The sequence below is a fragment of the Enterobacter sp. 50793107 genome (assembly GCF_001463365.1).
GTDB classification, from domain to species: domain Bacteria; phylum Pseudomonadota; class Gammaproteobacteria; order Enterobacterales; family Enterobacteriaceae; genus Enterobacter; species Enterobacter cloacae.
Window position 1 is genome coordinate 1 of the sequence record NZ_LNII01000016.1, and the last position, 55,409, is coordinate 55,409.

Sequence of the window (55,409 nt, forward strand, 5' to 3'; positions counted from 1 at the left end):
AGCGTCAAATGTGTATAAGAGCCAGGCTTAAGGCATTAAGAAGATTGGTCGACAAAATAATGCCGGTGTGAATTTGCTGCAGCGCTTCAATACGCGAATCCTTGGTCAGATTTTCAATCACAACTTCATCGTCAACCCGCAGACGACAGATAAGCTGATTAGTGGTGGCCAGCTTCATTAATTGTGGCAGCGAAAGTTCTTTCAGGTTATCAATTGTGCCTTCAGACAATCCAAGGCGAAAACCCGCCGCAAATTTATCCTGACGGATCAGCTGCTGCGCCAGCAGAAGATAGGACAGGTTAATATCGTGAATATTTTGCAGATACTCGTCAAAATTGGACACAGGCGAAAACTCCCAATGTTATTCAGCCAAAAGCTGGCATGTCAGTTAAGATAGATAACGTTTCCGAACTGATGCAGAGAGTCTTTTGGTATTGATATTCACTGAGGTAAGTCACTCTTCCTCAGTAAATGAGTCAATGCCAAAGGAGGCTGCATCTCAAAACTGGCAAAATCATAAACACTAAGTATTTTCCGAACAAGCGACAGAAATTTCCTCAAATCCACAAATTGATGTTAACTCGTTGATTTTATAAGTTAATAAAGCATTATTAAACGTTATTAAACCTTGATTTTAATGATTAACCCTGCAGAGAAACCAGTATTAACAATATAAATGTTAATATCCTGTAATTCACGTTAAGCTGATTCCATACGGCTTCTTAACCTTTTCACGGCCAGACTATGTAACTGACTCACGCGTGTTTCCGTAATCCCCAGCACCAGCCCAATTTCTTTCATATTCAAATCCTGCAGATAATAGAGCTGTAAAAGCACTTGTTCCCTTTCGGGTATATACTGAATATGCTCAGCGATCCGTTCTATCAAATTTTCTTTGATAGCGTCATTCAGTGGATTAAGCTGTTCATTCTCATCGCCGTTTGTCTCCCAGCTGTCGGCATAATTCTCCTGCAGCTCATCAACCGAGTACATCTGGCTGGCGTTATTTTCTGCCAGCATCTGCTGAAATTCCTGCAACGAGACGCCCATGCGTTCGGCGATTTCAGCTTCAGTAGCTTCGCCCCCTTTTTCCTGCTCGATTTGCTGAATAAGCGCGACAATTTCACGCGTATGGGTGCGTACCCGACGCGGAACCCAGTCACTTTCTCTCAGCTCATCTAATAATGCCCATTTCACCCGCTGGGCGATCCACGCCGTAAGCGTTACCCCTTTTTTCGGGTCAAAACTCTCGACTGCACTTAAAAAACCGATTGAGCCCGCCTGAATTAAATCATCCAGCTCGACGCTGGCAGGAAGTCGCTTATGTAAACGCAATGCTTCCTGCCGCACCAGATAGTGATATTTAGACCAGACTACCGATTTATTTTCCAGCCCTTCGGCCGTGTAAATACCATCCACGATTGCATTCCACCTGCTATTCTCTTTAAGAATTATCCGGTGAAATGGCGCATTCAAATAGTGCGATAAGCCTTTATAAAAATGCGCATTCTGATACTTCGTTTGTATTAACAGGCTATTTTATAAAATAGCATTATTAATGGCGGTATTTAATAAGATTAAAAGGTTTCCCACTGGGCCAGGTCAGGCTCTTTTTGACGCTGCGGTTTATTCACTTCCACAGGCACCTTCGCCATCGCGCTCTCATGGTTCAACCTGAATTGCGCTACCAGTTTCTCCAGCGCATCGGACTGCGCTTCCAGTTCGCCCGCCGCCATTGCCGCCTCTTCAACCATCGCCGCATTCTGCTGGGTCACCAGATCCATTTCGTTGACCGCCTGGGAAATCTGATTAATGCCCGCGCTCTGCTCGTCAGACGCCGAGGTGATTTCGCCCATGATCTGCGTTACCTGCGCAACAGAGATCACAATCTCCTGCATCACCGTGCTGGCCTGCCCCACCTGACGTGAACCGACATCGATATTGTTCACGCTGGTATTGATCAACTGGTTGATCTCTTTGGCCGCATCGGCGCTGCGTTTTGCCAGGTTACGCACTTCCTCTGCCACCACCGCAAAACCACGCCCCTGCTCACCTGCTCGTGCCGCTTCCACCGCTGCGTTCAGGGCCAGAATGTTGGTCTGGTTGGCAATGCTGTCGATCACGCCGTTAATGTCGGCAATCTGGCGCGAGCTGGTGGTGATCTGCGCCATGATCTGCTCCAGGCTCTGCATCACTTCCCCGCCGTTATGGGCATTGTGGCTGGCGCTTTCCGCCAGCTCACGCGCCGCGTGGGCGTTGTCGGCGTTCTGACGTACGGTGGTTTTGATCTGTTCCATGCTGGCCGCCGTCTCCTGCAGCGCCGCCGCCTGCTCTTCCGTACGGGAAGAGAGATCGTTATTGCCGTGGGCAATTTCCTGGGCGTTGGTGTGAATACGCTGCACGCTGTCACGGATGCCGAGGATCGTACTGGTCAGGGAAGTACGCATGGTCTCCAGCTCGGTCAACATGTGGCCAATTTCATTCTGGCTGCCAGCGTCAATGGGCTGACTCAGATCGCCCGCCGCCACGCGACGCAGCATTTCAACCGTGGTCTCCATACGACGCACCAGGGTATGACGCAACCAGTAACGCACGGCAAGCAGCAACCCGACGGCCAGAATGAGTACGACAATCCCCACGCCCAGCATAATCTGGTAGCCGCGCTCGGAAGCATGAATATAGCTTTCGCTCATGCGGGCGCTGGCATCGGTATACTGATCGACCTTATTACGCAGCGCGGTGCGCAGCTCCATATCATGTTCCAGCGACCCGGAATACCCTGCCGGGTTATGCAGGTAGCCCAGCTTAATTTCGGCAACCTTGTACACTTCGTTGAAAGCCGCATTGACCTCAGCCGCCAGACGACTCTCCTCCGGGGTGTTAAACGGCGAGGCCATAAACGCATCCATATTACGACGCGCAAGTTTCACCACATTCACCGTATGTTTGGCAACATTCTCAGAAACCGGGTTACCCAGCGCTGCCTGCAGCATCAGGCCGTTGGTATTGGCCATTACCGCGCTGATGTTATAGGCGGCATCGCGCATCTGATCGTTATTTTCAGAGGCCACGACAATACGTTTGAAATTGGTATTATTTGAGACTGTGTCATAGACAGAATAGGCGGTTACGCCGAACAGCATCACCGCAAACAGGCCAATAATAAGGCTGATTGCGCTATAAATTTTGAGTTTCGTTAACATAGATTTTCACCGGCCGCAGACGGCCGGTGCCTGTGGGAGTCAATTAAACGGTCAACTGGGGGACATATTAAAGAGGTTCATCGACTGCATTTTTTTGTAGACGAACATCGACGCATTAAAAGCCAGCTCCGACATCTGAGATTCAGAGACCAATGTCACCAGCTTGCTGGTATCGGAGCCGATAGCGTTTTGCACTTTTACAATGGTGTCGTTGATCAGCACGTCTCCGGAGAGATCCAACGCATCAAGCTGCTGCAGGTTGGTGCCCAGCTCGGCCTGGGCTTTACCCAGACGGTTGATGCCTTCATCAACCTCAACCATGGCTGCGCTGAGCGCGGCTTCCAGGTTAGCGTCATAATCAGCGTCTCCAGGATCCGCGGTTAATGCCGCCACGGCGTCTTCCAGCACCGTGAAAATATCACCAAAAATGTCCCTACCCAGATGGCTGACCTGCATCCCGGTACCGTCTGCCACCGTTAGCCTGCGAACATGGTCAGCATTCGTACTGCCCTGATAAACGCCATCTTCATCAAACGCAGGCGTATCGGTTTTAAAACCCGAAAAAATATAGTTCCCGCTGGCGTCGCGGTTATTGGCCAAATCCATCAGATTGGCGCGGATGCCTTTGATCTCCTCCCCCAGCGCCCGACGATCCTCCGGCGAGTAAGAACCCGTTTTCGCCGCAACAATTTTTTCCTTCAGGGTGGTGGTTAATAAATTCCCCACGCCGTTGAGAATATTGTCCTGGTACTCCAGCGCGCCGCGGGCGCGGGAACGCACGTTGCTATACATCTCCAGCTTCGCCAGCGCGTCCTGGTGCTTCACCGCATCGGTTGCCGCCGCCGGGTCATCCGACGCTTTCAGCAGCGTCTTGCCCGCCGACATCCGCAGATAGACGTCGTTGCTCTGGCTCATGCGCTTCGTCATGGTCTCCGCGCTATTTTTATACATATACAGCGTACTTAATCGCATCATCGGTTCCTTATCGGATTGACAGCAGGGCGTCGAACATATCGGTCGCGGTTTTCAGCAGCTGCGCGTTGGCGTTGTAATACTGCTTAAACATATCCAGGTTGATGTACTCTTCGTCCATATTGACGCCGGAGAGGGCCTGTTTGGTGTCGTACTTGGTCCTGAGGTCGGTTTCGGCGCTGACCAGCGCGGATTTCACGCCGCGCGCGCGGTCACCGATGGTGCCCACCAGGCTGGCGTAGGCTTCGGTCAGCGTGTTGTCACCGATGAGCTTCTGATCCTGGATTTTCAGCATCTCTTCCAGGTTAGTGTTGTCGCCAGGGCCGCCGTCTTTATCCCCCGCTGCTGCAAACTCCTGCGCGCTGCCTAAGCTGCGGACCATCCCTTCAGCGGCACCCGCTATGGGGTTAAGGGTAAAGCTGTCGCCATCGTCAAAGCCGCCCCCCGAAACATCGATCTCAATCCCGTCAAAGGTCAGGTTATCGCCAACGAGGGTGGCCGGTACGGTGCGTCCATCTTCACCCGTGACCGTCCATCCCCCTGCGCCATCACTGGTGACGGTGTAGTTTTCCGATTTCACATCTGTATAGTTGGTAACGTTAATCGCCCCCAGCTTGCCGGTCCCGGTGTTCTTCGCATTGGCGTAAGCTTTAATATCCGCCAGGGAGAACAGGTCACCGCCTTTATCGCCATCAGGCGTATAACCTTCCGCATGCTGCTCGTTCATACGGTTCGCCATCGTAAAGGCGATCTGATCCAGCTCCTGACGGGCAATGGTCAGGTCTTCATTACGGAACTTGAACAGCCCGCCCAGGCGGCCTTTGGTGATACTGCTTTCATCCAGCGGCGAGGCGTTCTCGTTCGCATCCACGTAGGAGACGATGGTTTTGTTCGGATCGGCATCCGACGGCGAGGTTTGCAGTTTATACGCGCGATCCCCGGAGACCAGTGGACGTCCGTCGGACAGAAGCACGTCAACCCGGCCCGTGGTTTTGTCTTCCGTAACGGTGATGCCAATATGCTCGCTCATCTTTTCCAGCAGCGCATCGCGCTGGTCGAGCAGATCCGCCGGCGGGGCGCCATTCCCCTGGGCGCGCTCCAGCTGTTTATTGACCTCTGCCAGCTGCTGGGTATAGCTGTTGATGTCTTTGGCGCTCTGCTCAATCTGCGTATTGGTGCTCTTCTCAAGCGCGGTCAGGCGTTTGGCGCTGGCGTTGAAACGGTTCGCCAGCGTACCGAGGGCGTTAAATACCGCCGCGCGCGCCGGGCCGTCCGCCGCATCGCCGCTCAGCGTCGCCATGGCCTTGAACATATCGTTCAGCGAGACCGAGACGTTATCGGATTCGTCGGCCAGCATGTTGTCGATATCGCTCAGCTGTTCCATCCGCCCATTGAGAGAGGCGTAATGCGACAGCGAGCCGCGCAGCTCATTGTTGGCAAAGGCGTCATAGGCGCGCTCTACGCCACCGGCGCGCGCGCCGTAGCCGAAAAAGCCCTGCCCGGTAGTCATACCGCCCAGTTCGCCAATGATCAGGCTGCGGCGGCTGTAGGTGCCGGACATGCCGTTGGTCAGGTTATCGCCCGTCACGCGCAGTGCCGCCTGCGCAACGCTCAGGCCGCCTCTCGCCAGGTTAAATAAGTTATTCATAAGATCCGGATATTCCCTGTTTGCAGGCCCGGCGTTCGCATCCGGGCCAGAAGTTCATGGCTCTTTTTATTTCATCGGTGATTCAAAAATTCTCTAAAAAATTTTGTCGATATCGTTTTTGTAAGCGTTCACGCCCTGCTGAATATCGCCTTTCACTTTCTGAATAATGGTGATGAGCTTTTTGGCGTAGGCCGGGTCGGTCGCATAGCCGCCCGCCTGTAGTGCCTTCGCCCCCTGCTCCGGTGAACCGGACTGCACCACGCCGCGATAGCGCGGATTGTTGGTCAGCAGCTTTGCGTAATCCGCGAGCGCGTGTTCGTACGAGTCGTAAACGCGGAACGCCGCTTTCACCTTCTGCTTTACGCCGTTGATGTATTCGGTGGTGGTGATTTCGGTGGTTTTGCCGCGCCAGTCGCCGGTGGCCTTGATGCCAAAGAGGTTGTGGCTCGGGCGGCCGTCTGCGGCCGGGATTTCGCGTTTCCCCCAGCCGGACTCCAGCGCCGCCTGGGCGAGGATCAGATGCGGATGCAGCCCGCTCTGCTGCGCGGCCGCCTGGGCCGGGCGCAGCAGCCGGGCAATAAACGGATGCGCCCCTTCCGCCGGTTTGGCGAACGACACGGGCGCAGGCAGGCGCAGTGGGCCGGTGGCGGGAGCCGAAGAAAGGCCCGGGCGCAGGAAATCACGTCCTGGTACGCTCATCACGGGTTCATCAGCCTCCCCGCCCAACTGGCGGACGATAAGATCGGCAAAGCCGAGCTGACCACTCCCGGCAATGTTTTGTGCGACCTGCTGATCGTGCATCGCGGTGTACATCTCTGAAGACTGGCTGCTCAGCAGATCGCTCTTAAAGGTGGCATCGCGCATGCTCTTCATCATCATCTGCACGAAAATCCCCTCCATTTGCTTTGCCGCCGCCTTCAGCGCGCCGGGCGACTGCCGCCCGGCCTCCCGTTTCAGCGTATCCAGCGAACGAATGTCAAACGCCGGCTGGTCGAATTTATCGAAGGCGTTCATCAGTTCACCTCCAGCTTCGCTCGCAGACAGCCAGCGTTTTTCATCGCCTGCAGGACCGACATCAGCTCGTTTGGCGTGGCGCCCAGGCTGTTGAGGGCGCGGATCACCGCGTTCAGATCGGTGCTGCTACGCACGTGCTGCAGCGAGCCGCCGCTGTCGCGCACCGAGATATCGGTCTGCGGCACCACTACCGTTTCGCCGCCGCCAAACGGCGTATCCGGCTGGCTGATGATGTTGTTCTGCATCACCTCCACCGTCAGCGAGCCGTGCGCCACCGCGCAGGCGTCGAGCGAGACGTGCCGGTTCATCACCACCGAGCCGGTGCGTGAGTTCACAATCACCTTCGCGTCCTGCACGTTCACCCGTAGCGGAATGTCCTGAATGTCGGCCAGAAAACGTACGCGGGACGGACCGTCCGGCGGTGCGAACAGGCGCACGGTGCGGGCATCTTCCGGCAATGCTGCCCCGCCGCTGTAGCGCTGGTTAATGGCGTCGCTGATCTGCTGCGCCAGCGAGAAATCGGTCTCGTTCAATTGCAGGCGCACAATGCTCTGGGTGGCAAAATCGTTCGGCACTTCCCGCTCCACGGTCGCCCCGCCGCTGATACGCCCGCCGTTAAGCTGGTTCACCTGCACGCGGCTGCCGCCCGCCTGCGCCCCCGCGCCGGAGATCAAAATGTTGCCCTGGGCGATGGCGTAGATCTGGTTATCGGCCCCTTTCAGCGGGGTCATCAGCAGCGTGCCACCGCGCAGGCTTTTAGCGTTGCCCACCGAGGAGACCACGATGTCCAGCTTGTCGCCGGGGCGGGCAAACGGCGGCAGCTCGGCGGTGACCATCACCGCCGCGATGTTTTTCAGCTGCATATTGGTGCCCGGCGGGACGGTGATCCCCAGCTGCGAGAGCATGTTGTTCAGGCTTTGGCCGGTGAACGGGGCCTGCATGGTCTGGTCGCCGGTCCCGTCAAGGCCGACAATCAGGCCGTAGCCCATCAGGGAGTTGGAACGCACACCCTGCACCGTCGCCAGATCGCGGATACGTTCCGCGTGGACCACTTTGGGTACCGCCAGCGTCATGCCGTAGAGCAGGATGCTGAGAAAAAACAGGATAGATTCTTTTTTCATGGTCATATCAGAAAGGAGAGAGGTTCAGGAACAGGCGTTGCAGCCAGCCCATGTTCTGCGCTTCGTTGATGTAGCCGTTGCCGACGTACTCGATGCGCGCGTCCGCCACCTGGGTGGACGGCACGGTGTTGCTGCCGCTGATGGTGCGCGGGTTCACCACGCCGGAGAAGCGGATAAATTCGGTGCCCTGGTTGATGGCGATCTGCTTCTCGCCCACCACGCCGAGGTTGCCGTTGGGCAGCAGCTCTTTCACGGTGACGGTGATGGTGCCGGTAAAGGTATTGCGCGCCGCCGCGCCGCCCTTACCGGCGAAATCGTTTTTACCTTCGGCTTCAAAATCCGCTTTGCCATCACCCAGCCAGCTGTTGAGTTTCGAGGGCACCGCGATCAGCCCCATACCGGCCGATCCATTACGGTTGGCACTGGCGGAGGAACTTTTGCTGGCGCTCACGTTCTCCTGCAGCAGGATCGTCAGCGTATCGCCCACGTTACGCGGGCGGCGGTCTTCGAACATCGGCTGATAGCCGTAGTTCATCCCCTGCCCTGCCTGAAACAGTGAACCGCCGGTCGCTGCCGGTGCCATCGGTAATGGTGTTGCCGTGGTAGGACCCTCGACGAGGGGCTTTTGCATAATGTGCGCGCAGCCACTGAGCAGCAGTGTGCTTGCCAGCAGCGCGGCCGCCGGAATGTGCATAGACAATATTTTCATTTCAGTGTCGATAAAATGTCTGGCCGCGTAAGCGGCCAGAGAGAGGATTACAGCTGGGAAAGACGCTGCAGCATCTGGTCAGATGCCGAAACCGCCTTGCTGTTGATTTCATAGGCGCGCTGAACCTGAATCATGGTCACCAGCTCTTCCGCCACGTTGACGTTGGAGCCTTCCACATACTTCTGTTTCAGCGTACCCGCACTTTCCATACCCGGATTCAGCTCATTCGGTGCACCAGAGGACTGTGTTTCTTTGTAGAGGTTGCCGCCGATGCTCTCCAGCCCGGAGTTGTTCACAAAGGTGGTGACCGTAAGCTGACCAATTTGCTGCTCTTCCGCCTGGCCTGGCACCTTGACGCTGACAATGCCATCGCTGCCAATGGTCAGGCTCGTGGCATCAGCAGGGATAACAATCCCCGGCTGAATGGGGTAACCTTCCGCGGTGACCAGCTGTCCATCAGCATTTTTGCCTAACTTACCGTCACGGGTATACGCCGTGCTGCCGTCCGGCATCTGCACCTGGAAAAAGCCTTCCCCTTCTATGGCTACGTCGTATTCATCACCGGTCATGTTCGGCACACCCTGAGTATGAATGCGCTGGGTAGAGACCGGACGGACGCCGGTACCCAGCTGCAGGCCGCTCGGCAGGGTGTTCTGCTCGGTCGCCTGCGCGCCAGGCTGGCGCATGTTCTGATAGAGCAGATCCTGAAACACGGCGCGCTGACGCTTAAAGCCGTTGGTGTTGACGTTCGCCAGGTTATTGGAGATGACGTCCATATTGAGCTGCTGTGCTTCCAGCCCGGTTTTTGCGATCCATAAAGAACGAATCATAGTGACTCCTTGCGCGGCCTTAGCTCACGCTTAATAGCTGGTTGGCCTTCTGGGCATTTTCGTCGGCGGTGCGGATCACCTTCATATTCATGTCGAAGCCGCGGGAGTTGGCGATCATCTGCGTCATGGCCTGCACCGGGCTGACGTTGCTGCCCTCGATGGCCTCCGGCGTCAGACGCAGGGTTTCGTCCTGCGCCAGCCTCTCGCCGTCCACGGTGCGGAACAGTCCGTCATCGCCGTGAACCATGCTGTTCATCTCCGCGTTGACCAGCTTGAGGCGACCAACCGGCACCAGCATCGTCGGGTCATCGCCCATGCCGAGCGCCGACACGGTGCCATCGCTGCCGATGGTGACGTGAGACTGCGGCGGTACTTCGAGCGGCCCGCCGTCGCCCATCAGCGGACGGCCGTTGACGCTGAGCGCCCCGTCCTGATCCACGTCAATTGCGCCGTTACGGGTGTAGCCTTCGCTGCCGTCGTCCAGCGCCACTGCCAGCCAGCCGTCCTGCGGCAATGCCACATCCAGGCTGCGCCCGGTATGGGTAATCGGCCCCATGGTGGTGTCGTGAAACGGGGTGGACTCCGCCACCAGCGCGCGGGTGCGCAGGGTTTCCCCTTCAATGGGTACCGAGCGGAAGGCCGCCAGTTGGGCGCGAAAGCCTGTGGTGGAGCTGTTCGCCAGATTGTTTGAGGTGACCGCCTGGCGATTAAGCGCCGCGTTGGCGGCACTCATGGCGGTATAAATAGCGCGATCCATCACTCAGCCTTAACGCAGGTTAACCAGCGTCTGCAGCACTTCAGACTGGGTTTTGATGGTTTGTGAGTTGGACTGGTAGTTGCGCTGGTAGACGATCATGTTGACCATCTCGTCGCCCAGGTTGACGTTGGAGCCTTCAAGCATGCCACCGGTAATATCGCCGAAACTGCCGGAGCCAGACGTCCCCAGGAACGGCTGACCGGACTGGGATGTTTCTGCCCACAGGTTATTGCCTTGCTGAGCAAGCCCACCCATGTTTGCAAAATCGGCAAGCACCACCTGCGCTACGGTCTGACGTTTGCTGTTACTGTAGATGGCGATCACTTCACCCGTATCGCTCACTTCATAGGCATTGAATTTACCCGGCGCCTGACCGTCAATTTCACCTGGCATGATTTGAGAGTCGCTTGAAAACTGCGTAAGCGCGCCTAAATCCAGCGTCAGAGACAGTGCAGCAGCCCCGTTATGGGCGTCCCCTTTAATAACGCCAGTGGCAGGATTTTTGAGCTTACCGAATTCATCAAATTCCAACGCAATTTCGGTAAATTTCGTCTCATCCCCCCCTTCCGGCGCAGTTGAGTCCTGGGCGAAAGCCTTCCATTTACCATCACCATCATTAACAAAGAACACCTTAATCGCATGCCGGTTACCGAGGCTGTCGAAGGTTTCCACTTCGCTAACGTAGTTGTACGTTTCTGGCTTGGTCGCGTCGAATTTTGTCGAATCCAGTTTTTCTGAGCCAGACTTCAGGTTGCCTGTTAACGACCCCGCCGTCGATGCTGCTGGCGGCATATCGTCCTTTGGAATGCGAATCGGCCCCACCTGTGCACCTGGGTTAATCACCCCATCTGTCGCCTGGTATCCGGTTAAAAACAGATTATTGGTTTTATTGACGATGTAGCCGTTTTCATCCGTGTCAAACTGACCGTTTCGCCCGTAGAAAACGCTTCCCGCCTGATCGACCATGCGGAAAAAGCCCTTACCATTGATCATCATATCCAGCGCAGAACTGCCTGCCGCTGGCCCACCCTGAGCAAAGTTCTGACTTACACCCGCAACCTGCACCCCCATCCCGGTTGAACCGGCAAAGATATCGGCAAAGGAAACGGAGCCTGCTTTAAACCCCACGGTCTGGGAGTTGGCGATGTTGTTACCCACCACGTCCAGCGCTTTTGCAGCGGCACTCAGGCCGCTAAGACCTTGTGAAAAACCCATAATTTATTTCCAGATTATTTTTGAATGACAAAGACTTTGTTCATGCCAATCGGATCGTTATTCAGAAGATGCAGAATCGGCCCGCTCGGATCCATCGTGACGCCCTGAACCTGATCCTGAACCAGCCCAATCACTTCCGGGTTTTCACCCTCTGGATTGCTGGCCTCAAAGGAGAGGGTGTATTCCCTGTCACGCGGCGGTCCCGGCTCCGGCTTGAAGTTTTCCAGGTCGTCGAGGTTGAAGGTATTCATCCCCTGCTTCACGTTCTTCAGCTCTGCGGTATACGCCTTGTCGCCGTCGTGCAGCGTGACGGTGACCGTTTCTGCATCGGCCGTCAGCGCGAAGTGGAAGTCGTCCGAATTGCCCGGGATCTCCACGCCCTCCTGCATGATGCCGATCCCCGGTTCGCCAAAGGAAACTTTGGCCTCCCCTTCTATCAGCACGCTACGCCCCACCCAGGCGGAGGCGCTCATACTGCCGAGCTGAACCATCATCGCCTGAACCCCCGCCACCGAGCTGTTGAGCTTCTCAACCCCCGCAGCCATGTTGAACTGCGCCAGCTGCGAGGTGAGCTGGTTGTTATCCATCGGATTGGTGGGATCCTGGTTTTTCATCTGCGCGACCAGCAGGGTCATAAACTGGTTCGACAGATCCGCCGCGCTGTTGCCGGTACCGGTGCCACCTGCGCCGCTGTTGTTGTTAATCGAAGAAACCGCCATATGCGTCCTTACTGACCAAGCGTTAATGTTTTCAGCATCAGGCTTTTGGCGGAGTTCATCACTTCCACGTTGGCCTGGTAGCTGCGGGAGGCTGAAATGGTATTCACCATCTCGTTCATGACGTTGACGTTGGGCATGCGCACATAGCCCTGTTCATCCGCCAGCGGATTGCCCGGCTCATAGACCAGGCGGTCCGGCGCGCTGCTCTCCACCACGTCGCTAACCTGCACGCCACCAATCTCCTGGCCGGCAGACGCGTCAATGGAAAACACCACCTGACGCGCGCGGTACGGCTGCCCGTCCGGGCCCGCCACGCTGTCGGCGTTGGCCATATTGCTGGCGCTGACGTTAAGGCGGCGAGACTGGGCGGCCATCGCCGAGCCCGAAATATCAAATACGCTAAAGAGCGACATCGTTGATTACCCCTGACTGAGCACAGTCATCATTTTTTTAATATCCGCGCCAAGGAACGTCAGTCCCGACTGATATTTCACGGCGTTATCCGCAAAATTGACGCGCTCACGGTCCATATCCACGGTATTGCCGTCGGCACTCGGTTGATCCGGTACGCGATAGAGCAACTGACTGTCGTCAAACGGCCTCGCTTTACCTTCAATATGCTTATTTGACGTTAATGACAGTGACACGGGTGATTTCGCCATGGCGTTATTTTCCATGGCGGCTTTTAGCTGCTGAGTAAAATCAATATCTCGCGCCTTGTAGCCCGGCGTATCAGCATTCGCAATATTTGAAGCCAATATATCCTGACGGCGCGACAGCAAACCTAACGCCTGCTGTTGAAAGCGAAAGGCGTCATCAAGTTTATTCATGACAACAGGACTCCTGTCTCGCATTATTTAAACTGCGATAGTGTAGTCAGCGCGGGTGAAATATCACACTGCAAAGACCCGACAGAAATAAGCCTATTTAGAGAAATAGAAATAATGGATGGCGCGTTAAAACGTTGAAGAAATTAAATGGCGGCAAAAGTGTCATTATTTAAGGGAATAAAACACAGGTTTCTGCGTATATAATTTCGCCACGTTTTATATATTAAGGCAATAAGATGACGCTCCGATTATTCAGCACGGCGATGGCCGTCTTGCTCTGTTCTGCCTCCGCTGCAGCCAGCGTGCCATCTGACCAGACGGCGAAGCAACGTCTGATGCTCAAACTGGACGCCCTGATCAAACAGCCCGAGAACGGCAGCGAGATCGTGCGCACCGCGACCCTTCTCGCCACCCCGGCACAGCTGGCCGCCGTGTGCGAGAACCCCACGCTGAGTCTGGTGGGGCGCGACAGCCGTCTTACCGGCAAACGTACCGTGCTCGCGCAGTGCGGCGCGCGCCGCCATTTCCTGCCGGTACGCATCAGCGCGCAGGGTACCTGGTGGGTGGCCAGCCAAAGCCTGCCCGGCGGGGCGATTGTGCAGCGCAGCGATATCGAACCGGTCACCGGCAACCTTGACCACCAGCCAGGCGGTTTAATCTTTAATGCCGACGAGATTATCGGCCAGCGCCTGACCCGCGCCGTCGATGCCGGTAAACCGTTGTTAGAAAACCAGCTGCGTCAGCAGTGGCGACTGCGGGCCGGGCAGACGGTGGACCTGGTCACCACTGGCGCAGGCTTTCGTATTCGCAGCCAGGGCAAAGCGTTGAATAACGCGGCGGTGGATGATGTGCTGAAGGTGAAAACCGTGGGCGGGCGCACCGTAAGCGGGAAAGTGGGGGCTGACGGTCAGGTGATGATTATTTCCCAACAATAAATTTTAGGTTTTCTGTGAATCACCGATGAAAGCAGTATTGAGTAGATAAATTGATTTGCGAGGACACCCATGAGCATTAACAGCAGCCAGACCACCGCGCCGATTGCGAAAATCGCCCCAACGCAGGAACTGCGCGCCCGTACGCAGTCTCAGGAACATGACGCTGCGGCAAAACACCCGGAAAAGCGCGACAAAACCAACGTCACCCTGAGTGAATTGACCAAAAAGATCCAGACCGACGACAGCCGCGACGTGGATTACGCGCGGGTCGCCGAACTGCGCGACGCGCTGGCAGCAGGTACCCTGCGCATTGAGCCTGAGAAAATTGCTCAGGCCATGGTGCAGGACATGTTTCAGTTTTAACCGTTTACAGGCCCCTTATGGACAAGCTTTACCCGATACTCGCGCAGATGAAAACGTCTCTGGATGAACTGGAGGCGATCATGATTGAAGAGGTGAATCAGCTCAACCGCACGCAGATCAACCCGGTGTCGCTGCAGGTGCTGGCGGATAACAAAAACCAGCTGCTGACGACGCTCCAGTATTACGACGACATGCGCCGCCAGCAGGAGCAGAGCTGTGGCACAGAAGCCCCCTACCCGGGACTCGGTAAGCTGTTTGCCAGCTGGCAGCAGGTGCATGAGAAGGTGCGCAGCACCAAGGCGCTGAATCAAAAAGTGGAATCACTGCTGCAAAGTCATATGAAGAAAAATCAGCATATCCGCAAGGCTATCGACCATGTGGGTCATGCAAACGCGCTCTATGGCCCGGCGGGAGAATCCAGCCAGCTGCCTTCTGGCCGCAAGTACAACATCAGTATCTGATCGTTCCTGTCTGCGTTGTCCTCTTTTGCCCGCCTCTGGTGGGCTTTTTTTTTTGCACGGGCCTGCGGGTTTCATCGTTGAGTAGGCCGGGTAAGCGCAGCGCCACCCGGCAATCAGGGAGGGAACTAAACAGCCGTGTAGGCTTTATTCATCGTGCGGGATTTACGCATGGCGGAGAGTTCGGTGCTGATGGTGGTCAGACGGCCCTGAATAGCCTGCGTTAACAGGGCGTCGTGCTCCAGAAGCGTCGCCAGTTGAGCGCTGACGGGCGCTTTGTTGTGCTGTGCCAGCTGGGTTAAATCGATATCACACAGCGTTCTCATTCCCATGGTGTACGCCACGGACTCGTCAAGAAACAGATCCCATTCGCCAGCCTCAGCCTGCTGGCGCAGCGTCGCATTGCTGATAAGCAGTTCTTCAATCAGCGCGATGATGTCCTTATCCATGTTTCACCTGCTTTTGCTGTGGCGCAATGGCCTGCCAGGTTTCCGCCATGCCGGTCATCAGGGCGATGAGGTGCGGCAGCTTTTCGCCGGATTTGTTGAGATTCGCCTCCAGCAGCGTGCGCGAAATATACTCGTACAGACTCTCCAGCTCTTCGGCGATTTTCCCGCCCTTCTCGTGGTCCAGCCCGGCGCGCAGGCCGTTGTCGATAATATTGATGGCACGGGAAATCATCTCACCGCGACGGGCAATGTTCCCGGACTGGAAGTAGATTTCTGCGCGCTTCATGGCGTTGATCGCCCCGTCGTAGAGCAGAGCGATCAGCTGGTGCGGCGTGGCGCCGGTGATCTGGCTGTCGAGTGAGACAGCGGTGTAGGCACTGTTGCCCGTTTTGGTGTACATCGTCAAATCCTGCCGGGCAGCGGCCTGCCCGGATTGTTAATAGTTAAATTAACCCTGCCAGCGACTGCTGCAGCCGGGTGCTCATGCTGTTCATATCACTCATTGCTTTATCGAGGCGCTGATATTCTTTTTCGCTGCGCAGCATGGCTTCATCGATACGTCTCTGCACTACCGTGATCTGTTTACCAACGCGCTTTTCCTGATCGCGAAGGGACTGCAGCGTGGTTTCGATCGCGCCCTCTTTCTTATCAATGGAGTCTTTATCGCCAAGATAAGTATTGAAGATGCCTTCCATGCGATCCTTAATCCCCTCCTTTCCCCCTTTGCCGAGGAACAGCGCCTCGACCTCTTTCGGATTGTCCTTCAGGGCGGCATCGAGCTTTTTGCTGTCGATGGTCAGGGTGCCAAGCGTGCCGCTACGATCCTCACCGGTTTTGCCGTCGAAGGTGACGGTGATCCCAAGACGCCCAAGGGAAGTGATCACATCCCCGGCATCACTGTACTCACCGCCGACGGTGGCCTTCAGCTGGCTGGTCAGACGGCGCAGGGAGCCGTCGCTGAACAGCGCGCCGTTGTCGGCATCAGGCAGTGGGATTTCGCCCTCTGCGAGCTTGTCGCGATCGGGCGCCGTGTATTTGGTGGCGCTGGCGACGGTGCTGAGGTAGCTGTTGTAGTTCTTCACGAACTCCTCAATCAGTGATTTCACCTTCGAGGTGTCTTCGGTGATGGTAAGGGATTCGGTTTTGAAGGGGTGTGGAGCTAATGGGTCGGCATCAGGGTCTTTCTCCGACACTTCACGCAGTTCAAGGGTTACGCCGGTTATCAAATCTTTTATGGTATTCGAGCTGCGCTCAACCATATCGCCGTTGAGCCAGACAATGGCATTTTGAGGTTTAGTGACGTCATTAGCCCCCTCAAGCGCCTTTTCGACTTCGGTATCCCCCGTGACCTTTATCGTCATCTCACCGTCTGTACCGGTTTTTTTTGAGGTCAGGACGAGTTTGTGCTCCCCCTCTTTAACGGTGACCACTTCAGCCGCAACGTCGCCCTTCTGCGCATTGATTTTTTTAGCAATATCATCGAGGGACGTTTCGTCTGGCTTGAGTTCCACCACCAGCGGTTTGTCACTGCCTTTCATCTCGATGGTGACCGTCGCGGCGCTCTTACCAATATCCTTATCTCGTGAATCTCGCGTCACCCCAAACTGATGCGCTTTCGCCAGCTGCTCCACGGCCATGGAGTAGCTGTTGGGAATGGCCCCTTTACCCGCCGTGGCCTTAAAGGTTTTGTTATCGCTGACGCTGACGCCGTTAAAGCCCTCATCTTCCAGCTTGCCAAGATTATCCTTCAGGGTGCTCAGCGCGCTGGAAATAGAGCCCCACGCGGAGATTTGTCCGTTATAGGTTTTCTGTTTTTGCAGATAGGGGTTCAGCTTGACTGAACTGGCCTCACGCTCCTTTGCCAGCAGTTCTTCAAACGGCAGGCCCGAGCCCATGCCTAAAAAATTGGTTGTTACCATAATAAAGTCTCCTGTTGTAAAGGGATGTCCTGTTACTTTTCTATCGGGAAATAAAGAAGGAAGTTTAATTTTTCATATATGCGTGAACAACGCGCAGGCGTGCGGATAACAGAGATGCGCGTTTATTGGTTAATTGCTTTTGACTATCCCGATAATTAATGTCAACTCTGTCGCCATTTCCGGTAATGACAAAAAAATCGAAAAAATAATTCAGTCATTTTAATTTCCCCCGATGAATTCAGTATGCGAAGCAATTAACGCATATCTCATATTTCGTTATTACTTAGAAGGATATAACAATGGCACAGGTCATTAATACCAACGCGCTGAGCCTGATGGCTCAGAATAACCTGAACAAATCCCAGACTCAGCTGGGTACGGCAATTCAGCGTCTCTCTTCTGGTATGCGTATTAACAGCGCCAAAGACGATGCGGCAGGTCTGGCAATTTCTAACCGCTTCACCTCTTCTATCCGCGGTATGACCCAGGCGGCACGTAACGCCAACGACGGTATCTCCCTGGCACAGACCACCGAAGGCGCGCTGGAAGAAGTGACCGAAAACATGCAGCGTATCCGCGAGCTGACCGTACAGGCGAAAAACGGCACCAACTCCGCCAGCGACCTGGACTCTATCAAGAAAGAGATCACCACCCGTCTGGAAGAGATTGGCCGCGTAGCGGAAACCACCAACTTCAACGGCGTGAAGGTCTTTGACGGTTCTAAAGAGAAAATCACTATTCAGATCGGCGATAAAGACGAAGACACCATTGATATCAAGCTGAGCAAGCTGGACATGGAAACCCTGGGTCTGGATAAATTTATGGATGATTTCGCGGATATCGGGATTACTCTGAATGGTGCAGGTACGCTGGAAAGCCAGTTTGAAGGCATAGCAAATGAACTCACTAACGGTGATATTGATGTTGGGCAAGCTCAAGACTGGGTACTTGACGCTGGACAAAGGGATGTACTGAAAACCGCACTGGGGGCAGCTGATGCAGGTGACGTTAAGGTATTAAGCTATGATGATAATGGTACTACACGCCTTTTCGCATATGATGACAAGAAAGATAAAATGCTTGAGATTACCGACCCCAAATGGGAGGCAATTGGTGGTGGCAATGACAAGTTAAAACTGGGAACGAATCCAGCTACTTCTGAAATCACCGACGCAGCCGATAAAGACATGCTGCTGAATGGACCGAGCAAACTGACTTCGCCGACACTGGTGAAGGAAGGCGACACGGTTAGTGCTGGTGGCGGCAATCCAGCGATGACTAACGAAAAGCTGAAAGCTATCTCGCAGGCTGCATTCGGTAGTGACAATTTAGATACTACCAAGATGAAGTTATTCTCTGCTGGTGGTGCTGCTACAGATACCTTCTATGCTATTAACGCAGCGGGTGAAGTTAAAAGTGTCGTATTGGATGATCAAGGCGACGTGGTAGGCACTCCGGCTGAAGCTCGTTTCCATGACGCAGAAGTCATTCAGAAGGCTGCAGGTGGTGCTATCGCTGACGGCTTACTGGCCAAGCTGGATGAAGCTCTGACCACGGTTGCAGACTTCCGCGCCGATCTCGGTGCCGTTCAGAACCGCTTCAGCTCCATCATTGCGAACCTGAACACCAATATCATCAACACCACCGAAGCGCGCTCCCGTATTCAGGACGCTGACTTCTCCGTGGAAGTGTCTGCCATGAGCCGTGCGAACATTCTGCAGCAGGCGGGTGTCTCCGTACTGGCCCAGGCCAACCAGGTTCCACAGAACGTGCTGTCCCTGCTGCGTTAATCTGCGTTACCACCTCACTATTATTACGCGCGTGCCTCACGCGCGGTTTGCCCTCCCTGGTGGAGGGCTTTTTTGTTTTTGTGCTCTGTGCGCATTGCCCGGCGGCGCTGCGCTTGCACGGGCCTACAAGGATCAACGCAAACGTAGGTCGGGTCAGCCGCCACCGCCACCCGGCAAGGGTTTAAGACGGGAGATAAGGCTCCTTCACATAATCCGCCAGCAGGTACACCCTATCGTGCAGTAATCCCCTCAACGCGATGTTCACCTCCTGCGGCAGGATGTTTCCCAATATTGCCTGTGGCAGCGCCTGCGCATAGTGAACCGGCGTAAACGTGTCCTGCCAGCTGTCCGGAATGCTCGACGGTGTGGCGTCATGGGCAATGAGTTGCTGGAGAAATCGTTGCGAGAGAAAGAAGAAAGTGCGGACAGAATCGTCATATGAAAGCCTCCGGAGAGATGAGAAATGAATAACAAAGAGCAAACCAGCAGGTCGCTTCAGTACCGCCTTGTATTTTCAGGTTCTCACGCCCGGCTGCGGATTTTGCCGCAACGCGGGCACTTTAGTTGGGATAGAAACGAATAACAGGATAAATCGCGTATTACAGAGAGTTACTTATGGGATTGCGAGGCGGCTTTAAGATTTGTGCCGGGTGTCGGCTACGCCTTACCCGGCCTACAAAATCTCCGAAAGTAGGCTGGGTAAGCGCAGCGCCACCCGGCTAGCTGCCTGTGCGCTGAAGCAGGGTATTCGCCACCGTATAAACCTCTTCTATCAACACGCTGTTATTCTGCGTCACCGACGGTGCCCCGCTTTGCGCCTGCATCATCGCATCGTCAACCAGCGCCCGGAGTTCTTTCGACGAGCGCGCACAGCGGCTGGCCAGATTGCGCGACTCGACGGCAAAAATGCCCTCTTCGTTATGCAGCGAATAGCTGTAAGCACGGCTGGCCAGTTGCACCAGCGCGCCGCTGCTGTCGGCAATCTGCAGCGCGGCATCGTGCAGAGCATTCATCGCCTGAACCACACCCGTGGTGCTTTCACTCAGCATGGCCAGGAGATTACCGTTCGCATCAGGTACACGCAGCAGACGCTCGTTTTCCTCAGCAATCGTGCTGGCTGCCTGCGCAATCACCCTCACCTGCTCGCCAATCTCCTGCATCAGCGGCGGCAAGTGCGCACCCTGCTCGGTTTTCAGCTGCGACGGAAGTTCTTCGTTAAGGCGAGAAAGGTGCAGGTTAACGCTGCGCAGAAGAGTCAACGTGGAGACCAGCAGCAAGGCCGCCAGCGGCCACGGTTTATGCAGGAGTATGCCCGGGCGTTCGCCCAGCCTACGGGTGGGAACATCAATGGCCAGCAGCCACGGTGTCTCAGCGATGGGCGTTACCACCAGCGTATGTTCACCGCTGGCGCTGCGAAAACGGGTATGCCGTAACCCTTCGCCCGGCTGGGCCAGCAGCCCACGCAGCGGAACCGCCATCGGCAGGCTGGCATCGTTGAGAGATTGCACCGTCGGCGCACCGGCGGCATCACCGATGATGCGCCCGGTGTCATCCACCATCCAGGCGCGGCCGCCAAGACGCTCGCCGATCTCTTTGACCAGTGAATTGAAGAATTGACGGCTGGTACCCGTTTCTTCGGCGATATCGGTATCGCCTGGGGCTCCTTTGTCCAGCGCAAAGCTTTTCAGAGTGACAACACTTTCGGTCATTGAACGCTGCTGCGCTTCAACCCTGTCGAGTTGCTCACGTAACTGGGTGGCCAGGGCATCAACTTGCATGCGCAGACGCTGTCCCTCGGTACGAATAAACCAGGGCATAACCCCAGCCTGCACCAGAATCACCAGGGTAATAAAAATAACGACTAAAATAACGATAAAAACCATGACAACAGCCCTGTTCTTTTAATGGCAGCACAACGCTACCTCTACAGGGCTATTTTATTATGCAGGCGTCAGTAAATATGCTCTTCAAACCGTTGATAACCGCACACTTGTGTTACCCCTCCACAAAAACAATTTTGCGCATGTTATCCCAGCGTTTCACCAGCCAGCCGTCGAGACTGCAAAGCGTGCCGCCCCAGGTCAACGGGAACAGGCAGAGCACGATATACAGCGTTTCAGGCAGATAAAAAAGCCAGCTAAGCCATGCAATCAGATTAAGCCCGCGTGGAATGGTATAGATGCCAATGGTGGCCAGCGCTACGGTACTGATAATCATCAGCACCAGCGCGCTAAAACGGCTGAATAGCCCCAGCGTCAACAGCAGGCCCATACTGCATTCCAGGAAAGCAACAACAATCGCCATCACGGCCGGAAACGGGATCCCCGCGTCGTGCATCGTATCGACCATCAGCAGCTGGTTTTCCGTCACAAATAATTTATTAAACCCGGCGGTAAAGAAAAATACCCCCACCACCAGACGGCAAATAAATACGGGAAACATCGCTGGCAGCTCGGACGTTTGCATAAAACTTTTCAGAGAGAACATCATCCATCCTTGTAAAGAAAATTCATACTGTGTAATAAATTCAATAATCTGTCTTTGCGCAGTATAAATTCGCAGACCTCATTAGCAACCGCTCCCGTTCCCTTCCCGACACAATTAATAATTATATACAGATTAAAAATTGTTAATTCGAAATAATAACAGCGTCTCATTATCACTGCGTCAGATGACCCATCCGCGACATCAATTCCGCAAGTATCTGGTTTTAATATAATTAAAGTAAAACCGCCTAAGGCATTACTTTTAATGCGGTTAATATCCCCCTATTTAATAACCTTAAAAGCATTAAGGCTGTTATTACGTAGTGGTTGCAAAAATATGACGTAAGACATAAAAAGCATGTCGCTCTGGCCTTCGGCTAGCAATAAGGGGCATTCATTACTATTAATTACAGTAACCAGAAGCGATACCTAATACACCAGAAGAATCAAATAACTATGCTAAACCATATCGCGATTGGAACGTCCGTCACGCTGGATTTGCAGACCCGCATGCTTACCCGGACGGATACGCAACAGACCGTTACCCTTCCTCAAAGCGCGTGCCTGTGTCTCGCCGCGCTGGCCGAGGCGCAGGGCGAGGTACTTTCCCAGGAACAGCTGATGGAGATCGGCTGGCGTAGCGCCGGGGTAGAAGTCACGGACAACAGCGTGCGGGTGATGATCACCAAACTGCGCCGCGCGTTTACTCAACTGAACCTGCAGGAAGCGATCACGCTCATCGCCGTGACGCGCAGCGGCTACCGCCTGCTGGTGCGGGAGGCAAACAGCGAACTGCCACAAGCGGAACCCCTGCCCCTGCAGGATGAACCGGTACAGGCAGACACAGCTGAAGCACAGCCGGTGGTCACCCACGCGCCTGCCCGTGGGGGCAACACGTTTAAACAAAAGCTCTGCGTCACGCTTAGCGGCGTGCTCGTTGGGCTGGTGATTGCGCTCCTCCTGCGCGGCATTGTCGACTTTAGCCCGCAGCCGGTTCACTTTGTGCGCTGGAATGGCCCTGGCGTGCCGCCGGGCTCAATGGTGATGGTTCAGGAGGATAAACAGTCGCAGCAAGCGCTGATTGAATCCACGCTGCAAACCTATTCCCGTCACGTGCTGGACCGCCGCCCCAACGAAAAACCGGCCGCCGTGCTGTACGTCACCACCGGCTCTGAAAAAATGAGCCAGTTCCAGGGCCTTATTGCCTGCCAACAACCCTTTAAGGATTCAGGGAATGACTGCGAATCGTTCTATTTTCGCCTTTATTAAATCCCCGCTCGCGCTGCTGTTTCTGGGCGGGATGGTCGTCGGGCTGGGCGGTATGGCGCTGTACGGATTTCAGACCTCGCCGTACGCATCGCAGTGTATCGCCCCCACCTCCTACTACGTGATTGAGGACGACAACAACGCGACGCTGGCACGCGGTATCTACCGCTCCTACCGCGACGGTCTGTTTAGCGGGCATACCACCTATATCGGCACTATCAGCCACTTCAGGGACGGCAAGCGCGACGGACTGCCCAAAGCGGTGAACCGTGAAGTGCGTTACGATGTTGAACTGTCGGGCAAACGGATCCATCTGACTGTCACCAGCCAACACCGCAAACTTGGCGGCCAGGCCCCGGATCAAGACGTGACGGATTATATTTTCCCGCAGATTAAACCGGGTGAAGTCGCCACCAGCACCGCCTACCTGCTGGATGACAAAGTGCTCGCCTCCGGTACAGAAACCGTCGCCCGCATCGCCTGCATGAACTAAGGGTTATACCAGCGCCTGAATCAGCCCGGCAAGGATATCAAACCCGGTAGCCATCAGGCGCTCAAAGAATGGGGCCAGCGTTTCGGCAATCAGAAACAGCGCCAGCATGCCGAAGGTGAGCGTCAGCGGGAAGCCAATCACAAAGATAGAGAGCTGCGGCGTCAGGCGGTTTAACAGTCCGAGGATAAAGTTGATGCACAGCAGCAGCGCAATGACGGGCAGCCCCAGCATCAGCCCCTGGCTGAAGATCATCCCCGCATGGGTGACCAGGTACATAAACCCGCCCGCGTGCAGCGGCGTGGCGTCTATCGGCAGCGTCTGGAAGGTGTCCGCCAGCAGCGCCAGCAACCAGAGATGACCGTTAAAAGCGAGAAACAGCAGCGTCACCAGCAGGTTGAGAAAGCGTGAGATCACCGGGCTGTTCCCGGCACCCGGGTCAAAGAAGGTGGCGAACGACAGCCCCATCTGCATACCGATGATCTCCCCGGCCATGCGCACGGCGGCAAACAGCAATTGCAGCGTCAGCCCCATCGCCGCACCGATAATCACCTGTTTTGCCAGCACCCAGACCCCTTCCCAGGCGTAAAGGCCCACCTGCGCATCGGGCAGCGTGCCGCCAATCAAAATGGCGATCAACAGCGCCAGACCGGCACGCAGCCGGGCACTGACCGCCTTCTCACCAAACACCGGGGCAACGTGCAGCAGCGCGGCAATGCGCACCATAATGAAAAAATAGTGGCTGACCAGCCCGTAGAGCTGGTCGAGAGGAAGTCCGAAGGCCATCAGCCGATCACGAACGGGATGCTGGCGAACACCGCGCGGGTGTATTCAATAAAGATTTTCATCATCCACGGGCCAAGCGCCACCGCGACGCCGACAATCATCAGGATTTTCGGGATGAAGGTCATGGTCATTTCGTTGACCTGGGTGGCGGCCTGCAAAATGCTGATGATAAGACCGGTGACCAGCGCGGCCACCAGCAGCGGGGCTGACACCATCAGTCCCACCTTAATCGCCTGCATGCCAATCACCATTACGCTTTCCGGGGTCATGGGTCTCTCCTAACTGTAAAAGCTCTGCGCCAGCGAACCCACCAGCAGTTGCCAGCCGTCGACCAGCACAAACAGCATCAGCTTGAACGGCAGGGCAATGGTGGTCGGCGGGACCATCATCATCCCCAGCGCCATAAGGATACTGGCGACCACCAGATCGATAATCAGAAACGGAATAAAGATGGTGAAGCCAATCTGGAAGGCGGTTTTCAGCTCGCTGGTGATAAATGCCGGCACCATAATGCTGAGCGGCACCTCTTCCGGCGAGGCGATATCGGGGGTTTTGGCGATACGGGCAAACATCGCCAGATCGCTTTCACGTGTCTGGTCGAGCATAAACGCGCGCAGCGGTTTCACCCCTTCTGTCAGGGCCACCTCCATGGTGATTTTGTTTTCCTGCAGCGGTTGCCAGGCTTTTTCGTAGATCTGGCTGAACACCGGCGACATAACGAAAAAGGTCAAAAACAGCGACAGCCCCACCAGCACCTGGTTTGGCGGCGCGGTAGGCGTGCCCAGCGCGTTACGCATTAACCCCAGCACAATGATGATGCGGGTAAACCCGGTCATCATCAGCAGTACGGCGGGGATGAAGGTAAAGCCGCTCAGCAGCAGCAGGGTTTGTACCGGCAGCGTCCAGCCCCCTTCCCCGGAAGGCTGGCCGAGGGTGATGTCACCGTTGGCCGCCAGCGCACCGGCGGCGGGTAACATCAGGCCGAGCGCCAGCAGCAGACGAGGTTTCACTGCTCACCTCCCGGACGGTATTTCTGACGCAGCTTTTCCAGCATCAGCGGGAACGTCGCGGGCGCGGAGGCCTGTGGGGCGTTTTCCGGGCGCGCCTGCGTGGCGAGGCAGGTAATCTGCGAGGCGGTGACGCCCAGCACCAGACGCTGTTCACCCACGTCAACCAGCACCAGGCGCTCACGCGGCCCCAGCGACTGGGTCGCCACCAGGGTCATGTTGCCCTGGGCGTCGTTAAGCCGACGCGCCAGTCCGCTACGGCGGGCAGCCCAGGCCATCACCACCATCAGCAGGATAATCAACGCCAGCGCGCCGGTAACCGTCATCAGCATCGAGCCAGTGGCCGGAAGGGAATCAGTGGCGTTCATTAGCGGCTCAGACGGTGCATGCGCTCGGACGGGGTAATAATGTCCGTAATGCGGATACCGAACTTATCGGAGACCACCACCACTTCACCCTGCGCAATCAGGTAACCGTTGATCAGAATATCCAGCGGTTCCCCCGCCAGACCATCCAGCGAGACCACCGAGCCCTGGCTTAAGCGCAGCAGCTCTTTAATGGTCATTTTGGTGCGTCCCAGTTCCACGGTCATTTTTACCGGGATATCCAGGATCAGGTTCATCTCGTCAGAAAATTGCGGTGCAGCCATGGTGTCGGTAATTCCCGCCGCGTGCTGTTCGGTCATGGCCTCACCCCAAAGATTATCGATGGACTGATCGTCAGTACCCGATGAGGTGTTCATATCGCTCATGGGGAAATTACTCCTTGTTTAATGAAAGTAATGAAGGCTGAATCATCTGCTCGACCTTCAGGGCATATTGATTGTTCACGGCGCCGTAGCGGGCCGTGAAGACCGGCACACCGCCGACGCTGGCTTCGATAAACTCCTGCTTATCCAGCGCGATAATGTCGCCTTTTTTCATCTGCATCACGCGGGAGAGCCGGGTGCCGATATCCGCGAAACGCGCCGTAAGCTCCAGCTCCGTTTCCCGCATCTGGCTGGCCAGCAGGCCGCGCCAGTGGGAGTCCTCGTGCCGGGAGTTGTCCATCGGCGGGTTACTCAGCAGCTCGCGCAGCGGCTCGATGGTGCTGAAGGGAATACAGATATTGAACTCCCCGCGATGCGAGCCGATCTCCACCGAAAACGGCGTAGTGACCACCACGTCATTCGGCGATGAGGTGATATTGGTGAACTTCACCTGGATTTCGGAACGGATATACTCCGTTTTGATTTTATAGATTGAGCTCCAGGCAAATTCGTAGGCCTCGCGCGCCATCGACAGCATGCGGTGGATCACGCGCTGCTCGGTGGGCGTAAACTCGCGCCCGTCGGCCTTGGTCGGGAAACGACCGTCGCCGCCAAACAGGTTATCCACGGCCATAAACACCAGCCCTGGCGAGAACGCCATCAGCGAGGTGCCGCGCAGCGGGTTAAGGTGCAGCAGGTTCAGGTTTGTCGGCACCGGCAGGTTGCGGGCAAACTCGTGATACGGCTGGATCTTAATGTTCCCCGCGGTAATGTCCGGGCTACGGCGCAGCAGGTTAAACAACCCCATACGGAACTGACGGGCAAAGCGCTCGTTAATAATTTCCAGCGAATGCAGTCGCTCGCGAATGACCCGGCGCTGGGTGTGCGGATCGTAAGGTTTAATCCCTGCGTCGGCGCCGTTTTTATGATGTTCACTGTTGCTTTCCGCATCGGCGTTTAGCAAACGGTCGATCTCATCCTGAGATAAAAAGCTGTCAGCCATAATAATTACCGCAGAATAAATTCGTTAATAAGCACGTCGGTGACGCGAATGGACTGGTTAAAAGCCAGCGGTTTATCCAGCTCACTCTTAATATTGGTCATCAGACGGCGTTTACCCTCATCGGTGGCTAAATCTTCATAAGTCTGATGGGTTAACAACATAAATAAGCGGCTGCGATATTCCGGCAAATATTTTTCCAGCACCGCCAGCGATTTTTGTTCTGCCACGCGAATGGACAAGCCCAGGTACAATACCCGATCCGATTCGTTCGCCGTGGGCTTCAGGCTCACGGTAAAGGTATTCATTGAGGCGTACAGCGGCTCTACCTGCGCGGGTGCCGGTGCTGTTTCCGCTTCCCCTTGTGTAACTTCTGCTGCCGGTTTCGCAAATTTCATTTCCCAGAACAGGTAGCCGGAAACGCCGCACGCCGCAACGGCAGTCAAAAACATGAACGTCATCAGAAGCGAGCGAGAGCCTCCGCCGCTGGCGACCTTTTTATTTTTATTACTCATTGAACGTACACCTGAAAATAAGAGAGGGCAGCGTATTGCCCTCGGGTCAATATGGCGGACATTGTAGTCCATATCATCATCCTGATAATCAGGTGATAAAATTTCATTCCTGAAGCTAATTCGCCACTTCAGGCAAAGGTATTTATTCCGTATATATTTCCGGGGGTGGTGGTTAATAGAGTCGGCACGATCTCCTCTTCAACCGACTGCTCTTCCCCTTCCTGGGCAATGTGCTCGTCACGCGATGCGCTTTGGCCTTGCTCACCGGCGGCAAACTGCTGTCCTTCCGCGCTCACGTTGGCCTGGCCAAGCTGAATACCCGACTCCGCCATCGCGGCACGCAGCTGCGGCATGGCCTGCTCCATGGCGTGACGAATGTGGGCATGTTCGCTGACGATATGGATCTGCGCCTGATCCTGCTGCACGCGCAGGGAAATCTGCAGCGATCCCAGCTCTTCCGGGTGCAGGCGGATCTCCGCGCTGTGCAGCCCGTTACGGCTAAAGATGGCGATATGCTGGCTGACTGACTGCTTCCACTCCGGCGTTTCCGGCGGATGGTTGACGGTGACTACCTGCTGTGGGGCGTGCGCGACGCTGGTGCGTACGGCGGCAGGCAGCGCCACGGCATTCGCCGATGTGGCCGCAGGCATCTCTGGCGTGACCATCGTCTCACTGGTGAGCGGTGCAGACTGCGCCGTCAGCGGCGTGGCATTGGCCGCAGGAGTTTTATCGGCGGCGGTCATGAGCGGAGAAACGGTTTTGCCCTCAGGCTCAGGAGCCTTCCCGTTTGCTACGCCCTTCGCAGGGTTGACCGTTTCTGTCCCCGTGACGCTGCGGGTCACCAGCTGTTGTAGCTGCCACTGCGGGCTCTCTTCCCCCTCACCGTTGGTGAGCGAAACCCCGTTCAGGACCTCTGCCAGCCCCGGCGGCGCGGCGAGCAGCATACCGTCGGCATCCGTTACCGGCGCGTCGTCGGCAAGCTGTTGCGGCAGTAAATCTGCGGACAACCCCGCCAGCGCGGCTTCCGGCATGGCTGCCAGCGCCTGCGGGTCGAGTCCCGGGAAAAGCTGCACCAGTTCAGCCAGCTTGTCATCCAGCGCCAGGCTGAAGCCGTCGTCAGCCAGTAAACCGCCCTTCGGTTTGCCCTGTGCTCCCCCACCCAGTAACAGGGCGGCAATATCTATGTTCATAGCCTTTCTCTCTTTTGTCCGGCACGCTGAGCAAATTCATCCATCAGCTTTTGTTCATGTCGGCTCTGAACTAACGCCTGCGCCGTCGCCCGGCGTTCAATCAGCGTTTCAAACGCGTTCAGGCGCTGCTTGTTTTGCACCCAGTTCTTTTTCACCTCGTCTACCGCCTTTTCGCAGGCGTTCACGTGGCCAGCCTGCTGCTTTACCACCTGCTTCAGCGACAAAATAAACGACTGGTGATTCACCAGATCCGCCACCGACATACCGCCGCCCATCATCCCCTGACGCAGGGACTGCTGGTACTCCTGCTCGTAGTGCTGAAGCTGTTCGTGCTGGGTCATCGCCTGCTGGAGCTGCTGCTGCGCACCGCCCAGCGCGCGGGTAGTCTGCGTTAGCGTCTCCTGCGCCTTGTCGCGCAGCAGAACCATGGGGTTATGTGCTTTCATCACACCTCCGGCTTAGTCTTTAATATCCGGGAAAAGCCCGGACAGGGCGCGAATGGCGTCGTCATAGCCGCTGCGCTCGTGGATCGCCTGGTGGAGGAACGCCTCCAGCGAGGGATATTTGTCGATAGCCTGATCCAGCATCGCATCGCTCCCTTTGACGTACGCCCCCACGCTCACCAGGTCGCGGTTGCGCTGATACGCGGATAGCAACTGTTTAAAGCGTTGCACCTTGCGGTACTGGGCATGGGGGATAAGCTCGGTCATGGCACGGCTGATCGAGGCTTCAATATCAATCCCCGGATAGTGCCCCGCCTCGGCAAGACGACGCGACAGCACGATGTGGCCGTCGAGGATTGCGCGCGCGGAGTCGGCAATCGGATCCTGCTGTTCATCCCCCTCCGTCAGCACCGTATAAAACGCGGTGATTGAGCCGCCCCCTTTCACGCCGTTACCGGTTCGTTCGACCAGCGCAGGCAGACGGGCAAAGACAGACGGCGGATAGCCTTTGGTCGCGGGCGGTTCACCAATCGCCAGAGCCACTTCACGCTGCGCCATGGCGTAGCGGGTCAGGGAGTCCATGATCAGCAGCACATTAAGACCGCGTTCACGGAAATCTTCCGCAATGCGCGTGGCGTAAACGGCGCCCTGCATACGCAAAATCGGCGAAACATCAGCCGGGGCGGCAACCACTACCGCACGCGCCAGCCCCTGCTCGCCAAGGATATTCTCGATAAAATCTTTTACCTCGCGGCCACGCTCGCCAATCAGCCCCACCACGATGACGTCCGCAGTGGTAAAGCGGGCCATCATGCCGAGCAGCACGCTTTTGCCGACGCCGGAACCGGCGAACAGGCCCATACGCTGACCACGGCCCACCGTCAGCAGGCCATTGATGGCGCGCACACCAACGTCGAGCACGTTTTTGATCGGATCGCGGTGCAGGGGATTGAGCGTTGGGGTAAACAGCCCCGCCGCCGGTTTCCCCGGCGCGGGGCGGCCATCCAGCGGTCGACCCTGCGCATCCAGCACGCGGCCCAGCAGATGCGGCCCCACGGGCAATTGTTTACCGGCGTGGCTGTCGCTTTGCAGGGCATAAATGCGCGCCCCGGGCAGGATGCCGTCGACATGCTCCAGCGGCATCAGAAACAGCGTCTGGCCGTTAAAGCCCACCACTTCGCTCTCAACCGGGATAATGCCCTGCTCCGTCTGACGCTCAACGATGCACAGCGCACCAATAGGCAGCTTGAGCCCCACGGCCTCCATTACCAGCCCGGTGGCGCGCGTCAGTTTGCCGTACTGGCGAAAATCGGGCACCTGGGTGAGTTTTTCCTCCACCCGGTCAAGGGCGCAGAGCCACTTTTTTAGCTGCTGGCTCATTGCGAGAGCTCCTCGCGCGCCAACTGACACAGCGCCTGCCAGCGGGTTTCCATACTGGCGTCCACTTCCACATCCGGGGAGACCACCCGGCATCCCCCGGCGGCCAGGCTGGCGTCGCGGTGCAGCTCCCAGCCCATCGCGGCAAGCGTTTCACCCAGCGCCTCATGCACCGAAGCAAACGCCTCCGGGCTGACATAGAGTTGAATGGTGCCGTGCAGCAGCGCGTCCTGCTGCATCAGGCTGCGGATCTGCGTGACCAGAGCATGGTTATCCGCCACACGAGACGTACCGTAGAGTTGCTGCACCGCCGTCAGCGACAGCTGCACCAGACGCGCGGGGATCAGCCCTTCGAGGTTTTCCAGCGCCAGCTTAAAGTTGCTGACCCAGGTTTCTGCCTCGCGCAGCAGCGCCTGCTGCTCCACGCGTGCCTGCTCCACGCCCTGGGCATACCCGGCGTCGCGGCCCTCTTTCAACCCGGCCTCATAGCCCTGTTTGCGCCCCTCTTCCTGGCCCTGCTGCAGCCCCTGGGTAAACCCCTGCTGTTCCGCCTGCTTGCGCAGACGCGCCAGTTCGGCTTTCAGCTGCGCCTCAGACTGGGTGTTATCCATCGTCGGCAGCGGGGTATCCTGCGGCTCTCCCAGCAGGTTTTCAGGCTGCCAGGCGCGCCACCCGGTGGCGTTATGTTCATCAAACGTAGGCATCGTCGCTGCCTCCAATCAGGATTTCGCCAGCCTCGGCCAGACGACGCACCACGTTGAGGATGGTCTTCTGTTCGGCTTCCACCTGGGACAGACGCACCGGGCCACGGGAGGCCAGATCGTCGGTCATCAGCTCGGCCTGACGGCGCGACATATTGCGGAAGAACTTCATGCGCAGCGGCTCGTCGGCCCCTTTCAGTGCGATGATCAGCGTTTCGCTCTCGATCTCCTGCAGCAGGCGCTGGATGCTGCGGTCTTCCACCTCCACCAGGTTTTCGAACAGGAACATCTCGTCGATAATTTTTTGCGCCAGCTCGCCGTCGAACTCACGTACCGCCTCAATGGCCGCCTCTTCCTGGTGAGATTTCATCAGGTTAAGGATCTCCGCTGCCGGACGGACACCGCCCATCTTGCTGCGCTTGAGGTTCTGACCGTGCAGCAGGTTATTCAGGACTTCCGTCAGCTCCTGCAGCGCGGCCGGCTGTACGCCGCCGAAGGTGGCGATACGCAGCATGATGTCGTTACGTTCGCGCTCGTCGAATTTGCCCAGCACGTCCGCCGCCTGGTTACGTTTGAGGTGGACCAGAATGGTGGCGATGATCTGCGGGTGCTCTTCGCGGATAAGGTCGAACACCGCCTGCGGATCCATAAAGTTGAGCGTTTCGATACCATTGGTGCCCTGGTGGGTATCCAGCAGATCCTCCAGCAGCGAGGAGGCACGCTCTTCGCCCAGTGCCTTGACCAGCACGCTGCGCAGATAATCGTTGGTGTTGAGGCTCAGCGCCGCATATTCGCTGGAGTCTTTCTTAAACTCCTCCAGCACCATGGCCATCTGGTCGTGAGTAAAGCCCGCCATGTTGACCATTGAGGCACTGATCTGCTTCACCTCGTGGGCGTTGAGGTGCTTGAACACCTCCGCTGCCAGGACATCTCCCAGCGTCAGCATGACGATGGCGCTTTTTTCTGAGGCATTCATTATTTCGGCTCCTTACTCATCCACTGGCGGATCACCAGGGCGATAACGCGCGGCTCCTGCTCTGCCAGCTCACGCAGCTGTTGACCATTGAGTTCCGTATCCACACGCTGCTGGGCACGGTCGCGGTTGTTTTTCTCCGCTGCACGTTTTTTCGCGGCAACCTCTTCTTCCCGCGCCTCTTTTTCCATCTCCAGACGGCGCAGGGTGGTCTCCTGATGGCGGATCCAGGCAGGCTGTACCAGCTTGCGCCACATGACCCAGGCAATAATGGCGATGACCAGGTAGCGGGCGATAGCCATCAGCAACGCGTAGAAACGATCCTGCTTCCAGAACGGCGGCACCGGCTCTTCCACCACGCCGTTAAAGGCGGAGTTGAGGATATTGACGCTGTCGCCACGGCTGGCGTTAAAGCCAATCGCCTCTTTCACCAGCGCGTTAATACGGGTCAGTTCGGCCTCGCTAATCGGTCCCGGCTTGCCCTCTTCCCCCTGCGGCAGATGGTTAATCACCACCGCCACGGATAAACGTTGAATGCGTCCGGCATTCGATTTGGTATGGATCAGAGTGCGATCGACCTCAAAGTTGGTGGTCTCGTCACTGCGGTTGTTGTACGGCTGTGCTGGCTCACGGTTCGTGCTGTTACCGGTAGTTTTCTCTTTTTTGTCATCCGCCGGGGTATTGAGGGGCTGGGTCAGTGGTGCGGTGGCCGGTGCCGGTGGCGTATTGCTCAACGCCCCCGGCACGCCACTCGCGCCACGGCTATTCCCCTGCTCGGAGAGGCTGGCCTGACGGCTGCGGATGGCCATTTTTTCAGGATCGCTGTTCGGCTGATACTGCTCCTGCGTCTGCTCCTGTTCGGTGAAATCAATCTGCGCGGTCACCTGAGCGCGGATGTTTTCATCCCCCACCAGCGGGGCCAGAATGCGCTGAATGCGCTGCTGATAGTCGGTTTCAATTTCACTGGTGTATTTCAGGTGTGCCGTCTGCAAACCGCGCAGGCCGCTCTGGGTCAGCAGGTTGCCGCGCTGATCGACAATGGTCACGCTCTCGGCTGCAAGGCCAGTCACTGCGCTGGAAATAAGATGGGTGATCGCCACCACCTGGCTGTCGTCAAGGGTACGACCCTGCAACAGGTTAACGGTGACGGATGCGGTCGGTTTTTTCTGTTCGCGGACAAACATCGACGGTTTTGGCGTGGCCAGATGTACGCGCGCGCTCTGGATCGGCCCGAGATTTTCAATGGTACGCGCCAGCTCGCCTTCCAGGGCGCGCTGATAGTTTACCTGCTCGGTGAACTGGCTGACGCCAAACTTCTCCTGATCGAGCAGTTCAAAGCCCACACCGCCACCCTTCGGCAGCCCCTGCTGGGCCAGCTTCATGCGCACCTCATGCACCTGTGAGGCCGGCACCATGATCACGCCCCCTGGCGTGTCGATGCGGTAAGGGATATTGAGCTGCGACAGCTGCGCCACGATGGCGCCGCCTTCTTCATCACTGATATTACTGAACAGCACCCGATAATCCGGCTCCTTTGCCCAGAACATTAACGCGATGATGACGGAAAGCGCCGCAGCGCCGCAAATCACCAGCAAAAGCTTCGGGCTGCCGCGAAGTGAGGACAGCATCGATTTGATTCGCTCTGCCGGATTGTTGGTTAACTCATTTAGTGTGGCACTCATGCCGTATTCCTGTATGAAATAGCACGCATCAACGATGCGCGTCAGCTCACGAAATTCGCGAGAGTGATGTCGACGATTTCAAAAATATAAGAATTTTTCAGGCGGTCATTATCGTCTGAAAGGCATTTTTTTTAAGGATAAATAAGCTCAAAGTTCTGTCGGCTTATTGGATTTTCTGAGGTTTTTAATCACGTGCTAAGCTGTCGACGTTTAAAAGATATGCAACAAACCGCCGTTTTTATCTTAATTACCAGGAATAAAAAGAATGTCAGCGACATTAATGCGTGGCGTACTCGATCAAATTCAGAGCCAGGCGCAGCAGGTCAGCGGCCCGTCTCACCGGCTGCAGACCTCACGCGGCGACGCCCCCTCCTTTTCTGACGTTTTATTTAACAGCATTAACGAAATAAATAAAACTCAGGTTGAAGCGAAGAGCAAAACACAGCAGTGGATGTCCGGCAGTGGCGATATTGCCCTGAATGACGTGATGCTGGCGATGCAGAAATCGTCTATTTCATTCAGCTTTGGCATGCAGGCACGAAATAAGATGATTAGCGCGTATCAGGAAATAATGAATACACCGGTTTAAGGTCTGCCCCAATTCTATGAGTGAAATTATCAGCACTTCTGCACGCTTATCCCTGAATACGCTTTCTCTGACTGACAGCGAATTACAGCGTGTCGGGAAATTAATCTATAAGCGCGCCGGAATTGTCGTTAACGCGCAGAAGCGAGAGATGATTTTTAATCGTCTTTCCCGTCGCGTGCGCACGCTGGGGCTTGCCACGTTCAGCGACTATATCGCCCTGCTTGAGTCACACTCAGAGCATCCGGAATGGCAGAACTTTATCAACGCGCTGACCACCAACCTGACCTCTTTTTTCCGCGAGGCGTATCACTTTCCGATCCTCGCGGAACATGCGCGTCAGCGTGCTAACGGCTACCGCGTCTGGTGTACCGCGGCGTCCACGGGGGAAGAGCCCTGCTCTATCGCCATGACGCTGAATGACCAACTGGGCGCGTCAGTGGCCGGACCGCGGATCTGGGCGTCGGATATCGACACCGAGGTGCTGGCAAAAGCGGAAGCGGGCATCTACCGCCTGAGCGATCTGGACGCGCTGACGCTGGCGCAAAAGCGTCACTATTTTCTGCGCGGGGCGGGTGACAACAGCGAATGGGTGAAAGCCCGGCAGGAGTTGCTGTCTGCCATTCACTACCAGCAGCTGAATTTACTCGATGAAAAGTGGTCCGTTCCCGGGCCGTTCGACGCCATTTTCTGCCGCAACGTGATGATTTATTTCGATGCGCCGACGCAGCAGCGCCTGTTGCAGCGCTTTGCGCGTCTGCTCAAGCCGGGCGGCCTGCTGTTTGTCGGCCATTCGGAACATTTTAACCATGCACATATTCCGCTGCGCCTGCGAGGGCAGTCGGTGTATGAACTGACGGAGGCCACACGGTGAAGTCGATTCGTGTGCTGGCGGTCGATGATTCCGCCCTGATGCGTAACATGCTCAGCGCGGTCGTCAATCAGCAGCCTGATATGGAAATGGTCGGCACGGCGCCGGACGCGTTTATCGCGCGCGAGCTGATTAAACAGCTCAACCCGGACGTGCTGACGCTGGATATCGACATGCCACGCATGGACGGGCTGGAGTTCCTCTCACGCCTGATGCGCCTGCGTCCGATGCCCGTCGTGATGATCTCCTCCCTGACCACCCGCGGCTCGAAAGCCACCATGACTGCGCTGGAGCACGGTGCGGTCGATTTTCTGCCCAAGCCGGAGCATCGCGGCGCAGAGAATATCGACAGCTGGAGCCAGCAGGTGGTGGAGAAGATCCGCGTCGCCGCTCGCGCGAAGCTGGCGCAACATGCCCCCGACGCCAGACCGGTGCTCGCCGGGATCCCTGTGCGCCAGCAGAGCCTCATCGCTATCGGCTCCTCTACCGGCGGCACGGAGGCATTGCGTCGGGTACTGATGCCGCTGCCGGTCAGTACTCCAGGGATTGTAATAGCCCAGCACATGCCCGCCGGTTTCACCCACTCTTTCGCCCAGCGACTCGACTCACTGTGTCAGATTGCGGTGCGTGAAGCGCAGGATGGCGAACCCGTGCGGCCAGGAACCGCCCTGATTGCGCCGGGCGATCGTCATATGGAGGTTATCTGTCAGGACTACGGCTACCGGGTCCGGCTCAGCGATGCCCCACCGGTGAATCGTCATCGTCCGTCAGTGGATGTGCTGTTTGACTCCGTGGCGCGTCAGGCCAGCAAGCATGCCAGCGCCGCCCTGCTGACCGGCATGGGCGCGGACGGCGCGCGCGGCCTGCTGCATCTGCGCCAGACCGGAGCGTTTACCCTCGCGCAGAGCGAAGCCACCTGCGTGGTGTTCGGCATGCCGCGCGAGGCGATTGCGTTAGGTGCGGCGAAGAAGGTCGTCGACCTCGACGATATCAGCCAGTGCCTACTGGACAGTTTCCATAAACATAATTCATCCAAAACCGACTCACGTTCAGGAGATACCCCCCATGTCGGATAAAAATTTGCGTTTTCTGGTGGTGGACGACTTCGCCACCATGCGACGCATCGTACGTAACCTGCTGCAGGATCTGGGCTACAAGCACATTGACGAGGCCGAAGACGGTCAGGACGCGCTAAACAAGCTGCGTGCCGGAGGTTTTGATTTCGTCGTCAGCGACTGGAACATGCCAAACATCGACGGTCTGGAGCTGCTGAAAACCATTCGCAGCGATGCCACCATGGCAAAGCTGCCGGTGCTAATGGTGACCGCTGAGGCAAAGAAAGAGAACATCATCGCTGCCGCGCAGGCGGGGGCCAATGGTTACATCGTTAAGCCGTTTACCGCCGCCACGCTGGAAGAAAAGCTTGGCAAAATCTTTGAAAAACTCGGGTAACGCTTATGAACTCCCCGTTAAATATGCAGGCGGATAACGCCACAGAGATTTTTGTTCGCATCGGACAACTGACCCGTCTGCTGCGCGACAGCATGGCCAACCTCGGTCTGGAACAGGCGATTATGGAAGTCGCCGACGCTTTTCCGAACACCCGCGACCGCCTGAACTATGTGGTCGGCAAGACCTCACAGGCCGCCGATCGGGCGCTGACCAGCGTGGAAGTGGCGCGCCCTCTGCAGGAAGGGCTGAGCGAGAACGCCACTGCGCTGAGCGCGCGCTGGGATGCCTGGTTTGAAAACCCGCAGCCGCTGGAGGATGCCCGCGAGCTGGTCAAAGCCACCCGCGCCTTCCTGCACGACGTGCCGGAGAAGACCCAGCAAACCAACCGCCAGCTGACCGAAATCATGATGGCGCAGGACTTCCAGGATCTCACCGGTCAGGTGCTGCAAAGCCTGATGCATGTGATTGAGACCGTTGAGAAAGAGCTTATCAGCGTGCTGGTGGAAAACATGAACGAGCGCGACGCCAGCGCCGCCACCGGTGACGCGCATCTGAAGAACGGTCCGCAGATCGATACCCGCGCCGAAGGCATTGTGGCCTCTCAGGAGCAGGTGGACGACCTGCTGGAGTCACTCGGCTTCTAATCCCGCCGGGCAAACGTCATGTCAGAACAAAACGACAGCGAAAAAACAGAAGACCCCACACCCCACCGAAAGCAAAAAGCGCGCGAAGAGGGACAGGTTCCCCGATCGCGCGAGCTGACGAGCGTCCTGATGCTGCTGGCAGGCTGGGGGTTACTGCTGGTGGCGGGCGGCTGGCTGGCAAAACAGCTGCAGCATCTGCTGCATAACGGCTTAACGTTTGACCGGCTGTTAGTCAGCGATCCGCAGCAGATGCTGCATCACGCCGGATCGCTGCTAGGAATGGCGTTTATGGCGCTGCTGCCGTTCGTCGGTGGCCTGTTTCTGACCGCCGTCGCCACGCCGTCGCTGATTGGCGGCCTGAATATGAGCGCTAAGGCTCTCAAATTTAACGTCAAAAAACTCAATCCGATCAGCGGCATCAAACGCCTGTTTTCCGGGCAGATGGTGTCGGAAATGGTGAAAAGCATTCTGAAGGTAACGCTTGCGGGCATCGGCGGCGGGCTGTTTTTGTGGTTCAACAAAGGGAAGTTTATCAGCCTGATGTATGAACCGCTGCGCATGGCGCTGGGTGATATCAGCGCCCTGCTGATGGGCTGCATGCTGGTCATTATTTTATCGCTGATCCCGATGGTGGCGTTCGACGTGGTTTACCAGCTCTGGAGCAACTTCAAAAAGCTGCGCATGAGCCTGAAAGAAATCAAAGACGAATTCAAAAATCAGGAAGGCGACCCGCTGATTAAAAGTAAGGTTCGCCAGTTGCAGCGTCAGATGGCGCAGCAGCGAATGATGAGCGACGTCCCCACCGCTGACGTGGTGGTGAATAACCCGACCCACTATTCGGTCGCCCTGAAGTACCAGGAAGGCGCCATGGGCGCGCCGATGGTGGTTGCCAGCGGCAGCGGGCTTATCGCCCTGCGCATCCGCGAACTGGCCGAAGAGAACCGGGTCCCCATGCTTGAGGCGCCGCCGCTGGCGCGCGCCCTGTATCGCCACTGTGACCCCGGCACACCGGTTCCCGCCGAGCTGTACAGCGCGGTGGCGGAAGTGCTGGCCTGGGTTTATGGCCTTAAGCGCTGGCGTAAAGGCTATGGCTTACGTCCGCTGACACCTAAAGATCTTCCCGTTCCGGCGGGGATGGATTTTGCACAAGAGAGTAGAGAGTGATGGCCAATATCGCCACCAAATTACGATTACCCAACATGAAGGAAACCCAGTGGCAGGTACTTGCCGGGCCAGTACTGATCATGACCATCCTCGCGATGATGATCCTGCCGCTGCCGACCTTTGTGCTGGATCTGCTGTTTACCTTCAACATCGTGCTGTCGATCATGATCCTGCTGGTCGCCATGTTTACCCAGAACACGCTGGAGTTCTCGGCGTTCCCGACGGTGCTGCTGTTCTCCACCCTGCTGCGTCTGGCGCTTAACGTCGCCTCAACGCGCGTGATCCTGATGAACGGCCATACCGGTTCGGAAGCCGCGGGTCAGGTGGTGGAGGCCTTCGGCCACTTCCTGGTGGGCGGTAATTTCGCCATTGGTATCATCGTGTTCATCATTCTGATCATCATCAACTTTATGGTGATCACCAAGGGTGCCGGACGTATTGCAGAAGTGGGCGCGCGCTTTTCTCTCGACGGGATGCCGGGTAAGCAGATGGCGATTGACGCCGATCTCAATGCCGGACTGATCGGTGAAGAGGAAGCCAAACGCCGCCGTAAAGAGGTGACGCAGGAGGCGGACTTCTACGGTTCGATGGACGGTGCAAGTAAGTTTGTGCGTGGCGATGCCATCGCCGGGCTGCTGATTATGGCGATCAACATAATTGGTGGCCTGGTGATCGGCGTGATGCAGCACGACATGTCCGTGGGCGTAGCCGGTGAGACCTATACCCTACTGACCATCGGTGATGGTCTGGTGGCGCAGATCCCGGGTCTGGTGATCTCCACCGCGGCCGGTGTGGTGGTGACCCGTGTTGCCAACGATCAGGATGTGGGCGAGCAGATGGTGGGTCAGCTGTTTACCTCTCCGCGCGTAATTGTGCTGGCGGCGGGCGTGATTGGCCTGCTGGGGCTGATCCCCGGCATGCCTAACTTCGTCTTCCTGCTGTTTACCGCCACGCTGCTGGGTGTCGCCTGGTGGCTGCGCGGCCGCGAAGGTGAAGCGAAAAAAACCGGCGGCGCACAGGCGGATGCCGATGCGGCGGACGCTGAGGTGGCGCAGGTGAACGAAGCCTCCTGGTCTGATGTTCAGATGGAAGATACTCTGGGTCTGGAAGTGGGCTATCGCCTGATCCCGATGGTGGATCACGAACAGCAGGGTCAGTTGCTGACCCGCGTACGCGGCATTCGCAAGAAATTTGCCCAGCAGATGGGCTTCCTGCCGCCTGCCGTGCATATTCGTGACAACCTGGATCTGGCGCCAACGCACTATCGCATCCTGCTAAAAGGGGTCACCATTGGTTCCGGGGAAGTGCAGCCGGATCGCTGGATGGCGATCAACCCCGGCTGCGCCGAGGGGGAAGTGCCCGGCACGCCGTGCACCGAGCCCACCTTTGGCCTGCCTGCGCTGTGGATTGACGAAGTCCACCGCGAACTGGCGCAGACGCTGGGCTACACGGTGGTGGATCCGAGTTCAGTGGTGGCAACGCACCTTAACCATCTGATCACCACCCATACCGAGGAGCTGTTTGGTCGTCAGGAGGCGCAGCAGCTGCTCGACCAGATCACCAAACATTCACCGAAACTGGTGGAAGATTTGATCCCGGCGGTCATCAGCCTGACCACGTTGCATAAGGTGCTGCAGAATCTGCTGGCCGAGCGCGTGCCGATCCGCGATATGCGTACCATCATCGATACGCTGGCGGAGTTTGCCACCGCCCAGAGCGACGCTGATGAGCTGACCACCCGCGTACGGGCGCGCCTTTCCCGGGCGATAACCCAGCAGTGGTTCCCGGGCGAGGAGGACATTCAGCTGATTGGGCTGGATCTCTCCCTGGAGCAGTTGTTGATCCAGGCGACCCAGAGCGGCAGCGCGATTGAGCCGGGGATAGCTGAAAACCTGATGAAGCAGACCGAAAAGGCGCTGCAGCATCAGGAAGGTTTAGGCGCACCGCCGGTGCTGCTGGTGAACCCGGCCCTGCGTCTGATGCTGTCGCGCTACCTGCGCCGCATCTTCCCGCAGCTGGCGGTGCTCTCCAGCCAGGAGATCAATACCCAGCGCAACGTGCGGATGACGTATCTGATTGGGGGCAAAGGATGATGAGAGCAGCGCTTGCACTGTTTCTGGTGTCGCCGCTGGCTGTCGCGGCGGACGGTTCCTGGAGCGGAGAGAGCTTTGGCGGTGTAATGACCCGGGGGCAAATGGTACTGAAAAGCAAACCGGTGCAAAGCCCCTCTCCCCTGCCCGCTGGCGTGGTGGCCTCGCGCGTGTACTGGAAGATTCAGACAGACGGCCTGACCCCCGCCGGGTTTCGCATTCGCCTGTGCAGCACCACGCGCTGCCTGACGCTGCCCGGCTTTGCCGGGGAGCTGCCCCTGCCTGCCGGGATGCCGGCTGGCGGGCCGTTTCGTTTTGAGTATTATTCCAGCGCGGGGGGGCGTTTCGACGCACCGCTGCATGTGCTGAGTAATCAGATCACGGTGAGTTATCGCAACCAGGGTTAAGCGTATCCCATACGTTGCCGTCGGTGATTTGCCTGACTCATTTTTATAAATTTTCTTCATTTCCGTCCGAACATAGGGTGGTTATTTTTCATATTATTTCTGAAATGGAGAATAAGATATCGCTCGGTAGCATATTCCAGTCATAGCAATTGGAAATGCGAAATTTGGCAATAAGATTAAAGACATTTGCGCTATCGATGACTTTATTCTTCAGGATTTTTTATTTTCTATCCGTCCCCTGAAATGCTTACAAATATGACCGTTTATTAACGTTATAAACGATTGCCTGTAATAAACAGGCTGCGATAATAGATGCTCAATTCATCTTTGCGGGAGAATAACCGTGCGCTATTTCGCAGTTGTGGTTTCGTCAATTTTAATGTGTGGTTCATCGCTGGCCGCGTCCGTGAATTCGGCAACCCTTCCTGAGCTGGCTGAGGCATTAAATACACGATTCGAGGTGATGAAAGATGTGGCGGGTTATAAGGCGGCGAACCATCTTCCCGTTGAGGATCTTCCGAGAGAAAAAAATGTGCTTCTGAAGGCCCAGAGTGCTGCCCGCGACGTCATGCTGGATCCGCAGAGTATCGATGCGTTTGTCCAGACACAGATGGCCGTCAGTAAAAACATCCAGTACCGCTATCTCGATCGATGGCGTTTGCAGCCTGAAAAAGCGTGGCAGCCCCGCCCGCTGGCAGAAGTAAGAGCACAAATTCTTCAACTGGATAACACCATCCTGAACCTGATTAGCCGGCAAATCATGACCGGTGGCGGATTTGGTGAAGAGCAGGACCGCCAGCTCTCCGGGTTGCTGAACGATAAACAGATCTCAGCGCTGGAGAAGGCGCAACTGATCGACGCGCTCGGGGAAATCAAACGTCGATAAACGCTCTGTATCACCCGTTGTGCCATGTTTTCCGCTGGGGATCGTCTCAATGGGATTTTTGTCACTGAAAGGAAACGGGATAAGTGTTTGAATAATGGCAGAGGGCTGGCCTCTCCTGCCATTCCCACATCTCTACGTTTTATAGTTGCCTTCATGCCGGGTTCTTTGGCATGTTAACGGAACCTGACCTTTCAATTTTGTACACGTGACGAGTTTGCGAGCACAGCGATGATTAAGTGGCCCTGGAAATCAAATGACGCTGGTCAACATGTGGCGCTGCCGTGGGATGACGCGCTGGCGATCCCCGTGCTGGCCAACCTCCAGCCGGATGAACAGTCAAAGCTCATTCAACTGGCGGATCGCTTTTTGCAGCAAAAGCGGCTGGTTCCGCTGCAGGGGTTTGAGCTGGATGCACTTAAAAGCGCGCGTATCGCCCTGCTTTTCTGCCTGCCGGTGCTCGAACTGGGTATCGAGTGGCTGGATGGTTTCCACGAAGTGCTGATCTACCCCGCGCCATTTATCGTTGATGACGAGTGGGAAGATGATATTGGCCTGGTGCATAACCAGCGCGTGGTGCAGTCCGGGCAAAGCTGGCAGCAAGGCCCCATCATCCTCAACTGGCTGGATATTCAGGACTCGTTCGACGCGTCCGGGTTTAACCTGATTGTTCACGAAGTGGCGCATAAGCTTGATACCCGCAACGGCGATCGCGCCAGCGGTGTTCCGCTGATCCCGCTGCGTGAAGTCGCCGGTTGGGAGCACGACCTGCATGCGGCGATGGAAAATATCCAGGATGAGATTGACCTTGTCGGGGAAAGCGCGGCCAGCATTGATGCCTATGCGGCAACCGATCCGGCCGAGTGTTTTGCGGTGCTGTCAGAGTATTTCTTTAGCGCCCCGGAGCTGTTCGCCCCGCGTTTCCCGGCCCTGTGGCAACGTTTTTGTCATTTTTATCAGCAGGATCCCCTGCAGCGTCTGCGCCAGAGTGAGGGTTCCGGCAGCACCGCCTTTCGTCACGTCCACTAGGCCCCTGTTTCTGGGGTACGCTCAACCGACCGTACCCCAAAGCTCAAGGCTAAAAACAGAAGCGCCATTGCCCAGGCGGCCACGATTAAAAACGTTTCACCGAATGTGCGCGTCACCAGCGGCACCAGCAACGCGCTGACGCCGTACCCCAGCGTATGGCTGGTGGCGATTACCCCCGCCCCTTTGCCTGTCGTTAACCTGTCGTTCAGCAGCAGTTGATAGCCGGGCGTTGCCATCGCCGCTCCCAGCGAGGTAATGACGATCCCCACATAGAACAGCGCCACATCCGCGAGACACATCACCCCAAGCCCGACCACCATCAACACCGCTGCCAGGCAAAGTAACGTCATCGGGCGAAAGTGCTGCGGACGCACCACCAGAAACTGGGCAGCGAGCGTTGCCAGCGCGGCCAGGCTCAGCAGCAGCGCGACGTGATGGCTGATTTGCGCCGCATTGCCGTCCAGCAACGGACTGAGATGGGGTGACAGACCCAGCTGCATCAGGCTCACCAGTGCGGCAAGCAACAGCGCCAGCATAAGATAAGGCAGCATTGATGGCTGCAGCCGCGTCGCCTGTTGCGCCACTGGCGGTAAAGGTGGATCGGCCACTTCACGCAGCACCAGCAGCAGGGCGATAAACGGAGCCATAGCCATCAGCCACAGCGGTGCCACCGGGTTAACGCTGAGCATCAGCGCTGCCAGCGGCGGCCCCAGCAGACGCCCGCAGCTGAGGCCCGAGCTTATTGTCGCCAGCGCGGCCATTCTTTTCTCCAGACCCGCACGTTGAATGGCCCATGTCTGGGCCGCCGGCACCAGACCAGAGACCGTCAGGCCGTACAGGGTGCGCGAGAGGATAAGCCCTGCCAGCCCCCAGGCGGCATTGAGCATCCCGTTCGCCATTGCCCAGACCACCAGCGCCATGACGAAGAAACTTGCCAGATAGCCGCTCAGCGAGGCCAGCATCACGCTTTTACAGCCGTGCCGCTCGCTCTGGCGTCCCCACCAGGGCGAAGCCGGTAAAAAGAGCATCGAACCGAACATCAACAGACCCGCCCAAACGGAGAGCGATAGCCCGGTCATCGTGACCAGCTGCGGCAGCATGACCAGCAAACCGTTTTGCCCGATCCCCAGTAAACCGGCACACAACGCCAGGGGCCAGTTCGCTTTCGGGGTGAGATTGTCGGTCAGAGTGTCGGAAAGTGAGCGCATAGAATTGTGAACATAGTGTCAATAAATGTGTGGAAATCATGAAGTTTATGAAAACAAATATTGCAAAAATAGTTGCGACTGTAAACAGAATGAATATCATAACGAGAATTATTATCAGTCATGGAATGAGGTACATCTATGCGTACTCTGCCCCGCTCTGCCGGTACAGACGTTGCGGCCCAGTGTTTTTTAAACGCCCTGTTGCGCGAAACGAAGGACTGGCGCTATCTCCCCGCTACCGCTGCGGATGAGCTATCGCAGATCCATATCCCGCTCTCGCAAACCCAGGCCATCCGGGTTTCAGTACACTATTTCTCCCCAACCCAGCATCATCAGTATCGCTTCCCGGCAACGCTCATCCAGACCGACAGCGACCGTAGTGACGCCGTCAATTTCCCTCAACTGGTTGATTTAATTCTTGAAAAACCTGCTGTAAAAGGCTCACTGGATGCCGATACGCTGGCGCGTTTTAAGCAGCGCGCCCTTGAAAGCCATGCCCATACCTGGCAGGCGATCGACTTGCGTCACCGCTGGGCAAACCTGCGCGATGCGCCGCTGACGTTCGCCGAGGCGGAACAGGCGCTGCTGGTCGGCCACGCATTCCATCCGGCCCCGAAGTCACACGAGCCGTTTAACGAAACCGAAGCCCGCCGCTATTTGCCCGATTTCGCCTCCCGCTTTCCGCTGCGCTGGTTTGCCGTTGAGAGTGAACTGATCGCTGGCGAGAGCCTGAACGTCTCCCTGCGCGAACGTCTGCTGCGCTTCGCAGCCCAGAGCGCCCCTGAACTGCTCGGTCATTTCACCGACACCCGCTGGCTGCTGCCGATGCACCCGTGGCAGGCGGAGTATCTGCTCGGTCAGGACTGGTGCCAGCGACTGGTGGCGAAGGGAGCCTTGCAGGATCTGGGCGAAGCGGGCGCGCAATGGCTGCCCACCAGCTCCTCCCGCTCGCTGTACTGCGAAACCAACAGCGACATGATTAAGTTTTCACTGAGCGTGCGCCTGACCAACTCGGTGCGCACGCTGTCGGTGAAAGAGGTTAAGCGCGGGATGCGTCTGGCGCGTCTGGCGAAAACGGCGCGCTGGCAGGAGCTCCAGGCGCGCTACCCCACTATGCGCGTGATGCAGGAAGACGGCTGGGCGGGTCTGCGTGACGAAAGCGGCGTCATTCAGGAAGAGAGCCTGATGGCGCTGCGCGTGAACCTGCTGTTTGATACGCCGGATACGCAAACCAACGTGCTGGTGAGCCTGACGCAGGCCGCGCCGGACGGTGGTGACAGCCTGCTGGCGGCTGCGGTCCGCCGTCTCAGCCAGCGTCTGGATCTCCCCCTCGCCCAGGCCGCGCGTTGCTGGCTGGACGCCTATTGCGACCGCGTTCTCCTTCCGCTGTTCAGCGCCGAAGCCGATTACGGTCTGGTCCTGCTGGCACATCAGCAAAACATTCTTGTGGAGATGCAGCAGGACTTCCCGGTCGGGCTTATCTACCGTGACTGCCAGGGCAGCGCCTGGACCGAAGGGGCCGACGCGTGGCTGAAAGAGGCAGGTGAAAGCGAGGTGGAAAACCGCTTCGGCGAGAGCCAGCTGCTGCGCTACTTCCCCTATTACCTGCTGCTGAACTCCACACTCGCCGTCACCGCTGCCCTCGCCGCCGCAGGTTTCGACAGCGAAGAGAGTCTGATGTCACGGGTGCGTGACGCGCTGGCCAGCCTGCGCCAGACCGCGAAGCAGACCCGCTGCCTTGACTACGTGCTCGACAGCCCGACCTGGAACTGCAAAGGCAACTTTTTCTGCTACCTGCACGATCGCAACGAAAACACGATTGCCGATCCGGCAGTGATCTATTTCGACTTTAGCAACCCGTTTTACAAGGAGAAGGCGTGATGGCTAACGCGAATATCGTCCATTCCGGCTACGGCTTTCGTTGCACCGCAACGGACACGTCCTTGCCGCTAACCTTAGGCCTCGACGGCAGCGCGGTGCTGGAGCGCCTGCGCGATATCCCGGACGGCTGGCTGGTCGAGGCGCTGGATCAGCTGTTTGTCGCCGCACCGGCACTGACCGGCATCACGCTGCCGTGGGCAGCCTGGCAGGATGAACCGCAGGCGCAGGCGTTATTTGCGCTTGCCAGCGGCGATTATCTGGCCCGTGAGACCTTCTGGCAGCTGCCGCTGTGGCTGCAGGGGGAGCGTCCGCAGGCCAGCGGTGGCATGCAATTCGATGAGAGCCGTCAGCTTTACTTCCCGCAGCGCCCTCACCGTCCGCAAGGGGAAGTTTATCGCCGTTACGATGCGCAAATTAAACGCACCCTGAGCTTCCGCGTGGCCGACGTGGCGCTGGACGGCGAGCGTTTTACCCAGTGGATGAACAACCCGCGCGTTAATGCGTTCTGGGAGATGGCCGGTCCTCAGGAAGAGCAGGAAAACTACCTGCGCCGTCAGCTCGACTCGACGTACTGCTACCCGGTTATCGGCTGCTTTGACGATCAGCCGTTCGGCTATTTTGAACTCTACTGGGCCGCAGAAGACCGTATCGGACGCCACTATCGCTGGCAGCCGTTTGACCGTGGGCTGCATATGCTGGTCGGCGAAGAGAACTGGCGCGGCGCGCAGTATATCCGTAGCTGGCTGCGCGGTCTGAGCCACTATCTGTGGCTGGATGAACCGCGCACGACGCGCATTGTCGCTGAGCCACGTTTCGACAATCAGCGCCTGTTCCGCCATCTGGCTTCCGCCGGTTTTGACACCGTTAAAGAGTTCGACTTCCCGCATAAACGTTCGCGCCTCATCATGAGCGAGCGTCACCGCTTCTTCAGCGAGGTGGGACTGTGAACGCACTCTGGCAAAAAGTGAACCGCGAGATGGTGGCGAAGATCCTCGCCGAGCTGGAATACGAACGTACCCTGAGCGCCGAGCCGCTGGCCGCTGACCGCTGGCAAATCACCATGGGCAGCGAAACATGGCAGTTTCGCGCCACGCGCGGCATCTGGGGCTGGTTACATATCGATCCCGCCAGTCTGACCACCACCAGCGGTGCCGCCGTGGAAGCGGAAAGCGCGTTTTTGCAGCTGGCGACGGTGCTGGAGATGAGCGACGCACAAACGGCAGAGCATCTGGAAGATCTTTACGCCACGCTGCGGGGCGACATGCAGCTGCTGCAGGCGCGAGAGACGCTCGATGCCGACGCGCTTATTCATCTCGACCCGGACGAACTCCAGTGTCTGATGAGCGGCCATCCCAAGTTCATTTTTAACAAAGGACGCCGCGGCTGGGGGCTGGATGCGCTGCGCCAGTACGCGCCGGAATACCGTGGCCGTTTTCGCCTGCACTGGGTTGCCGTGCAGCGCGAGCATCTGGTCTGGAGCAGCGATGTCGATTGCGATATCAACACCCTGCTGGCCAGCACCATGGACAGTGCCGAGCGCGCACGCTTTGACGCCCGCTGGCAGGCGCTGAAGCTTGACGACAGCTGGCTGCCGGTGCCGCTGCACCCGTGGCAGTGGCAGCAAAAAATTGCCGTCCATTTCCTGGCCCAGCTCGCGCGCGGTGAGATGGTAGAGCTGGGGGAATTTGGCGATGAGTATCTGGCCCAACAGTCCCTGCGCACGCTGACCAACGCCAGCCGCCGCGCGCCGTATGACATCAAGCTGCCGCTGACCATCTACAACACCTCCTGCTATCGCGGCATTCCGGGCAAGTACATTGCCGCCGGTCCGCTGGCTTCGCGTTGGTTACAGCAGCAGTTTGCCAGCGACGCCACCCTCACCCGCTCTGGCGCGCAGGTGCTTGGCGAACCCGCCGCCGGATATCTGTCGCATACCGGTTACGCCGCATTACCGAAAGCGCCCTATCGCTATCAGGAGATGCTGGGCGTGATCTGGCGCGAAAACCCGTCCTGCTATCTGCAGGACGGCGAGCAGGCGGTGCTGATGGCGGCGCTGATGGAGACCGACAACGCCGGACGCCCGCTGATTGACGCGTGGATTGCGCATTCGGGATTAACTGCCGAAGCCTGGCTGGAAAAACTGTTCGATGCCACGGTGATCCCGTTCTATCACCTGCTCTGCCGCTACGGCGTGGCGCTCATCGCCCATGGCCAGAACGTAACCCTGGTGATGAAAGACTACGTACCGCAGCGCATTCTGCTGAAGGATTTCCAGGGCGATATGCGGCTGGTTGTTGAAGATTTCCCGCAGGCGGAAAGCCTGCCGCAACAGGTGAAAGCCGTCACGGCGCGCCTGAGCGCGGAGTACATCATCCATGATCTGCAAACCGGCAACTTCGTGACGGTGCTGCGTTTTATCTCGCGTCTCACGCAGCAAAGCGGCGTCAGCGAAACCCGCTTCTACCAGATCCTGGCGCAGGTTTTGCGCCGTTATATGGCCGCGCATCCGGATCTTGCAGAACGTTTCGCGAAATTCGACCTGTTTAAGCCGCAGATCATTCGCGTGATCCTCAACCCGGTCAAACTCACCTTCTCCGAACACGACGGTGGCAGCCGCATGCTGCCGAACTACGTCTGCGATCTCGATAACCCCCTTTTTCTGGTCTCCCAGGAGTCAGCGCAATGAAAACGTATGATTTCATCGGCATTGGTATTGGCCCGTTTAACCTCAGCATCGCTGCCCTTGCAGAGGGACTGGACGGATTCAGTTCACTGTTTCTTGAACGTAAGCCGCATTTCTCCTGGCACCCGGGGATGATGGTGCCGGACTGCCACATGCAAACCAGCTTCCTGAAGGATCTGGTCAGCGCCGTGGAGCCGACCAACCGCCATAGCTTTCTGAACTACCTGGTACAGCGTAAAAAGTTCTACCGTTTTCTGACCACCGAGCAGCGCACCGTCTCCCGCGAGGAGTTTGCTGATTACCTGAGCTGGGCGGCGGATAACCTCACCAACCTCGCCTTCAGTCAGCAGGTACAGCAGGTGAGTTTTGATGAGAAAAAGGGCCTGTTTGAGGTAGTAACCCAGCGCGATCGCTTCCTGGCGCGCCACGTCTGCGTGGGGATTGGTAAACAGATCAACCTCCCCGACTGCGTGACCGCGCAGGATGACAGCTGCTTCCATGCCAGCGAGATGATGCTGCGCACGCCAGATTTGGCGGGCAAACGGGTGACCGTCGTTGGCGGCGGCCAGAGCGGTGCCGATCTGTTTTTGAATATCTTCCGTGGGGAGTGGGGTCAGCCGCTGAGCCTGAACTGGGTGTCGCGCCGCAACAACTACAACGCCCTGGATGAGGCCGCATTTGCCAACGAGTATTTCACGCCGGAGTACGTGGACAGCTTCTCCACACTTGGTGAAGAGGCCCGTCGGCAGATGCTGCACGAGCAGAAGATGACCTCTGACGGTATCACCACCGAGTCTCTGCTGGCAATTTACCGCGCCATGTACCACCGCTTTGAAGTGCTGCGTGAAAAACCCTGGGCGCACCTGATGCCGTCCCGCTCGGTAACCGCACTCACGCGGCTGCAAAACGGGCAACGCCTGACGCTACAGCATCACCTCGACGGTGGCCGTGAACAGCTGGAGAGCGACGTGGTGATCTTTGCCACGGGCTACCGCGCCGCGCAGCCTGCGTTTCTGGCGCCACTCTCCCATCGTCTGCACCTGGATGCCGACGAAGCTTTTCACATCAACAACGATTTCACCCTTGAATGGGACGGCCCGCAGAGCAACCGCCTGTTTGCCGTGAATGCCGGGATGCACCGTCTCGGTATTGCCGAACCCCAGCTCAGCCTGATGGCCTGGCGCGCCGCGCGAATTCTCAATCGCGCGCACGACGACGAGCCGTTTGAGCTGGCTACTACCCCCGGCGTGATCCACTGGCGTAGCACCACCAGCACGGATAACAGCCAGGTTTTTAAATCATTAGCACAGACCACCGAGTACTGACACACACAATCAGGATCAACATAACAATGAAACGTTCTCATCTTTGGGTTTTAAATCCGTGCTTGCTTGCCATGCTTTCGACCTCTGCGTGGGCAGAAGAACAAAAGGAAGAAAATATCGTTGTCTCCGCCAGCCGCGCACACCGCAGCGTGGCGGAGATGGCGCAGACCACCTGGGTTATCGAGCGTGCGGAAATTGAGCAGCAGGTTCAGGGCGGGAAAGAGATTAAAGACGTGCTGGCGCAGCTGATCCCGGGCATGGACGTCAGCAGCCAGGGGCGCACCAACTACGGTATGAACCTGCGCGGCCGTTCAATGATGGTGATGGTGGACGGCGTGCGTCTGAACTCCTCCCGCAGCGACAGCCGTCAGCTTGACTCTATCGATCCGTTCAACATCGACCGTATCGAAGTGATTTCCGGCGCTACTTCACTGTACGGCGGCGGCAGTACCGGCGGCCTGGTGAACATAGTCACCAAAAAAGGTCAGCCGGAGACGGAAGTCGAATTCCAGACCGGGGCAAAAAGCGGATTTAACAGCCACAACGACCACGATGAGAACGTGTCGGCGGCGGTCAGCGGCGGTAATGATAATGCGTCTGGTCGCCTGTCCGTTTCTTATCAGCGTTACGGCGGCTGGTATGACGGCAACGGCGACGAGGTGATTATCGATAACACCCAGACCGGCTTACAGTATTCTGACCGCATTGATGTGATGGGCACTGGCACCATCAATATTGACGATCATCAGCAGTTGCAGTTAACCACCCAGTACTACAAGAGCGAATCTGATGGCAAACACGGCCTGTACCTCGGGAAGAACTTCTCGGCGGTTACGGGTGATGCCACCGCGTATAACAAAAACAACCTGGATTCTGACCGTATTCCCGGTACCGAGCGCCATCTGATTAACCTGCAGTACTCTAATACCGATTTCTGGGGCCAGGACCTGGTCGCGCAGATCTACTATCGTGACGAGAGCCTGACCTACTACCCGTTCCCGACCCTGAGCAAAGGGACGGTGACCAGCATCGGTGCCTCCCAGCAGAAAACCGATTTTTACGGCGGCAAGCTGACGCTGAACAGCAAGCCGGTGGATGATTTGACGCTCACCTGGGGTGTGGACGCCGACCATGAAACCTTCGATGCCAACCAGCAGTTCTTCGACCTGAGTAAAGCGGCAGCGAGCGGCGGCATGAAGCTGGACAATGCGTACAACGTGGGGCGTTATCCGGGTTACAGCATTACCAACCTCGCCCCGTTCCTGCAGGCGAGCTACGACATTGACGCCATCACCCTGAGCGGCGGCGTGCGTTACCAGTACACTGAAAACAAGGTGGATGATTTTGTTGGCTACGCCCAGCAGCAGGCCATCGCCACCGGGAAAGCCACCTCAGCAGACGCGGTGCCGGGCGGGAAGACCGATTACAACAACTTCCTGTTTAACGCCGGGATCCTTGGCCGCCTGACCGAACAGCAGCAGCTGTGGTTTAACTTCTCTCAGGGCTTTGAAATTCCGGACCTGGCGAAGTACTACGGCTCCGGCACCTATCAGCTTGTCGACGGGCACTATCGCCTGCTGAATAGCGTGAACGTTAACGACTCGACGCTGGACGGCATTAAAGTTAACGCTTACGAGCTGGGCTGGCGCTACACCGGCGATAACCTGCGCACGCAGGTTGCCGCGTACTACTCGCTCTCGGATAAAACCATCACCATCAACAAAACCGATATGACCATCAACCTTGAAGACGACAAGCGTCGTATCTACGGGGTGGAAGGTCAGGTGGACTATTTCTTCACCGACAGCGACTGGAGCACCGGCGCGAACTTTAACGCCATTAAGTCTGAAACCCGTGAAAACGGTAAATGGGAGAAGCTGACGGTAGACAGCGCCAGCCCGTCGAAAGCCAGCGCCTGGGTCAATTGGGCGCCGGGCGACTGGACCCTGCGCGTGCAGAGTACCCAGACCTTTGACGTCTCTGATGCCGACGGTAAGAAGATCGATGGCTATAACACGGTAGATTTCCTGGGCAGCTACGCCCTGCCGGTGGGTAAAGTGAGCTTCAGCGTGGAAAACGTGCTGGACAAAGACTACACCACCGCCTGGGGACAGCGCGCACCGGGGCTGTATAGCCCAACGTATGGCGCACCGGGTCTGTATACCTATAAAGGCCGTGGCCGCACGTTTGGTCTGAACTACTCCGTGCTGTTCTAAACAACTGCGCCGCCTGCCCGCGGGCGGCGCATCCTGCTGTGTAATTTCACCGCAAATTTGCTATAAAATCAGCGATTTGCTGAAATTGTCGGCAAACGATCAAAAAGGGTGTTTTCACCCTTTGACAAGGCGAACCGAGGTCGCTACTATGCGCCTCGTTCACACGATTCCTCTGTAGTTCAGTCGGTAGAACGGCGGACTGTTAATCCGTATGTCACTGGTTCGAGTCCAGTCAGAGGAGCCAAATTTGAAAAGCCTGCTTTTAAAGCAGGCTTTTTACTTTTGTGCGTTCTGGAAAACTGCCGGGTGGCGGCTTCGCCTTACCCAGCCTACGGGACTGTAGGCCCGGTAAGCGCAGCGCCACCGGGCAATAATCCCCTGCTTTCATCATTTTTCCTCTGTCTTGACTTTCGACTGGCGGAAAGTCCCTAACGCTCAGGGCAGCCTGGCAATCACCTTAATCTCAAACTGGAATCCGTACAGCCATGTCACGCCGATCCCGGTCAACGTTGGGTAAGGCGCTTCCCCCCAATATTCTGGCAGGATACTCCAGATAGCGTCGAGGTTTGACTCGGGATCGACGACAAAAAGGGTAACGTCAACCACGTCATCGAACGTGCAGCCCGCAGCCGCGAGGACAGCATTAAGATTATTGAATGCCAGCCTGACCTGCGCTTTCAGATCGGGCTCAGGCGAACCATCCTCACGGCTACCAACCTGCCCCGAAACAAACAGGAAACCGTTAGATTTGATGGCCGGTGAATAGCGATTGCGCTCATAGAGCGCCTGGCGTCCTGAGGGAAAAACTGCTTCGCGTGCTGTCATATTTACACCTTTGCAATGGGGCGAAATCTGCCCAATGAGCTTAAAGACACTTTACAGGTGCAGGATCGGGCGGATAAACAAGCGACTTTGTCCATCATTGTTTGTAATATCCAAACAATCGGTGAAAAGAGAGGATAAGGAATGGATCGTTTCGATGCGATGCGCGCCTTTGCTCGCGTGGTAGAGGCAGGTAGCTTCACAAAGGCTGCCCAAACGCTTCATATGAGCAAAACCACGGTGACGCAGCTTATTCAGCAGCTGGAAGCGCGCCTGCGCGTCAGATTGCTCCATCGCACCACCCGCAAACTCAGCGTCACTCCCGATGGCGCGGTCTACTACGAACGCGTCATCCGCCTGCTGGCGGACATGGAAGATGCTGAAAACAGTCTGTCCAGTGCGGCAATTACGCCCAGGGGACGGCTACGGGTGGATGTGCCCAGTCCGCTGGCCCGCCTCATCCTGGTGCCGGCGCTACCGGCTTTCCACGCACGCTACCCTGACATTCAGTTCAACATGGGTGTGAGCGACCGGGTGGTGGACCTGATTGGCGACAACGTGGATTGCGTGCTGCGCGGCGGCGAGATCACCGATCAGTCCCTGATTGCACGCCATGTCGGAGATTTGCAAATCGGCGTCTACGCCGCCCCCAATTATCTGGAACGCCTTGGCCCCCCTTCGCACCCGCGAGAGCTGGAAAACACCGACCATCGCATCGTAGGGTTCTTGTCCTCACGCACCGGTAAGATTGATCCTCTGGTACTGCGCAGTGAGAGTGAACGTATTGAAATCACGGGCAGCTATGTACTGGCCGTGGATGATGGCAATGCTTACCTCGAAGCCGGGTTAGCGGGATTAGGAGTGATCGCACTGCCAGTCTATATGGCGGCAGCGCATCAGGCTCGTGGTGCCCTGATTCCGCTTTTTGAACACTGGCGTATTGCTCCAATGCCCCTGTACCTGGCGTTTCCGCCGAACCGCCATGTCAACGCCAGACTGCGCGTTTTTATAGACTGGATCGTTGAATTGATACAGCAGCATGTCCCCAACGCCAACATAGCCGTAAAGCTATAGCAGCGATTATCCTGAGAGAACGTGTATGATCCATGTGTTGTTATGTGAAAGCTGAAGACATGCAGGAGTATTTCGGTGAATCCTCCGTCAGGCATTCACCGTATTGCGGGCAGTATTGTAAAAAAGAGTTCAGGACTCCGTGAGCTGACGCCAGGCCGCCACTTCCTCATCAAGCCACTCGACAAAGAGAGCCACCTCCGGCTTCGCCTCCGTTAACTGCGATGCCACCAGCCAGTAAGGCCAGGGATACGGCGCAGTGAAAGGGGTAAGCTGGACCAGTTCTCCCCGGGTGATGGCATCCTGAACCAGAGAACGGCGCTCCAGCGCAATGCCTTTCCCGAGTCGGACAGCCTCAAGGATGATATTGGAGTCGTTAATACATAAACCACCAGGCACGATCTCTTTCTCAAGCCCCGCATTCACGCACCACGTTTTCCACGACTCCATGGAAAAAATAATATGACTCTTTGCAATCTCAGTCGGCGTAGTGGGCAGCACACCGTCGTTATAGCCAGGTGCGGCCACCACAATGAGTTCATCGGAAAAAAGAAAATGGCTGTTACTCCCTTCCCATTTTCCCCTCCCCATCCGTATGGCGATGTCTATCCCCTCCTGCTGCAGGCTGGTGACTGTCAGGCTGGCCTGGATCCGCAGCGTGATAAGTGGATATTTCGCCCGAAAGCGTTCCAGACGCGGCATTAACCAGTGGCATCCAAAAGACGGCACCATTGCCAGCGTCAGCTCCTGCTTTCTCGGCTTCACCTGCACGAGCCGGGTAGCATCTGCGATATGGTTCAGCGCCTCGCGTACCTGTATGGCATAGAGCCGCCCTTCTTCGTTGATCTGCACCCCTCGCCCGTTCCGGATAAAGAGCTTAACGCCCACCATCTCCTCCAGCACTTTAATCTGCTGGCTGATAGCGGAATGGGTAACGTGGAGTTCTTTCGCCGCCTGCGTCACGCTGCCAAGACGGGCGACGGCTTCAAAGCTTCGCAAACTGGCGATAGGTGGAAAATCAGACATGAAAACTCCCTGAACCAAACACAATATAAAAAAGGCGGCCTGGCGATATGTCAGTAATACTAACTCTGGCGGTAAGATATTGAAGATATTCGTCATGACGAATGTATCGTAATGTCTGTTCAGAAGCTTCAATAGCGTGTCATTTCACAGCGACAGGAAAACGGAGATTATGATTAAGCTTATTGGCATGTTGGATTCACCTTATGTACGCCGCGTGGCGGTCTCCCTGGAACTTTATGGCGTTGCGTTTGAAAGCCAGCCGCTGTCGGTATTCAGCACATTTGAAGAATTTTCCCGGTTCAACCCTGCGGTAAAAGCGCCAACGCTGGTTCTGGATAATGGAACGCGTCTGATGGACTCATCGCTGATACTTAATTATTTTGAGGCTCAGGCCGCCCCCGAGCGAAGACTCCTGCCCGTCGCGCCGGATGCACTGGCAAACGATCTTCAGACGC

At 56.9% G+C, this 55,409-nt stretch carries 59 protein-coding genes and 1 tRNA gene (1 of these 60 running past the window's edge); 24 read left to right on the top strand and 36 right to left on the bottom strand.

The window, feature by feature from the left end; all coding sequences use genetic code 11:
* Positions 1-4: 4 nt before the first annotated feature.
* The 14 genes from flhD to flgB form a co-directional block, all read right to left on the bottom strand.
* On the bottom strand, positions 5-343 hold the full coding sequence (flhD, locus tag APU11_RS03020) for a flagellar transcriptional regulator FlhD (protein ID WP_060578317.1): 339 nt from the start codon (positions 341-343) through the stop codon (positions 5-7).
* Between the two features lie 356 nt (positions 344-699).
* Positions 700-1,419: an RNA polymerase sigma factor FliA gene (fliA, locus tag APU11_RS03025; RefSeq protein ID WP_058650963.1), complete on the bottom strand. Its 720-nt coding sequence runs from the start codon at positions 1,417-1,419 to the stop codon at positions 700-702.
* Between the two features lie 158 nt (positions 1,420-1,577).
* Positions 1,578-3,203 carry a methyl-accepting chemotaxis protein gene (locus APU11_RS03030; RefSeq protein WP_058650964.1) on the bottom strand — a complete coding sequence of 542 codons (1,626 nt, stop codon included), beginning with the start codon at positions 3,201-3,203 and terminating at the stop codon, positions 1,578-1,580.
* Between the two features lie 51 nt (positions 3,204-3,254).
* On the bottom strand, positions 3,255-4,175 hold the full coding sequence (gene flgL, locus APU11_RS03035) for a flagellar hook-associated protein FlgL (protein ID WP_013097773.1): 921 nt from the start codon (positions 4,173-4,175) through the stop codon (positions 3,255-3,257).
* Between the two features lie 10 nt (positions 4,176-4,185).
* Entirely contained in the window at positions 4,186-5,823 is a 1,638-nt protein-coding gene (gene flgK, locus APU11_RS03040) for a flagellar hook-associated protein FlgK (protein WP_038420011.1), read from the bottom strand.
* A gap of 93 nt (positions 5,824-5,916) precedes the next feature.
* Positions 5,917-6,837, bottom strand: coding sequence for a flagellar assembly peptidoglycan hydrolase FlgJ (gene flgJ, locus APU11_RS03045; RefSeq protein ID WP_058650965.1), 921 nt, complete (start codon positions 6,835-6,837; stop codon positions 5,917-5,919).
* A complete protein-coding gene (locus APU11_RS03050) occupies positions 6,837-7,964 on the bottom strand; it encodes a flagellar basal body P-ring protein FlgI (RefSeq protein ID WP_038420016.1) in 1,128 nt (375 codons plus the stop codon). The genes flgJ and APU11_RS03050 overlap by 1 nt, the downstream gene beginning before the upstream one ends.
* A 1-nt stretch (position 7,965) precedes the next feature.
* Positions 7,966-8,652 carry a flagellar basal body L-ring protein FlgH gene (locus tag APU11_RS03055; protein WP_072094995.1) on the bottom strand — a complete coding sequence of 229 codons (687 nt, stop codon included), beginning with the start codon at positions 8,650-8,652 and terminating at the stop codon, positions 7,966-7,968.
* A 62-nt stretch (positions 8,653-8,714) separates the two neighbouring features.
* Positions 8,715-9,497: a flagellar basal-body rod protein FlgG gene (gene flgG, locus APU11_RS03060; RefSeq protein WP_046888426.1), complete on the bottom strand. Its 783-nt coding sequence runs from the start codon at positions 9,495-9,497 to the stop codon at positions 8,715-8,717.
* A gap of 19 nt (positions 9,498-9,516) precedes the next feature.
* The gene (locus tag APU11_RS03065) at positions 9,517-10,254 is read right to left on the bottom strand and encodes a flagellar basal body rod protein FlgF (protein WP_058650967.1); all 738 of its coding nucleotides are present in this window, start codon (positions 10,252-10,254) and stop codon (positions 9,517-9,519) included.
* A 9-nt stretch (positions 10,255-10,263) separates the two neighbouring features.
* Complete coding sequence (flgE, locus tag APU11_RS03070; protein ID WP_058650968.1) at positions 10,264-11,469, bottom strand: flagellar hook protein FlgE; 1,206 nt, start codon at positions 11,467-11,469, stop codon at positions 10,264-10,266.
* Positions 11,470-11,483: 14 nt separating this feature from the next.
* Complete coding sequence (locus APU11_RS03075) at positions 11,484-12,188, bottom strand: flagellar hook capping FlgD N-terminal domain-containing protein (protein WP_058650969.1); 705 nt, start codon at positions 12,186-12,188, stop codon at positions 11,484-11,486.
* Between the two features lie 8 nt (positions 12,189-12,196).
* The gene (gene flgC, locus APU11_RS03080) at positions 12,197-12,601 is read right to left on the bottom strand and encodes a flagellar basal body rod protein FlgC (protein WP_045903234.1); all 405 of its coding nucleotides are present in this window, start codon (positions 12,599-12,601) and stop codon (positions 12,197-12,199) included.
* A gap of 6 nt (positions 12,602-12,607) precedes the next feature.
* Positions 12,608-13,042, bottom strand: a complete 435-nt coding sequence (gene flgB / locus APU11_RS03085) for a flagellar basal body rod protein FlgB (RefSeq protein WP_044158162.1) — start codon at positions 13,040-13,042, stop codon at positions 12,608-12,610.
* A 212-nt stretch (positions 13,043-13,254) separates the two neighbouring features.
* Between flgB and flgA the strand changes: the two genes are divergently transcribed.
* From flgA to flgN, 3 genes are all read left to right on the top strand, one after another.
* Positions 13,255-13,953 carry a flagellar basal body P-ring formation chaperone FlgA gene (gene flgA, locus APU11_RS03090; RefSeq protein WP_058650970.1) on the top strand — a complete coding sequence of 233 codons (699 nt, stop codon included), beginning with the start codon at positions 13,255-13,257 and terminating at the stop codon, positions 13,951-13,953.
* A gap of 69 nt (positions 13,954-14,022) precedes the next feature.
* The gene (gene flgM, locus APU11_RS03095; RefSeq protein ID WP_048971625.1) at positions 14,023-14,316 is read left to right on the top strand and encodes a flagellar biosynthesis anti-sigma factor FlgM; all 294 of its coding nucleotides are present in this window, start codon (positions 14,023-14,025) and stop codon (positions 14,314-14,316) included.
* A gap of 17 nt (positions 14,317-14,333) precedes the next feature.
* The gene (gene flgN, locus APU11_RS03100; RefSeq protein WP_013097786.1) at positions 14,334-14,777 is read left to right on the top strand and encodes a flagellar export chaperone FlgN; all 444 of its coding nucleotides are present in this window, start codon (positions 14,334-14,336) and stop codon (positions 14,775-14,777) included.
* 125 nt (positions 14,778-14,902) lie between these two features.
* On the opposite strand, the gene fliT is transcribed toward flgN, so the two are convergent.
* From fliT to fliD, 3 genes are read right to left on the bottom strand one after another with little or no spacing between them, the layout of a single operon-like run.
* On the bottom strand, positions 14,903-15,223 hold the full coding sequence (fliT, locus tag APU11_RS03105; RefSeq protein WP_045292588.1) for a flagellar protein FliT: 321 nt from the start codon (positions 15,221-15,223) through the stop codon (positions 14,903-14,905).
* A complete protein-coding gene (gene fliS, locus APU11_RS03110) occupies positions 15,216-15,623 on the bottom strand; it encodes a flagellar export chaperone FliS (protein WP_058650971.1) in 408 nt (135 codons plus the stop codon). Before fliS ends, fliT begins: the two co-directional genes overlap by 8 nt.
* 43 nt (positions 15,624-15,666) lie before the next feature.
* Entirely contained in the window at positions 15,667-17,142 is a 1,476-nt protein-coding gene (gene fliD / locus APU11_RS03115; protein ID WP_058650972.1) for a flagellar filament capping protein FliD, read from the bottom strand.
* A gap of 299 nt (positions 17,143-17,441) precedes the next feature.
* On the opposite strand from fliD, the gene APU11_RS03120 reads away from it, so the two are divergent.
* Positions 17,442-18,932: a flagellin gene (locus APU11_RS03120; RefSeq protein WP_058650973.1), complete on the top strand. Its 1,491-nt coding sequence runs from the start codon at positions 17,442-17,444 to the stop codon at positions 18,930-18,932.
* Between the two features lie 181 nt (positions 18,933-19,113).
* Here the strand turns inward: APU11_RS03120 and APU11_RS03125 are convergent, their stop codons facing one another.
* From APU11_RS03125 to APU11_RS03135, 3 genes are all read right to left on the bottom strand, one after another.
* Positions 19,114-19,413 (bottom strand): hypothetical protein, encoded by a 300-nt coding sequence (locus tag APU11_RS03125; RefSeq protein WP_058650974.1) that lies wholly within the window; start codon positions 19,411-19,413, stop codon positions 19,114-19,116.
* 238 nt (positions 19,414-19,651) lie between these two features.
* Positions 19,652-20,815: a methyl-accepting chemotaxis protein gene (locus APU11_RS03130; RefSeq protein ID WP_058650975.1), complete on the bottom strand. Its 1,164-nt coding sequence runs from the start codon at positions 20,813-20,815 to the stop codon at positions 19,652-19,654.
* Between the two features lie 112 nt (positions 20,816-20,927).
* Positions 20,928-21,398, bottom strand: a complete 471-nt coding sequence (locus tag APU11_RS03135) for a DoxX family protein (RefSeq protein ID WP_230963075.1) — start codon at positions 21,396-21,398, stop codon at positions 20,928-20,930.
* A 476-nt stretch (positions 21,399-21,874) separates the two neighbouring features.
* Between APU11_RS03135 and APU11_RS03140 the strand changes: the two genes are divergently transcribed.
* Both APU11_RS03140 and APU11_RS03145 read left to right on the top strand, forming a co-directional pair.
* Positions 21,875-22,687, top strand: coding sequence for a winged helix-turn-helix domain-containing protein (locus tag APU11_RS03140; RefSeq protein ID WP_045903247.1), 813 nt, complete (start codon positions 21,875-21,877; stop codon positions 22,685-22,687).
* Positions 22,653-23,177, top strand: coding sequence for a hypothetical protein (locus tag APU11_RS03145; protein ID WP_013097794.1), 525 nt, complete (start codon positions 22,653-22,655; stop codon positions 23,175-23,177). Before APU11_RS03140 ends, APU11_RS03145 begins: the two co-directional genes overlap by 35 nt.
* A 3-nt stretch (positions 23,178-23,180) precedes the next feature.
* On the opposite strand, the gene fliR is transcribed toward APU11_RS03145, so the two are convergent.
* The 13 genes from fliR to fliF all read right to left on the bottom strand — a co-directional run bounded on the left by fliR (position 23,181) and on the right by fliF (position 33,596).
* Positions 23,181-23,960, bottom strand: a complete 780-nt coding sequence (gene fliR, locus APU11_RS03150) for a flagellar biosynthetic protein FliR (protein WP_038420038.1) — start codon at positions 23,958-23,960, stop codon at positions 23,181-23,183.
* On the bottom strand, positions 23,960-24,229 hold the full coding sequence (gene fliQ, locus APU11_RS03155) for a flagellar biosynthesis protein FliQ (RefSeq protein ID WP_013097797.1): 270 nt from the start codon (positions 24,227-24,229) through the stop codon (positions 23,960-23,962). The genes fliR and fliQ overlap by 1 nt, the downstream gene beginning before the upstream one ends.
* A 9-nt stretch (positions 24,230-24,238) precedes the next feature.
* Positions 24,239-24,937: a flagellar type III secretion system pore protein FliP gene (gene fliP / locus APU11_RS03160; RefSeq protein WP_096897025.1), complete on the bottom strand. Its 699-nt coding sequence runs from the start codon at positions 24,935-24,937 to the stop codon at positions 24,239-24,241.
* Between the two features lie 29 nt (positions 24,938-24,966).
* A complete protein-coding gene (gene fliO / locus APU11_RS03165) occupies positions 24,967-25,335 on the bottom strand; it encodes a flagellar biosynthetic protein FliO (protein WP_013097799.1) in 369 nt (122 codons plus the stop codon).
* Positions 25,335-25,718 (bottom strand): flagellar motor switch protein FliN, encoded by a 384-nt coding sequence (fliN, locus tag APU11_RS03170; protein WP_013097800.1) that lies wholly within the window; start codon positions 25,716-25,718, stop codon positions 25,335-25,337. The genes fliO and fliN overlap by 1 nt, the downstream gene beginning before the upstream one ends.
* Positions 25,719-25,725: 7 nt before the next feature.
* Positions 25,726-26,718 carry a flagellar motor switch protein FliM gene (gene fliM, locus APU11_RS03175; protein ID WP_048971610.1) on the bottom strand — a complete coding sequence of 331 codons (993 nt, stop codon included), beginning with the start codon at positions 26,716-26,718 and terminating at the stop codon, positions 25,726-25,728.
* 5 nt (positions 26,719-26,723) lie between these two features.
* Complete coding sequence (locus APU11_RS03180; protein ID WP_060578318.1) at positions 26,724-27,230, bottom strand: flagellar basal body-associated FliL family protein; 507 nt, start codon at positions 27,228-27,230, stop codon at positions 26,724-26,726.
* Positions 27,231-27,358: 128 nt separating this feature from the next.
* The gene (locus APU11_RS03185; RefSeq protein WP_058650979.1) at positions 27,359-28,420 is read right to left on the bottom strand and encodes a flagellar hook-length control protein FliK; all 1,062 of its coding nucleotides are present in this window, start codon (positions 28,418-28,420) and stop codon (positions 27,359-27,361) included.
* On the bottom strand, positions 28,417-28,848 hold the full coding sequence (fliJ, locus tag APU11_RS03190; protein ID WP_029882513.1) for a flagellar export protein FliJ: 432 nt from the start codon (positions 28,846-28,848) through the stop codon (positions 28,417-28,419). Before fliJ ends, APU11_RS03185 begins: the two co-directional genes overlap by 4 nt.
* Before the next feature lie 30 nt (positions 28,849-28,878).
* Positions 28,879-30,243, bottom strand: coding sequence for a flagellar protein export ATPase FliI (fliI, locus tag APU11_RS03195; protein ID WP_058650980.1), 1,365 nt, complete (start codon positions 30,241-30,243; stop codon positions 28,879-28,881).
* Positions 30,240-30,944, bottom strand: coding sequence for a flagellar assembly protein FliH (locus APU11_RS03200; RefSeq protein WP_013097806.1), 705 nt, complete (start codon positions 30,942-30,944; stop codon positions 30,240-30,242). Before APU11_RS03200 ends, fliI begins: the two co-directional genes overlap by 4 nt.
* Entirely contained in the window at positions 30,931-31,917 is a 987-nt protein-coding gene (gene fliG / locus APU11_RS03205; protein ID WP_013097807.1) for a flagellar motor switch protein FliG, read from the bottom strand. Before fliG ends, APU11_RS03200 begins: the two co-directional genes overlap by 14 nt.
* On the bottom strand, positions 31,917-33,596 hold the full coding sequence (fliF, locus tag APU11_RS03210) for a flagellar basal-body MS-ring/collar protein FliF (RefSeq protein WP_058650981.1): 1,680 nt from the start codon (positions 33,594-33,596) through the stop codon (positions 31,917-31,919). The genes fliG and fliF overlap by 1 nt, the downstream gene beginning before the upstream one ends.
* Before the next feature lie 265 nt (positions 33,597-33,861).
* Between fliF and fliE the strand changes: the two genes are divergently transcribed.
* From fliE to mtfA, 10 genes are all read left to right on the top strand, one after another.
* Positions 33,862-34,185, top strand: coding sequence for a flagellar hook-basal body complex protein FliE (gene fliE / locus APU11_RS03215; protein ID WP_013097810.1), 324 nt, complete (start codon positions 33,862-33,864; stop codon positions 34,183-34,185).
* 16 nt (positions 34,186-34,201) lie between these two features.
* Complete coding sequence (locus APU11_RS03220) at positions 34,202-35,056, top strand: CheR family methyltransferase (protein WP_038420053.1); 855 nt, start codon at positions 34,202-34,204, stop codon at positions 35,054-35,056.
* Positions 35,053-36,129 (top strand): chemotaxis response regulator protein-glutamate methylesterase, encoded by a 1,077-nt coding sequence (locus APU11_RS03225; RefSeq protein ID WP_072200354.1) that lies wholly within the window; start codon positions 35,053-35,055, stop codon positions 36,127-36,129. The genes APU11_RS03220 and APU11_RS03225 overlap by 4 nt, the downstream gene beginning before the upstream one ends.
* Positions 36,119-36,505 (top strand): chemotaxis response regulator CheY, encoded by a 387-nt coding sequence (cheY, locus tag APU11_RS03230; protein WP_013097813.1) that lies wholly within the window; start codon positions 36,119-36,121, stop codon positions 36,503-36,505. The genes APU11_RS03225 and cheY overlap by 11 nt, the downstream gene beginning before the upstream one ends.
* A 5-nt stretch (positions 36,506-36,510) precedes the next feature.
* Positions 36,511-37,149: a protein phosphatase CheZ gene (cheZ, locus tag APU11_RS03235; RefSeq protein ID WP_038420056.1), complete on the top strand. Its 639-nt coding sequence runs from the start codon at positions 36,511-36,513 to the stop codon at positions 37,147-37,149.
* An 18-nt stretch (positions 37,150-37,167) separates the two neighbouring features.
* On the top strand, positions 37,168-38,313 hold the full coding sequence (gene flhB / locus APU11_RS03240; RefSeq protein WP_038420058.1) for a flagellar biosynthesis protein FlhB: 1,146 nt from the start codon (positions 37,168-37,170) through the stop codon (positions 38,311-38,313).
* Positions 38,313-40,406, top strand: coding sequence for a flagellar biosynthesis protein FlhA (flhA, locus tag APU11_RS03245; RefSeq protein WP_045903253.1), 2,094 nt, complete (start codon positions 38,313-38,315; stop codon positions 40,404-40,406). The genes flhB and flhA overlap by 1 nt, the downstream gene beginning before the upstream one ends.
* The gene (locus APU11_RS03250) at positions 40,403-40,810 is read left to right on the top strand and encodes a flagellar protein FlhE (protein WP_058650982.1); all 408 of its coding nucleotides are present in this window, start codon (positions 40,403-40,405) and stop codon (positions 40,808-40,810) included. Before flhA ends, APU11_RS03250 begins: the two co-directional genes overlap by 4 nt.
* A gap of 343 nt (positions 40,811-41,153) precedes the next feature.
* Positions 41,154-41,696 carry a chorismate mutase gene (locus APU11_RS03255; protein WP_058650983.1) on the top strand — a complete coding sequence of 181 codons (543 nt, stop codon included), beginning with the start codon at positions 41,154-41,156 and terminating at the stop codon, positions 41,694-41,696.
* A gap of 228 nt (positions 41,697-41,924) precedes the next feature.
* Positions 41,925-42,722, top strand: coding sequence for a DgsA anti-repressor MtfA (mtfA, locus tag APU11_RS03260; RefSeq protein WP_048971594.1), 798 nt, complete (start codon positions 41,925-41,927; stop codon positions 42,720-42,722).
* Here mtfA and APU11_RS03265 read toward each other — a convergent pair.
* Positions 42,719-43,930, bottom strand: coding sequence for an MFS transporter (locus APU11_RS03265; protein WP_058650984.1), 1,212 nt, complete (start codon positions 43,928-43,930; stop codon positions 42,719-42,721). The two genes, mtfA and APU11_RS03265, sit on opposite strands and share 4 nt — an antisense overlap.
* Before the next feature lie 138 nt (positions 43,931-44,068).
* Between APU11_RS03265 and APU11_RS03270 the strand changes: the two genes are divergently transcribed.
* The 6 genes from APU11_RS03270 (at position 44,069) to APU11_RS03295 (ending at position 52,279) form a co-directional block, all read left to right on the top strand.
* Positions 44,069-45,811 (top strand): IucA/IucC family protein, encoded by a 1,743-nt coding sequence (locus tag APU11_RS03270; RefSeq protein ID WP_058650985.1) that lies wholly within the window; start codon positions 44,069-44,071, stop codon positions 45,809-45,811.
* Entirely contained in the window at positions 45,811-46,758 is a 948-nt protein-coding gene (locus tag APU11_RS03275) for a GNAT family N-acetyltransferase (RefSeq protein ID WP_023620165.1), read from the top strand. The genes APU11_RS03270 and APU11_RS03275 overlap by 1 nt, the downstream gene beginning before the upstream one ends.
* Complete coding sequence (gene iucC, locus APU11_RS03280; protein ID WP_072200355.1) at positions 46,755-48,497, top strand: IucA/IucC family siderophore biosynthesis protein; 1,743 nt, start codon at positions 46,755-46,757, stop codon at positions 48,495-48,497. Before APU11_RS03275 ends, iucC begins: the two co-directional genes overlap by 4 nt.
* Complete coding sequence (locus tag APU11_RS03285) at positions 48,494-49,819, top strand: SidA/IucD/PvdA family monooxygenase (protein ID WP_040019891.1); 1,326 nt, start codon at positions 48,494-48,496, stop codon at positions 49,817-49,819. Before iucC ends, APU11_RS03285 begins: the two co-directional genes overlap by 4 nt.
* A gap of 26 nt (positions 49,820-49,845) precedes the next feature.
* Positions 49,846-52,035, top strand: coding sequence for a TonB-dependent siderophore receptor (locus tag APU11_RS03290; protein WP_013097826.1), 2,190 nt, complete (start codon positions 49,846-49,848; stop codon positions 52,033-52,035).
* A 168-nt stretch (positions 52,036-52,203) separates the two neighbouring features.
* Positions 52,204-52,279: transfer RNA gene (locus tag APU11_RS03295), tRNA-Asn, on the top strand.
* 191 nt (positions 52,280-52,470) lie between these two features.
* On the opposite strand, the gene APU11_RS03300 is transcribed toward APU11_RS03295, so the two are convergent.
* The gene (locus APU11_RS03300) at positions 52,471-52,860 is read right to left on the bottom strand and encodes a RidA family protein (RefSeq protein ID WP_013097827.1); all 390 of its coding nucleotides are present in this window, start codon (positions 52,858-52,860) and stop codon (positions 52,471-52,473) included.
* A 141-nt stretch (positions 52,861-53,001) separates the two neighbouring features.
* On the opposite strand from APU11_RS03300, the gene APU11_RS03305 reads away from it, so the two are divergent.
* Positions 53,002-53,931: a LysR family transcriptional regulator gene (locus APU11_RS03305; RefSeq protein WP_038979634.1), complete on the top strand. Its 930-nt coding sequence runs from the start codon at positions 53,002-53,004 to the stop codon at positions 53,929-53,931.
* Between the two features lie 129 nt (positions 53,932-54,060).
* Here the strand turns inward: APU11_RS03305 and APU11_RS03310 are convergent, their stop codons facing one another.
* Positions 54,061-54,954, bottom strand: a complete 894-nt coding sequence (locus APU11_RS03310; RefSeq protein ID WP_038979632.1) for a LysR substrate-binding domain-containing protein — start codon at positions 54,952-54,954, stop codon at positions 54,061-54,063.
* Positions 54,955-55,123: 169 nt separating this feature from the next.
* Here APU11_RS03310 and APU11_RS03315 point away from each other — a divergent pair, with 169 nt between their 5' ends.
* A protein-coding gene (locus APU11_RS03315) for a glutathione S-transferase family protein (protein WP_038979630.1) crosses the window boundary here: on the top strand, positions 55,124-55,409 show its 5' end (the start). 323 nt of this gene lie beyond the right edge of the window; 286 of the gene's 609 nt are visible here — the first part of the coding sequence; its start codon is at positions 55,124-55,126; the stop codon falls past the right edge of the window.

What these genes read in the sequence shown, in the direction of transcription:
- APU11_RS03140 (WP_045903247.1), top strand. Translation starts at nt 21,875, where the DNA reads ATGCTAAACCATATCGCGATTGGAACGTCCGTCACGCTGGATTTGCAG.
- APU11_RS03220 (WP_038420053.1), top strand. Translation starts at nt 34,202, where the DNA reads ATGAGTGAAATTATCAGCACTTCTGCACGCTTATCCCTGAATACGCTT.
- fliT (WP_045292588.1), bottom strand. Translation starts at nt 15,223, where the DNA reads ATGGATAAGGACATCATCGCGCTGATTGAAGAACTGCTTATCAGCAAT.
- APU11_RS03120 (WP_058650973.1), top strand. Translation starts at nt 17,442, where the DNA reads ATGGCACAGGTCATTAATACCAACGCGCTGAGCCTGATGGCTCAGAAT.
- APU11_RS03305 (WP_038979634.1), top strand. Translation starts at nt 53,002, where the DNA reads ATGGATCGTTTCGATGCGATGCGCGCCTTTGCTCGCGTGGTAGAGGCA.
- APU11_RS03270 (WP_058650985.1), top strand. Translation starts at nt 44,069, where the DNA reads ATGCGTACTCTGCCCCGCTCTGCCGGTACAGACGTTGCGGCCCAGTGT.
- cheZ (WP_038420056.1), top strand. Translation starts at nt 36,511, where the DNA reads ATGAACTCCCCGTTAAATATGCAGGCGGATAACGCCACAGAGATTTTT.
- fliS (WP_058650971.1), bottom strand. Translation starts at nt 15,623, where the DNA reads ATGTACACCAAAACGGGCAACAGTGCCTACACCGCTGTCTCACTCGAC.
- fliO (WP_013097799.1), bottom strand. Translation starts at nt 25,335, where the DNA reads ATGAACGCCACTGATTCCCTTCCGGCCACTGGCTCGATGCTGATGACG.
- flgA (WP_058650970.1), top strand. Translation starts at nt 13,255, where the DNA reads ATGACGCTCCGATTATTCAGCACGGCGATGGCCGTCTTGCTCTGTTCT.
- flgB (WP_044158162.1), bottom strand. Translation starts at nt 13,042, where the DNA reads ATGCGAGACAGGAGTCCTGTTGTCATGAATAAACTTGATGACGCCTTT.
- APU11_RS03265 (WP_058650984.1), bottom strand. Translation starts at nt 43,930, where the DNA reads ATGCGCTCACTTTCCGACACTCTGACCGACAATCTCACCCCGAAAGCG.
- flgL (WP_013097773.1), bottom strand. Translation starts at nt 4,175, where the DNA reads ATGCGATTAAGTACGCTGTATATGTATAAAAATAGCGCGGAGACCATG.
- flgK (WP_038420011.1), bottom strand. Translation starts at nt 5,823, where the DNA reads ATGAATAACTTATTTAACCTGGCGAGAGGCGGCCTGAGCGTTGCGCAG.
- APU11_RS03135 (WP_230963075.1), bottom strand. Translation starts at nt 21,398, where the DNA reads ATGCAAACGTCCGAGCTGCCAGCGATGTTTCCCGTATTTATTTGCCGT.
- APU11_RS03030 (WP_058650964.1), bottom strand. Translation starts at nt 3,203, where the DNA reads ATGTTAACGAAACTCAAAATTTATAGCGCAATCAGCCTTATTATTGGC.
- fliQ (WP_013097797.1), bottom strand. Translation starts at nt 24,229, where the DNA reads ATGACCCCGGAAAGCGTAATGGTGATTGGCATGCAGGCGATTAAGGTG.
- fliE (WP_013097810.1), top strand. Translation starts at nt 33,862, where the DNA reads ATGTCAGCGACATTAATGCGTGGCGTACTCGATCAAATTCAGAGCCAG.
- APU11_RS03300 (WP_013097827.1), bottom strand. Translation starts at nt 52,860, where the DNA reads ATGACAGCACGCGAAGCAGTTTTTCCCTCAGGACGCCAGGCGCTCTAT.
- fliR (WP_038420038.1), bottom strand. Translation starts at nt 23,960, where the DNA reads ATGGCCTTCGGACTTCCTCTCGACCAGCTCTACGGGCTGGTCAGCCAC.
- flgJ (WP_058650965.1), bottom strand. Translation starts at nt 6,837, where the DNA reads ATGAACGCCTTCGATAAATTCGACCAGCCGGCGTTTGACATTCGTTCG.
- flgC (WP_045903234.1), bottom strand. Translation starts at nt 12,601, where the DNA reads ATGTCGCTCTTTAGCGTATTTGATATTTCGGGCTCGGCGATGGCCGCC.
- APU11_RS03275 (WP_023620165.1), top strand. Translation starts at nt 45,811, where the DNA reads ATGGCTAACGCGAATATCGTCCATTCCGGCTACGGCTTTCGTTGCACC.
- flgM (WP_048971625.1), top strand. Translation starts at nt 14,023, where the DNA reads ATGAGCATTAACAGCAGCCAGACCACCGCGCCGATTGCGAAAATCGCC.
- fliG (WP_013097807.1), bottom strand. Translation starts at nt 31,917, where the DNA reads ATGAATGCCTCAGAAAAAAGCGCCATCGTCATGCTGACGCTGGGAGAT.
- fliD (WP_058650972.1), bottom strand. Translation starts at nt 17,142, where the DNA reads ATGGTAACAACCAATTTTTTAGGCATGGGCTCGGGCCTGCCGTTTGAA.
- APU11_RS03200 (WP_013097806.1), bottom strand. Translation starts at nt 30,944, where the DNA reads ATGCCTACGTTTGATGAACATAACGCCACCGGGTGGCGCGCCTGGCAG.
- flhA (WP_045903253.1), top strand. Translation starts at nt 38,313, where the DNA reads ATGGCCAATATCGCCACCAAATTACGATTACCCAACATGAAGGAAACC.
- fliM (WP_048971610.1), bottom strand. Translation starts at nt 26,718, where the DNA reads ATGGCTGACAGCTTTTTATCTCAGGATGAGATCGACCGTTTGCTAAAC.
- flgE (WP_058650968.1), bottom strand. Translation starts at nt 11,469, where the DNA reads ATGGGTTTTTCACAAGGTCTTAGCGGCCTGAGTGCCGCTGCAAAAGCG.
- fliP (WP_096897025.1), bottom strand. Translation starts at nt 24,937, where the DNA reads ATGTTACCCGCCGCCGGTGCGCTGGCGGCCAACGGTGACATCACCCTC.
- APU11_RS03055 (WP_072094995.1), bottom strand. Translation starts at nt 8,652, where the DNA reads ATGCACATTCCGGCGGCCGCGCTGCTGGCAAGCACACTGCTGCTCAGT.
- APU11_RS03290 (WP_013097826.1), top strand. Translation starts at nt 49,846, where the DNA reads ATGAAACGTTCTCATCTTTGGGTTTTAAATCCGTGCTTGCTTGCCATG.
- flhB (WP_038420058.1), top strand. Translation starts at nt 37,168, where the DNA reads ATGTCAGAACAAAACGACAGCGAAAAAACAGAAGACCCCACACCCCAC.
- fliJ (WP_029882513.1), bottom strand. Translation starts at nt 28,848, where the DNA reads ATGGTTCTGCTGCGCGACAAGGCGCAGGAGACGCTAACGCAGACTACC.
- APU11_RS03180 (WP_060578318.1), bottom strand. Translation starts at nt 27,230, where the DNA reads ATGAGTAATAAAAATAAAAAGGTCGCCAGCGGCGGAGGCTCTCGCTCG.
- APU11_RS03185 (WP_058650979.1), bottom strand. Translation starts at nt 28,420, where the DNA reads ATGAACATAGATATTGCCGCCCTGTTACTGGGTGGGGGAGCACAGGGC.
- fliF (WP_058650981.1), bottom strand. Translation starts at nt 33,596, where the DNA reads ATGAGTGCCACACTAAATGAGTTAACCAACAATCCGGCAGAGCGAATC.
- APU11_RS03250 (WP_058650982.1), top strand. Translation starts at nt 40,403, where the DNA reads ATGATGAGAGCAGCGCTTGCACTGTTTCTGGTGTCGCCGCTGGCTGTC.
- APU11_RS03130 (WP_058650975.1), bottom strand. Translation starts at nt 20,815, where the DNA reads ATGGTTTTTATCGTTATTTTAGTCGTTATTTTTATTACCCTGGTGATT.
- fliI (WP_058650980.1), bottom strand. Translation starts at nt 30,243, where the DNA reads ATGAGCCAGCAGCTAAAAAAGTGGCTCTGCGCCCTTGACCGGGTGGAG.
- APU11_RS03050 (WP_038420016.1), bottom strand. Translation starts at nt 7,964, where the DNA reads ATGACCATGAAAAAAGAATCTATCCTGTTTTTTCTCAGCATCCTGCTC.
- APU11_RS03075 (WP_058650969.1), bottom strand. Translation starts at nt 12,188, where the DNA reads ATGGCGGTTTCTTCGATTAACAACAACAGCGGCGCAGGTGGCACCGGT.
- flgN (WP_013097786.1), top strand. Translation starts at nt 14,334, where the DNA reads ATGGACAAGCTTTACCCGATACTCGCGCAGATGAAAACGTCTCTGGAT.
- APU11_RS03285 (WP_040019891.1), top strand. Translation starts at nt 48,494, where the DNA reads ATGAAAACGTATGATTTCATCGGCATTGGTATTGGCCCGTTTAACCTC.
- APU11_RS03145 (WP_013097794.1), top strand. Translation starts at nt 22,653, where the DNA reads ATGACTGCGAATCGTTCTATTTTCGCCTTTATTAAATCCCCGCTCGCG.
- APU11_RS03065 (WP_058650967.1), bottom strand. Translation starts at nt 10,254, where the DNA reads ATGGATCGCGCTATTTATACCGCCATGAGTGCCGCCAACGCGGCGCTT.
- APU11_RS03310 (WP_038979632.1), bottom strand. Translation starts at nt 54,954, where the DNA reads ATGTCTGATTTTCCACCTATCGCCAGTTTGCGAAGCTTTGAAGCCGTC.
- flgG (WP_046888426.1), bottom strand. Translation starts at nt 9,497, where the DNA reads ATGATTCGTTCTTTATGGATCGCAAAAACCGGGCTGGAAGCACAGCAG.
- cheY (WP_013097813.1), top strand. Translation starts at nt 36,119, where the DNA reads ATGTCGGATAAAAATTTGCGTTTTCTGGTGGTGGACGACTTCGCCACC.
- fliN (WP_013097800.1), bottom strand. Translation starts at nt 25,718, where the DNA reads ATGAGCGATATGAACACCTCATCGGGTACTGACGATCAGTCCATCGAT.
- mtfA (WP_048971594.1), top strand. Translation starts at nt 41,925, where the DNA reads ATGATTAAGTGGCCCTGGAAATCAAATGACGCTGGTCAACATGTGGCG.